General features: G+C 43.6%; 50 protein-coding genes (2 of these 50 only partly in view). 43 read left to right on the forward strand and 7 right to left on the reverse strand.

Translation table 11 applies throughout. The annotated features are described in order from the left end of the window. From ABE28_RS10775 to ABE28_RS10850, 16 genes are all read left to right on the forward strand, one after another. Positions 1-634: the end of a long-chain-fatty-acid--CoA ligase gene (locus tag ABE28_RS10775; RefSeq protein ID WP_064465206.1), read on the forward strand. It extends 989 nt beyond the left edge of the window; the window shows 634 of its 1,623 coding nt (coding positions 990-1,623); the start codon falls outside the window, past its left edge; its stop codon occupies positions 632-634. 15 nt (positions 635-649) lie between these two features. Beyond that, complete coding sequence (locus tag ABE28_RS10780; protein WP_064465205.1) at positions 650-1,801, forward strand: acyl-CoA dehydrogenase family protein; 1,152 nt, start codon at positions 650-652, stop codon at positions 1,799-1,801. 27 nt (positions 1,802-1,828) lie between these two features. After that, positions 1,829-3,004, forward strand: coding sequence for an acyl-CoA dehydrogenase family protein (locus ABE28_RS10785; RefSeq protein ID WP_064465204.1), 1,176 nt, complete (start codon positions 1,829-1,831; stop codon positions 3,002-3,004). Positions 3,005-3,024: 20 nt separating this feature from the next. Next, the gene (locus tag ABE28_RS10790) at positions 3,025-3,789 is read left to right on the forward strand and encodes an SDR family oxidoreductase (protein WP_064465203.1); all 765 of its coding nucleotides are present in this window, start codon (positions 3,025-3,027) and stop codon (positions 3,787-3,789) included. Positions 3,790-3,807: 18 nt separating this feature from the next. Continuing rightward, complete coding sequence (locus tag ABE28_RS10795; protein ID WP_064465202.1) at positions 3,808-4,260, forward strand: MaoC family dehydratase N-terminal domain-containing protein; 453 nt, start codon at positions 3,808-3,810, stop codon at positions 4,258-4,260. Next, entirely contained in the window at positions 4,257-4,658 is a 402-nt protein-coding gene (locus ABE28_RS10800) for a MaoC/PaaZ C-terminal domain-containing protein (protein WP_064465201.1), read from the forward strand. Before ABE28_RS10795 ends, ABE28_RS10800 begins: the two co-directional genes overlap by 4 nt. Before the next feature lie 128 nt (positions 4,659-4,786). Beyond that, positions 4,787-6,484 carry a sigma-54 interaction domain-containing protein gene (locus tag ABE28_RS10805; RefSeq protein ID WP_257390767.1) on the forward strand — a complete coding sequence of 566 codons (1,698 nt, stop codon included), beginning with the start codon at positions 4,787-4,789 and terminating at the stop codon, positions 6,482-6,484. A gap of 625 nt (positions 6,485-7,109) precedes the next feature. Then, the gene (murQ, locus tag ABE28_RS10810; protein WP_064465199.1) at positions 7,110-8,018 is read left to right on the forward strand and encodes an N-acetylmuramic acid 6-phosphate etherase; all 909 of its coding nucleotides are present in this window, start codon (positions 7,110-7,112) and stop codon (positions 8,016-8,018) included. A 15-nt stretch (positions 8,019-8,033) separates the two neighbouring features. Next, positions 8,034-8,891, forward strand: a complete 858-nt coding sequence (locus ABE28_RS10815) for a MurR/RpiR family transcriptional regulator (protein ID WP_064465198.1) — start codon at positions 8,034-8,036, stop codon at positions 8,889-8,891. Between the two features lie 35 nt (positions 8,892-8,926). Then, entirely contained in the window at positions 8,927-10,294 is a 1,368-nt protein-coding gene (locus tag ABE28_RS10820; protein ID WP_064465197.1) for a PTS transporter subunit EIIC, read from the forward strand. Further along, positions 10,291-11,310, forward strand: coding sequence for a MupG family TIM beta-alpha barrel fold protein (locus tag ABE28_RS10825; RefSeq protein ID WP_064465196.1), 1,020 nt, complete (start codon positions 10,291-10,293; stop codon positions 11,308-11,310). Before ABE28_RS10820 ends, ABE28_RS10825 begins: the two co-directional genes overlap by 4 nt. A gap of 135 nt (positions 11,311-11,445) precedes the next feature. Further along, positions 11,446-13,407, forward strand: coding sequence for a glycoside hydrolase family 3 protein (locus ABE28_RS10830; RefSeq protein WP_083232035.1), 1,962 nt, complete (start codon positions 11,446-11,448; stop codon positions 13,405-13,407). A 13-nt stretch (positions 13,408-13,420) separates the two neighbouring features. Continuing rightward, entirely contained in the window at positions 13,421-14,647 is a 1,227-nt protein-coding gene (locus ABE28_RS10835) for an exo-beta-N-acetylmuramidase NamZ family protein (RefSeq protein WP_064465337.1), read from the forward strand. A gap of 363 nt (positions 14,648-15,010) precedes the next feature. Continuing rightward, positions 15,011-16,489 (forward strand): N-acetylglucosamine-specific PTS transporter subunit IIBC, encoded by a 1,479-nt coding sequence (gene nagE / locus ABE28_RS10840; RefSeq protein ID WP_064465195.1) that lies wholly within the window; start codon positions 15,011-15,013, stop codon positions 16,487-16,489. A gap of 411 nt (positions 16,490-16,900) precedes the next feature. Continuing rightward, complete coding sequence (locus tag ABE28_RS10845) at positions 16,901-17,332, forward strand: DUF1801 domain-containing protein (protein ID WP_064465194.1); 432 nt, start codon at positions 16,901-16,903, stop codon at positions 17,330-17,332. Between the two features lie 55 nt (positions 17,333-17,387). Further along, positions 17,388-18,431 carry an oxidoreductase gene (locus tag ABE28_RS10850; RefSeq protein ID WP_064465193.1) on the forward strand — a complete coding sequence of 348 codons (1,044 nt, stop codon included), beginning with the start codon at positions 17,388-17,390 and terminating at the stop codon, positions 18,429-18,431. A 158-nt stretch (positions 18,432-18,589) separates the two neighbouring features. Here the strand turns inward: ABE28_RS10850 and ABE28_RS10855 are convergent, their stop codons facing one another. Next, positions 18,590-19,774 carry an MFS transporter gene (locus ABE28_RS10855; RefSeq protein WP_064465192.1) on the reverse strand — a complete coding sequence of 395 codons (1,185 nt, stop codon included), beginning with the start codon at positions 19,772-19,774 and terminating at the stop codon, positions 18,590-18,592. A gap of 123 nt (positions 19,775-19,897) precedes the next feature. On the opposite strand from ABE28_RS10855, the gene ABE28_RS10860 reads away from it, so the two are divergent. The 8 genes from ABE28_RS10860 (at position 19,898) to ABE28_RS10900 (ending at position 28,909) form a co-directional block, all read left to right on the forward strand. Next, a complete protein-coding gene (locus tag ABE28_RS10860) occupies positions 19,898-20,344 on the forward strand; it encodes a MarR family winged helix-turn-helix transcriptional regulator (protein WP_064465191.1) in 447 nt (148 codons plus the stop codon). A gap of 263 nt (positions 20,345-20,607) precedes the next feature. Continuing rightward, complete coding sequence (locus ABE28_RS10865; protein WP_064465190.1) at positions 20,608-22,200, forward strand: long-chain-fatty-acid--CoA ligase; 1,593 nt, start codon at positions 20,608-20,610, stop codon at positions 22,198-22,200. A gap of 631 nt (positions 22,201-22,831) precedes the next feature. Then, positions 22,832-23,935 (forward strand): amidohydrolase/deacetylase family metallohydrolase, encoded by a 1,104-nt coding sequence (locus ABE28_RS10875; protein WP_064465188.1) that lies wholly within the window; start codon positions 22,832-22,834, stop codon positions 23,933-23,935. Continuing rightward, positions 23,913-25,022 carry a DgaE family pyridoxal phosphate-dependent ammonia lyase gene (locus tag ABE28_RS10880; protein ID WP_064465187.1) on the forward strand — a complete coding sequence of 370 codons (1,110 nt, stop codon included), beginning with the start codon at positions 23,913-23,915 and terminating at the stop codon, positions 25,020-25,022. Before ABE28_RS10875 ends, ABE28_RS10880 begins: the two co-directional genes overlap by 23 nt. Further along, positions 25,019-25,774, forward strand: a complete 756-nt coding sequence (dagF, locus tag ABE28_RS10885) for a 2-dehydro-3-deoxy-phosphogluconate aldolase (RefSeq protein WP_064465186.1) — start codon at positions 25,019-25,021, stop codon at positions 25,772-25,774. Before ABE28_RS10880 ends, dagF begins: the two co-directional genes overlap by 4 nt. Continuing rightward, entirely contained in the window at positions 25,767-26,780 is a 1,014-nt protein-coding gene (locus tag ABE28_RS10890) for a sugar kinase (protein ID WP_064465336.1), read from the forward strand. Before dagF ends, ABE28_RS10890 begins: the two co-directional genes overlap by 8 nt. Positions 26,781-26,797: 17 nt before the next feature. Continuing rightward, positions 26,798-27,520 carry a GntR family transcriptional regulator gene (locus tag ABE28_RS10895; protein ID WP_064465185.1) on the forward strand — a complete coding sequence of 241 codons (723 nt, stop codon included), beginning with the start codon at positions 26,798-26,800 and terminating at the stop codon, positions 27,518-27,520. A gap of 63 nt (positions 27,521-27,583) precedes the next feature. Beyond that, entirely contained in the window at positions 27,584-28,909 is a 1,326-nt protein-coding gene (locus ABE28_RS10900; RefSeq protein WP_064465184.1) for a GntT/GntP/DsdX family permease, read from the forward strand. A 190-nt stretch (positions 28,910-29,099) separates the two neighbouring features. Here the strand turns inward: ABE28_RS10900 and yppF are convergent, their stop codons facing one another. Further along, complete coding sequence (gene yppF / locus ABE28_RS24495; protein WP_083232036.1) at positions 29,100-29,282, reverse strand: YppF family protein; 183 nt, start codon at positions 29,280-29,282, stop codon at positions 29,100-29,102. Positions 29,283-29,553: 271 nt separating this feature from the next. Next, a complete protein-coding gene (locus ABE28_RS10905) occupies positions 29,554-30,465 on the reverse strand; it encodes a LysR family transcriptional regulator (RefSeq protein WP_064465183.1) in 912 nt (303 codons plus the stop codon). A 317-nt stretch (positions 30,466-30,782) separates the two neighbouring features. Between ABE28_RS10905 and ABE28_RS10910 the strand changes: the two genes are divergently transcribed. After that, positions 30,783-32,597 carry an assimilatory sulfite reductase (NADPH) flavoprotein subunit gene (locus tag ABE28_RS10910; RefSeq protein WP_064465182.1) on the forward strand — a complete coding sequence of 605 codons (1,815 nt, stop codon included), beginning with the start codon at positions 30,783-30,785 and terminating at the stop codon, positions 32,595-32,597. A 27-nt stretch (positions 32,598-32,624) separates the two neighbouring features. Beyond that, on the forward strand, positions 32,625-34,343 hold the full coding sequence (cysI, locus tag ABE28_RS10915; protein WP_064465181.1) for an assimilatory sulfite reductase (NADPH) hemoprotein subunit: 1,719 nt from the start codon (positions 32,625-32,627) through the stop codon (positions 34,341-34,343). 61 nt (positions 34,344-34,404) lie between these two features. Here cysI and ABE28_RS10920 read toward each other — a convergent pair whose 3' ends face one another. From ABE28_RS10920 to ABE28_RS10930, 3 genes are read right to left on the reverse strand one after another with little or no spacing between them, the layout of a single operon-like run. Next, on the reverse strand, positions 34,405-35,490 hold the full coding sequence (locus tag ABE28_RS10920; RefSeq protein WP_064465180.1) for a Ger(x)C family spore germination protein: 1,086 nt from the start codon (positions 35,488-35,490) through the stop codon (positions 34,405-34,407). Next, positions 35,487-36,578 (reverse strand): GerAB/ArcD/ProY family transporter, encoded by a 1,092-nt coding sequence (locus ABE28_RS10925; protein ID WP_064465179.1) that lies wholly within the window; start codon positions 36,576-36,578, stop codon positions 35,487-35,489. The genes ABE28_RS10920 and ABE28_RS10925 overlap by 4 nt, the downstream gene beginning before the upstream one ends. Before the next feature lie 18 nt (positions 36,579-36,596). Beyond that, positions 36,597-38,123, reverse strand: coding sequence for a spore germination protein (locus tag ABE28_RS10930; protein ID WP_257390772.1), 1,527 nt, complete (start codon positions 38,121-38,123; stop codon positions 36,597-36,599). A gap of 232 nt (positions 38,124-38,355) precedes the next feature. Here ABE28_RS10930 and ABE28_RS10935 point away from each other — a divergent pair, with 232 nt between their 5' ends. From ABE28_RS10935 to ABE28_RS10945, 3 genes are read left to right on the forward strand one after another with little or no spacing between them, the layout of a single operon-like run. Further along, positions 38,356-39,786, forward strand: a complete 1,431-nt coding sequence (locus ABE28_RS10935; RefSeq protein WP_083232038.1) for a spore germination protein — start codon at positions 38,356-38,358, stop codon at positions 39,784-39,786. A gap of 5 nt (positions 39,787-39,791) precedes the next feature. Beyond that, positions 39,792-40,877, forward strand: coding sequence for a GerAB/ArcD/ProY family transporter (locus tag ABE28_RS10940; protein ID WP_257390810.1), 1,086 nt, complete (start codon positions 39,792-39,794; stop codon positions 40,875-40,877). After that, the gene (locus tag ABE28_RS10945) at positions 40,874-41,986 is read left to right on the forward strand and encodes a Ger(x)C family spore germination protein (protein ID WP_064465177.1); all 1,113 of its coding nucleotides are present in this window, start codon (positions 40,874-40,876) and stop codon (positions 41,984-41,986) included. Before ABE28_RS10940 ends, ABE28_RS10945 begins: the two co-directional genes overlap by 4 nt. A gap of 319 nt (positions 41,987-42,305) precedes the next feature. Here ABE28_RS10945 and ABE28_RS10950 read toward each other — a convergent pair whose 3' ends face one another. Then, on the reverse strand, positions 42,306-43,748 hold the full coding sequence (locus ABE28_RS10950) for a flavin monoamine oxidase family protein (protein WP_373921341.1): 1,443 nt from the start codon (positions 43,746-43,748) through the stop codon (positions 42,306-42,308). A 401-nt stretch (positions 43,749-44,149) separates the two neighbouring features. On the opposite strand from ABE28_RS10950, the gene ABE28_RS10955 reads away from it, so the two are divergent. From ABE28_RS10955 to ABE28_RS11020, 14 genes are all read left to right on the forward strand, one after another. Next, positions 44,150-45,511: a cytochrome ubiquinol oxidase subunit I gene (locus ABE28_RS10955; RefSeq protein WP_064465175.1), complete on the forward strand. Its 1,362-nt coding sequence runs from the start codon at positions 44,150-44,152 to the stop codon at positions 45,509-45,511. A gap of 14 nt (positions 45,512-45,525) precedes the next feature. Continuing rightward, on the forward strand, positions 45,526-46,572 hold the full coding sequence (locus tag ABE28_RS10960; RefSeq protein ID WP_064465174.1) for a cytochrome d ubiquinol oxidase subunit II: 1,047 nt from the start codon (positions 45,526-45,528) through the stop codon (positions 46,570-46,572). Between the two features lie 26 nt (positions 46,573-46,598). Further along, a complete protein-coding gene (locus ABE28_RS10965; protein WP_064465173.1) occupies positions 46,599-47,360 on the forward strand; it encodes a hypothetical protein in 762 nt (253 codons plus the stop codon). Positions 47,361-47,596: 236 nt separating this feature from the next. Then, a complete protein-coding gene (locus tag ABE28_RS10970) occupies positions 47,597-48,136 on the forward strand; it encodes a TetR/AcrR family transcriptional regulator (protein ID WP_373921327.1) in 540 nt (179 codons plus the stop codon). A 117-nt stretch (positions 48,137-48,253) separates the two neighbouring features. Beyond that, positions 48,254-49,396, forward strand: a complete 1,143-nt coding sequence (locus ABE28_RS10975) for an acyl-CoA dehydrogenase family protein (RefSeq protein ID WP_064465171.1) — start codon at positions 48,254-48,256, stop codon at positions 49,394-49,396. A gap of 105 nt (positions 49,397-49,501) precedes the next feature. Next, positions 49,502-51,139 carry an AMP-binding protein gene (locus tag ABE28_RS10980; protein ID WP_064465333.1) on the forward strand — a complete coding sequence of 546 codons (1,638 nt, stop codon included), beginning with the start codon at positions 49,502-49,504 and terminating at the stop codon, positions 51,137-51,139. Between the two features lie 12 nt (positions 51,140-51,151). Beyond that, complete coding sequence (locus ABE28_RS10985) at positions 51,152-52,501, forward strand: acetyl-CoA carboxylase biotin carboxylase subunit (RefSeq protein WP_064465170.1); 1,350 nt, start codon at positions 51,152-51,154, stop codon at positions 52,499-52,501. Between the two features lie 37 nt (positions 52,502-52,538). Next, positions 52,539-52,751, forward strand: a complete 213-nt coding sequence (locus tag ABE28_RS10990) for an acetyl-CoA carboxylase biotin carboxyl carrier protein subunit (RefSeq protein ID WP_064465169.1) — start codon at positions 52,539-52,541, stop codon at positions 52,749-52,751. Positions 52,752-52,763: 12 nt separating this feature from the next. After that, positions 52,764-53,663, forward strand: coding sequence for a hydroxymethylglutaryl-CoA lyase (locus tag ABE28_RS10995; protein WP_064465168.1), 900 nt, complete (start codon positions 52,764-52,766; stop codon positions 53,661-53,663). A gap of 17 nt (positions 53,664-53,680) precedes the next feature. Further along, positions 53,681-54,463 carry an enoyl-CoA hydratase-related protein gene (locus ABE28_RS11000; RefSeq protein ID WP_064465167.1) on the forward strand — a complete coding sequence of 261 codons (783 nt, stop codon included), beginning with the start codon at positions 53,681-53,683 and terminating at the stop codon, positions 54,461-54,463. A gap of 24 nt (positions 54,464-54,487) precedes the next feature. Further along, positions 54,488-56,017: an acyl-CoA carboxylase subunit beta gene (locus ABE28_RS11005; protein WP_064465166.1), complete on the forward strand. Its 1,530-nt coding sequence runs from the start codon at positions 54,488-54,490 to the stop codon at positions 56,015-56,017. Positions 56,018-56,217: 200 nt separating this feature from the next. Continuing rightward, positions 56,218-56,982 carry an NUDIX domain-containing protein gene (locus ABE28_RS11010; RefSeq protein ID WP_064465165.1) on the forward strand — a complete coding sequence of 255 codons (765 nt, stop codon included), beginning with the start codon at positions 56,218-56,220 and terminating at the stop codon, positions 56,980-56,982. 16 nt (positions 56,983-56,998) lie between these two features. Beyond that, positions 56,999-57,553: a cysteine hydrolase family protein gene (locus ABE28_RS11015; protein WP_064465164.1), complete on the forward strand. Its 555-nt coding sequence runs from the start codon at positions 56,999-57,001 to the stop codon at positions 57,551-57,553. Positions 57,554-57,611: 58 nt separating this feature from the next. After that, a protein-coding gene (locus tag ABE28_RS11020; RefSeq protein ID WP_064465163.1) for a nicotinate phosphoribosyltransferase crosses the window boundary here: on the forward strand, positions 57,612-57,671 show its 5' end (the start). 1,410 nt of this gene lie beyond the right edge of the window; only the first 60 of its 1,470 coding nucleotides appear in the window; the start codon lies at positions 57,612-57,614; the stop codon falls past the right edge of the window.

Genomic DNA, 57,671 nt, shown 5'->3' on the forward strand with positions numbered 1-57,671 from the left:
CGAAGCATCGCCAGTTACGCACCGAAATCCGGTCACTGGCCTGCAAAAGCCAGGAAGTATCGGGATTCCGATACAAAATACGGATGCCGCCATCATTGACAATATTACTGGTGAGCCATCGCTCATGGTTGATACCCCGGGAGAGTTGGTCATTAAGGGACCTCAGGTGATGAAAGGGTATTGGGGAATGCCTGAAGAGACGGAGAAGACGATTCAAAACGGCTGGCTGTATACTGGCGATATCGCCAAGATGGATCAGGATGGCTTCTTTTACATTGTGGGTCGCAAGAAAGAAATGATCATCGCAGGCGGCTTCAATATTTATCCCATTGAAATTGAAGAGGTTCTCTACAGCCATCCAAAGGTTTTGGAAGCTGCCGTATTTGGTGTCCCCGATCAATATCGCGGTGAAACGGTACACGCAGCGGTCGTTTTAAAGCCCAATGAAACAATAACGGAAAAAGAATTGCAGGATTATTGCCGAGAACATCTAGCCGCCTTCAAGATACCCGATATGATCATGTTTCTACGTGAATTCCCAAAGACAGCGGTGGGTAAAGTCTTAAAACGCAAACTTCAAGAGGCTCATGGATTCCAGATAGAACGTGAAAGCGTTAACAATAAAATGATCTGAGAAAGGGGAATGGATATGGACTTTCGCTTGGATGATGATATCGTCTTGTTAAAAGCAACCATTCGTCAGTTTATTGAAGAGCAAATCGATCCTTTTTCCATGCAAATAGAGGATGAAGATCATATTCCTGATTCCATCATAAATTCTTCGAAAGAAATCGGACTATTCGGACTGAGCATTCCGGAAAGATATGGCGGACTGGGAATAGGGATGGTCGGGAAATGCGCTTTATATGAGGAAATCGGCAAAACACATAATGGCTACACAACTTTGATCGGTGCCCATACCGGCATCGGGACGGTGGGGATTGTCGAAATGGGCAATGAAATGCAAAAGGAAAAGTATCTTCCGCATATGGCAAGCGGTGATAAAATCGGTGCATTTGCCCTAACGGAGCCTGCTGCTGGATCACATGCGACGAATCTGAAGATGACGGCCGTCAAAAGCGGCGATACCTATATTCTCAACGGGACGAAGCATTTTATAACGAATGCGGACGTAGCCGATATTTTTACAGTCATGGCAGTAACGGATAAGGACAAAGGAGCAAAAGGAATCACCTCATTCATTGTGGAGAAAGGTTTTCCGGGTTTTAAAGTGGGAAACTTGGAGCGGAAAATGGGTCTTCGAGGCTCACATTCGGCAGAACTGATTTTTGAAGATTGTGAGGTTCCCGCTGAAAATGTCCTCGGAGAAGTAGGCCAGGGGTATGTAAATGCCTTGAAAATCCTTGCGAATGGACGGGCGGGCCTTGCGGCAAGGAATTTGGGGTCGTGTCAATATTTGCTGGATATCTCGACAAAATATGCGATGGAGCGTGAACAGTTCAATGTGCCGATCATCGATCATCAGGCTGTAGCTCATATGCTTGCTGAAATGGCCATGGAAATCGAAGCGCTACGTTCATTCACATATCGGGTCGCGTGGATGGTCGATCAGAAGGAAAAAATCATCAAGGAAGCGGCAATGCTAAAGCTGTATGGTTCGGAAGTGTATAATCGCGTCGCTGATAAGGCTGTCCAAATCCATGGCGGAATCGGCTACATGAAGGACTACCCAGTGGAACGCTTTTTCCGGGATGCCAGAATCACACGAATATATGAGGGTACGTCCGAAATCCAAAAAAATATCATAACTGCGCAATTGAAGAAAAAATATCAACACTAGTCTAATAGGAAAAGTGGAGGGGTTAAAATGGATTTACGTTTATCGGATGAACAAAAAATGGTCCAAAAAACAATTCGCAAGTTCGTGGAGAATGAATTGATTCCTTTGGAAAATGAAGTGCTTCGCAATGAAATGGCAGGAAAACCTAGTTTGCCAGAAGGAACAATGAAAGAATTGCAGGAAAAAGCAAAAAAAGCAGGCTTTTGGGGCATCAATACGCCGGAAGAATATGGCGGGGCGGAATTGGGACAGCTTATGATGGCAATTGTCTTGATGGAAGTATCCAAGACGTTCGTTCCTTTCAGCTTTGGCGGGTCAGCGGATAATATCCTTTATTATGGAAACGAGGATCAAAAAAAGAAGTACCTCATCCCAACGATCAATGGGGAGAAAAAATCCTGTTTTGCGATGACGGAGCCAGGAGCTGGTTCGGATACAAGGAATATAAAAATGACGGCTGTAAAAGAGGGAAGAGACTGGGTGCTAAACGGGGAAAAAACGTTCATTACTGGTGGGAATGATGCTGATTTCGTCATGGTCATTGCTGTTACGGACAAAGAGCGTCATCAGGCGACAGGTACCGAGGGTGTAACCTGCTTCATCGTCGACCGTGACATGGGCTGGAGATCCGAGTATATCCAAACGATGGGAGAATGGGGACCAGCTGGATTGGTTTTCGATAATGTCAGGGTACCCGAGGAGAACATCTTAGGGGAAATACATGGCGGGTATAAATTGGGACTGGAATGGATTGGGTTTGCCAGGTGGATTGTGGGGGCGCGCGCTGTCGGATCTGCAGAAAGGTTGCTGCAAATGGCGATAGACTATGCGAAAGAGCGAGTCACCTTCGGTAAGCCGATCGCCGAGCGTCAGGCGATCCAATGGCAAATTGCTGATTCGGCAGTCGAAATCGAAGCCGCTCGGTGGCTTGTACTGAACGCTGCGTTCACACTCGATAACGGAGAAGACAACCGCCACCTGGCTTCGATCGCTAAGCTATATGGCGCGAATATGGGGAATCGGGTCGTTGATCGCGTATTGCAGATACATGGGGGCATGGGCTATACGAAAGAGCTTCCCATAGAACGTTGGTACCGGGAAGCAAGACTTTGGCGGATTTATGATGGAACGGATGAAATACAGAGGATGATCATTTCCCGTAATTTAATCAAAGGGCATGTTAAATTAGGACAATTTTTATAATGGATGAGGAGGAAACGAGGATGACAGGAAGATTTTCAGGGAAAACGGCATTAGTAACAGGTGGAAGCAGAGGAATTGGCCTTGCGATCGTCGAGCTGCTCGCCAGTGAAGGCGCAAAGGTAGCCATCATCGATATCAACGAAGAAGTCTTGACATCAACCGGAAATGAATTGAGAGATAAGGGGTACACCATTTTTACGAAAGTGACAAATGTGGTCGAGCCCCAAGAGGTCGAAGCTTCGGTCACTGAAATAGCCGACACATTCGGCTCGCTTGATATTTTAGTGAATAATGCAGGTGTCATCCGGGATAACCTCCTTTTTAAAATGACCGATTCCGATTGGCAAACCGTGATGGATGTACATTTAAAAGGCACCTTCAATGCAGTTCGAGCCGCCCAGAAGCATATGGTTGCGAATAAATACGGAAGAATCATTAATATATCCTCCACCTCGGCCCTTGGGAACCGCGGGCAGGCCAATTATTCAGCTGCAAAAGCCGGGCTGCAGGGATTAACGAAAACGCTTGCTATCGAGCTTGGCAAATATGGGATTACAGCCAATTCCGTCGCCCCAGGCTTTATCGAAACCGAAATGACGAAAGAAACAGCGAAGCGGGTAGGGGTAAGTTTTGAACAATTCATTCAGGATCGGGCAAACAGCATTCCGGTTGCGAGGAGCGGCTTGCCAAGGGATATTGCGCATGCTGTAGCATTCTTTGCCGAAGAAGCTTCTTCATTCATCAGCGGGCAGGTTTTATATGTAGCGGGAGGTCCAAAAAATTAAGGAAAAAGGCGGGATGATATGTTTAACGATAGCATAGGAAAGCGATCTAAACCTGTTAAAAACTTCGTGGAACGGGGAGCCGTAAGAAAATTTGCATTTTCGATAGGTGATCCGCATCCGATTTTCATTGATGAAGAAGCAGGGAGGCAATCCCGATATGGGGCGAATATTGCACCGCCAACCTTTCCGCGGGTTTTTGACTATGGCATGATTGATTCCTTGAACCTTCCGGAAAAAGGGCTGATTCATGGCGAACAGGTTTATCGCTACAATAGGCCGCTGTTGGTCGGAGAGGAAATCACCTGTTATTCCAAAGTGAAGGATTACTATGAGAAAAAGGGAAAACAAGGTGAAATGGGATTTCTGGCCATGAAAAATTATGGCTTGGATGCCGATGGTAACATGGTGTTTAGTGCTGAACAGCTTGTCATCATCAACGAAACGATCAGAAAGAAGGTGATGAGCAAGTGACGACATTGACCGAACTTCATATTGGTGACTCGCTGCATCCAATCGAGCTGGATCCCGTAGCGCGTATGGACCTGATTAAGTACGCTGGAGCATCAGGCGACTTCAATCCGATTCATACGATTGACGAGGAAGCGAGGAATGCAGGTCTTCCCGCAATCATCGCCCATGGGATGTGGACGATGGGCAATTTGGCAAAGCTTTTCAGCAATCTGTATGAAATCGGCTTTATCGAAGAATACAAGATCCGATTCAAAGGGATGGTTTTCTTGAATGATGTAATCACCCTCTCTGCAGATTTAAAAGGAAAAAAGGAAGATAGATATTATTTCAGGGTGGCAGCAACTGATCAGACAGGCAAGGAAGCGATCAGCGGAGAGGTTGTTTTTAAGGTCTATTGAACAAAAGTAGTGATGAAAATTATTTCATCACTATTTTTTAGGAGTGAAATTCGTCAATTTTGAAGGAGATTCGAGATTAATCCAGAATTTGTACATATTAAGAATTCTTTTTGCGGCGGTGAATAGTTATGAATCAAGTGAAACGGGATTCTCCAATCAAATTGCTCAAAGAATACTCCTTTCCTGCACTTATTCTGGATTCTTCGAACCGGATTAAGGAATGGGGCATGTACTTCAACCAATTCATGGACAAGGATGAGGATTCGACATTAACCGGACAATTTGATGAATGGAAATTTATGGATAACAATAGACTTGCGGCAGCAAAATGGCATGACAAGCGGTATATATTTTTACTTTTGAAACAAAGTGATGATGACAATCGTCTTTATATAGGCAGAGAAACACAATTTTTGGATGATTTAATGGTGGATGCTCATGAATTGGACAAGTTGAACCGTGCCCTGGATGCCATTATCGAAAGCTCCTATGACGGGATTTATATCACGGATCAGCAGGGTACGACACTTTATACCAATTCAGCGATAGAACGGATTACCGGTATCCCTAAAGAATATTATATAGGCAAATCAGTTGACCAGCTGATTAAGCGTGGCATCCTGAATGCATCTGTCACGCATAAGGTCGTCAAGTTGAGACGAACCGTATCGGTCGTACAGGATAATTTTGCTGGAAAAGAAACATTGATTACCGGAAGCCCGGTTTTTAATGAAGCTGGTGAAATCGAGCAAGTCGTAACGAATATAAGGGATTTGTCAGATTTAAATGAACTGATGCACGAATTGACGAAGGCTAATGAATTGAATGTTCAATATAAGCAGGAAATCGAAAAACTTCGAAAGATAACAAGTCAGGATGGAGTCGTTTTTGTCAGTGATAAGATGAAAACGATTTATGAGATTGCTGAAAGAATATCGGATATCGATGCAACTGTGCTCATCCTTGGAGAAACGGGCGTGGGGAAAGATGTTCTGGCCCGCAATATATACAATCGGAGCATCCGGTCCAAAAAAGGCGATTTCATCAAAATAAATTGCGGTGCCATTCCTGCCGATTTATTGGAATCCGAGCTTTTTGGATATGAAGGCGGGGCATTTACCGGGGCCAATCAAAAGGGGAAACCAGGGATGTTTGAGCTGGCAGAAAGGGGCATCTTATTTTTGGATGAAGTCGGTGAGCTCCCCTTACAATTACAGGTAAAGCTACTGCGAGCAATACAGGAAAGGGAGATTCAAAGAATCGGAGGCACGAAGCCGAAGAAAATCGATGTTCGCATAATAGCGGCCACGAACCGCAATTTATCGGAAATGGTCAAATCAGGTGATTTTCGTGAAGATCTTTTTTATAGGCTGAATGTCATTCCAATCACGATTCCCCCATTACGCGATAGAAGAGAAGATATTTTGGCATTGACTGATCTGTTCCTTAAGAAAGCGAACGAACAATATAAATTTTCGAAACAAATAGATTCGGGGCTGAAAGAATATTTTTTTCAACATGATTGGCCGGGTAATGTCCGTGAATTAATAAATATTGTAGAAAGGCTTGTCGTACTGACGGATCATTCCATGTTAGCGATGGACGACCTTCCGGAAGAATATCAGCCGGACAACCTGAACCAAGCAAACAATAATTCATCGATAACATTAAAAGCCGCAGTGGAAAGAGCTGAAAAGGAGATCTTGTCAAAAGCGGCACAAACATACCAAACTACATATGAAATTGCGGCAGCACTCGATTCAAGTCAGGCAACGATCGTCCGGAAGCTAAAAAAATATCGGCTGAAGGTCAGTGAAAAAATATAAGTAAGTACAGGGGATGCCGTGAATCGGTATCCCCTTCAAACTGAGGGAGATTGGATCATATAGATGTTTATCTACCGTCATCCAAATCCATTCAAACGCAAAATAGAAAGAAAATTCCAGACCTTCTTGCAGAGTATGCTTCATTTTGTCTCCTGATAACGCTCCATTTATTTTAATTCAATAATGATTTATCTCAATCAAAAGTGAATGATGGATATCCCCTTTGGAGTACACTCTTTTCGATTTCATCATTCATTAATGAATTCTGTTCTGCTGATAAAGAGCCTAGTTGAAGGTGATATAACGTGTGGTGCTTGGACCCTCTGGTTGTTGTCAGGGGGTCAGGTACACGTTTTTTGTTTTCTAATGGAAGGGAGGAAGCAATCGGTTCCGTATAAAAGATAGATTAGCAGAGAAATGAAAGCACATGGAAAAAAACGAAGTTTGCCGTACGGGGAAAACTGTTTTTTAAGAATTCGCATTATTTCGCGAGTTTTCAAAAATTTATTGTCACCGGGTCATGAAAACGTTATCATTGAATATAATATAAAATATAATTTCAGTATATCTCATAAAAAGGTGAAATTATATTTAATAAACTGTATATAGGGGGATCTAATTGTCTATGGAAGAGCATTTGCATTCATTAACGACTGAAATGCGGAATGAAGGGACGATGAACATCGATCGTATGGATACGATGGGTATCATTTCAGCAATCAATAAGGAAGACTTAAAAGTTGCTGTAGCAGTGCAGGAGGTTTTACCGGAGATTGAAACGGCGGTCGATTGGGCTTGTGAATCCCTAAAGAAAGGGGGAAGGCTCATATACATAGGAGCCGGGACGAGCGGAAGGCTCGGCGTTCTTGATGCTGTTGAATGTCCGCCTACCTTCAGCACGACGCCTGATACGGTCCTCGGAATAATCGCGGGGGGCGAGAAGGCATTCGTTCATGCCATTGAAGGAGCAGAGGATAAAGAAGAGTTTGGGGAACGTGATTTAATCGAGGTGGACCTTACAGCGAATGATACGGTTATCGGCATTGCAGCAAGCGGGCGTACCCCGTATGTGAAAGGCGCCTTACGTTATGCCAAAAAAATCGGTGCAAAAGCTGTTGCTTTATCAAGCAATAAAAACGCGATCATCACAGAAGCTGCGGATATAGGGATTGAGGTGGTGGTCGGTCAAGAGGTTCTAACAGGGTCCACAAGAATGAAAGCGGCAACCGCACATAAAATGGTGCTCAACATGATCTCAACGGCAACCATGATCCGAATGGGAAAAGTGTATGAAAATCTGATGGTGGATGTACATGTTAGTAATCAGAAATTGAAGGAGCGTGCCATCCGCATCATCGAAACGGTGACGGATGCAGACTATGAACACGCGCTGAACATGCTCGAAAAGGCAAAAAATCAAGTTAAACCAGCAATCGTCATGATAAAAACCTCGAATGATTATGTTCAGGCAATGGAGTTACTGGAAAAAGCGGGTGGAGATGTCAGAAAGGCCATCTCGATCGGCGAAGATTAAGGAGGAAAGCAATTAATGGCTACTGGAGGATTATCGATCATACAGACGATGCTGAGCAAGCTTCCGCAATCAGAGCAAAAACTAGCAGAATATATTCTTCAAAATCCTCATGAAGTGGTGAACAGTACGGTACAGGAATTGAGCACCTCCGCCAATTCAAGTGGAGCTGCTGTTATCAGATTGTGTAAATCGCTTGGAATAAAGGGATTTCAAGATTTGAAAATAAGGATTGCTGGAGATTTGATGAAGAATGTTGAGCAAGGATATCGGGATATCGAGCCCTCGGAATCGCTGTATCGAATTGTCGAGAAAACGACGAGCAATTCGATTCAAACCATTCGTGACACAGCTGAAATTATCGATCACGACAACCTGAAACAAGCGATCGCTTTATTGCTGAATGCTAAAACCGTCCATTTTTGCGGCGTCGGTGCCTCCAATATCGTTGCTGCTGACGCTCAGCAAAAATTGCTCCGCATTAATAAGGGGGCAACCGCTTTTACGGATATGCATCTAATTGCAACGCTGATCGCCAATGCGGAGGAAAGTGACGTGGTTTTTGCCATCTCATTCTCCGGGGAGACGCCTGAAGTGATCAATATCCTGAAGCTTGCAAAAGAACGGGGAGTGAAGACGATAGGGCTGACTCATTTTGGTCAAACGACAGTTTCTTCGTTATGCGATGCCTCACTCTATACATCGTTTTCAAATGAAGCTCCGTTTAGAAGTGCTGCAACATCCTCACGATTGGCACAACTATATTTGATTGACATTTTATTTTTAGGTATGGCCTCGGAGCAATATGAAGAGACCGTCCAATATATTGATAAGACAAGAGCTGCCATCAAATCGATGACGGATGGGTATAATTGAAAATTTCATAGTTTATACAAAGGGGGAGCTTTAGTATGACCAAGGAAAATAAGTACGCCAGTTTAGCAGAAGAATTATTGGAGAAATTGGGCGGACGGGCGAATGTTGCCGCAGCTGAACATTGCATGACCAGATTACGGGTGCTGCCAATCGATCGTTCCAAAGTGAACATGGTTCAAATCAAGGATACGGAAGGCGTTCTTGGCGTCATCGAAGAGGAGACAATCCAAATCGTGCTCGGGCCCGGTGTGGTGAACAAGGTTCATGCGGAGTTTGAAAAGCTCCTCGTGTCTGCTGGGGATGTGGATTTGAAAGAAATGGCCTCGAAAAATAAATCAGAGATTAATAGGAAAAATGCCAAACCATTTAAGCTATTTTTACGCAGGATTGCAAGCATCTTCATCCCTCTAATTCCTGCATTGGTCGCTTCAGGCTTGATTACTGGAATTACGAAAGCGATCGTTCAAGCGGGCTGGCTTTCGCCAGAATCCCAATTGGCGATCACATTGACCGTCATCGGATCAGGTTTGTTTGCTTACTTGGGAATTTTGGTGGGGACGAATGCGGCAAAAGAATACGGAGGGTCCCCTGCACTTGGTGCAGTAGCCGGAATTTTGGTCATCAATCCGGCCGTCGGCGACATTTCATTATTTGGTGAAAACCTACTACCAGGACGTGGGGGGCTAATCGGCGTCCTGTTTGCCGCCATTTTCATAGCACTTGTAGAAAAACAGGTCAGGAAATTCATTCCTCAGTCACTCGATATCATATTGACGCCAACCATTGCCTTGTTAATCACTGGTATTGTCACGTACGTCGTTTTTATGCCTGTCGGAGGATTTTTATCGGATGCCATTACCTCCGGATTGCTGAATCTCCTGGATTTTGGCGGTGTCGTGTCCGGGTTCGTGCTTGGAGCTGCTTTTCTCCCACTTGTCATAACAGGTTTACATCAAGGGTTGACACCTGTTCATCTTGAATTGATCAATTCGATTGGAGATGATCCGCTTCTCCCTATTTTAGCCATGGGAGGTGCAGGTCAAGTGGGGGCGGCATTTGCCATCTACATGAAAACGAAGAAAGCCAGCCTTAAAAGAGCAATCGGCGGAGGACTTCCTTCAGGGCTACTAGGTATCGGCGAGCCTCTCATATTCGGGGTGACACTACCACTTGGGAGGCCATTCTTGACCGCCTGTTTAGGAGCAGGGGTGGGCGGGGCCTTTCAAGCGCATTTCGGGATTGCGACGTCTGCGATAGGTGTATCGGGACTGCCGCTTACGTTTTTAGTGCATGCTAACCAAATTCTTCTGTTCTTGGCTGGGTTGTTCCTATCCTACGCAGCTGGGTTCATTTTCACCTATTTATTCGGATTCAAAGATGAAATGGCAGTTGAATTCAAGTGATCGGATTCTCCTTTTACCTGCAGGATCCGGGTGCGGAAAATCAAATCATCCATGCTGCCAATTCAGGTGTGAGGCGAGCGTTTACCTCGCTTCATATTCCAGAAGAGAAGGGTGAACTTGCCGTGAGGATGAGCGAGCTGTTAAAGTTTGCACAGACATATGGAGTGGAAGTTCATGCAGATGTTTCTTTAAAGACGCTTGATCATTTGGGTATTGCTGAATTTGCGGATTTAGCGCCATTGGGTGTGAAAGGAATTCGCCTTGATGATGGATTTGACATGACCACGATAACCGCTCTATCCAAGGTGTTTTCCCTTTCATTGAATGCAAGCACGCTGAATGAAGAGGAGCTGCTGGCTGTACTTGAAGGCGGGATGGAACCGCAAAGTCTTATTGCATGGCATAACTTCTATCCCAGACCTGAAACGGGCCTTGAGGAAGTCTTCTTTCATGAACAAAATCGAATGTTCAAAAAACATGGGATACCGATCTATGCATTCATCCCTGGTTCAGGAAGTAAGCGGGGCCCATTGCATGCTGGACTCCCGACACTTGAAAAACACAGGTTCATGAATCCTTACGCTGCCGCTGTTGACCTGCTCTCCCATGTAGATGCCGTGTTTGTTGGCGATCAAGGAACGGAGGGGAATTTGCTTCAGGATCTATCTAACTATGAAAGTCTGAATATTTTGTCTGTAAGGATGGAATCGGCACGATTGCCAAGTGGTCGCTACAAATTGAGGCCTGAAGTATCTAGAGATGTATTCAGGCTGCAAAATACCCGCGTGACTGGAGCTGTCGAGCCGGAAAATACAATACGACGCACTCTAGGAGCCATTACGATGGATAATGATGAATACGGAAGATATCGGGGAGAAATCCAAATTTGCAAAAGGGACTTGGAAGCGAATCACCGGGTCAATGTAATAGGGAGAGTCGTGGAAGAGGACCTCCCCTTGCTGGCCTTTCTAAAACCTTGTCATTCCTTAGTATTGGTAAACGAAGGACGAATATAGTTCCAGAGAACAATGAACCTTGAAAGTTTTGTTTTGTGGGCAAGTTAAGGATAGGCGGCTGAGGGGATTCCGGAGGCTGCCTACTTTCTTTTTAGGGTGTTTGTAAGACCAGAATAAATAAAGGGGGAAGCCTTGATGAACATTCGTAAATCGGTCACTGCCGCATTGGCCCTTCTCTTGATTATATCCCTTCTTGGAGGGAACGGAGCTGCTATGGAATCTGTGAAAGGCAAGCAGCAAGCGAATATCGAGCGAATTATCGCAAAAATGACGCTCGATGAAAAAGTCGGTCAAATGCTTATGCCGGATTTCCGCAATTGGCAGAAACAAGGGGAAGGGAAAGCTACAGGGTTTATAGAAATGAACGCCGAGGTTGCAAGCATCATTAAAAAATATCATCTAGGCGGTGTGATTTTGTTTGCCGAAAATGTAGTCGATACGGAACAAACGGTCCGGCTCACGGATGGTTTGCAGAAGGCAAGCCCGGGCCTTCCATTGTTCATTACGATCGACCAAGAGGGCGGAATTGTAACAAGGCTTCAAACGGGTACCAATCTTCCCGGGAATATGGCCATTGGTGCAGCAAGGAAGGAAATCCATGCATATCAGACCGGAGCCATCATCGGATCGGAACTGTCGTCACTTGGCATAAACGTGAATTTTGGCCCTTCGGTCGATGTTAATAATAATCCAAATAACCCGGTCATTGGCGTTCGTTCCTTCAGTTCGGATCCGTCACTCGTATCGAAGCTTGGCATACAGACAATAAAAGGATTGCAAAGGCAGAACATGATAGCAACGACTAAACATTTCCCTGGTCATGGGGATACCGCTGTGGATAGTCATTATGGCCTCCCCCTTGTTGCTCATGATAAAGAAAGGCTACGTAACATCGAGATGGTCCCTTTTCAAAAGGCCATCGATGCTGGCGTGGATATGATGATGACTGCTCATGTTCAATTTCCTGCATTTGATGATACGCTGTATATCAGTAAAAAAGATGGACAAAAAATCATGGTTCCAGCAACACTTTCCCATAAGGTCATTACAGGTCTTCTTCGTGAAGAGATGGGCTATGACGGCGTAGTGGTGACGGACGCCTTGAACATGAAGGCCATTGCAGATAACTTTGGCCAAGAAGAGGCCGTCGTGCTTGCCATTAAGTCGGGGGTCGACATTGCTTTGATGCCCGCACAGGTGAATTCGCTCGACATGGAGAATAATTTAACCTCCGTTTTCAATGCGGTGAAGTCAGCAGTCGCAAGCGGGGAAATCCCTTTAAAACAAGTGAATGAATCAGTAGCGCGAATACTTGAGTTGAAGGTGAAAAGGGGAATCTTGCCTTTGAATAAAATACCTGCCGATCCCCCGCTCGAAAAAAAGATCAAAAGGGCACTTCAGGTGGTCGGTAGTATGGGCCATTTGAAAAAGGAAAGGAAAATCGCGGAAGATGCGATCACTTTATTGAAAAATGAAGAAAGAACACTCCCTTTCAAACCAAGGAGCAATGATAATGTTTTAGTTCTTGCCCCCTTTGATGATCAAGTTGAATCGATGTCAAGAAGCATCCGCGAATTGGCTGATAAAAAGAAAATGAAAAGGGTTCAAGTGACAAGCATGAGCTATTCGGAAAAGACATTTTCAGATGAAGCGGTCCGACTCATTAATGAAGCAGATTATGTCATAATCGGTTCCTATATTGTCAAAAACGATCCGGTTGTCAAGGATGGACAAATCGATGACAGCATTCAAGATACAAAAAAGTGGGCAACAGCGTTTCCTAGAGCCGTGATGAATCATGCAAACAAAAAAGATAAGGAAATGGTTGTTGTGAGTTTAAGAAACCCTTATGATGTCGCAAACTTTGAAGAAGCAAAAGCGGTTCTGGCCGTTTACGGTTATAAAGGGTACTCGAACGGAAGATATAGACAGCCTAATATCCCTGCAGGCATTTCGGCGATTTTTGGGGAATCGAACCCTCAAGGTACCTTGCCGGTCGATATACCATCGGTAATAGCTCCTTCTGAAAAGCTTTATGAATTTGGTTATGGTTTAGATATGAAATCTGGCAAACCAATAAAAATAAAGGGTGAATGAATTGAAAAAAATGATGATCATATTAGCCGTATTTTTGGCGGCATTTTGCCTTTCTTCCTCAAATAGTGTCACGGCGGTAAAAGAGAAGAAAAAACAAAGAGTCAGTACTGGGATTGAGGTTCTTTTAAAGGAAGAAAAGAAGGTATTAAAAGGGAAAAAGGTTGGATTGATAACAAATCCAACGGGAATTGATTCCGAATTAACCAGTGTCGTCGATTTGCTTCATGACGATCCCGAGATACAATTGACTGCCTTGTTCGGTCCCGAGCATGGAGTGCGCGGAGATGCGCAAGCAGGTGCAAGTGTGGACTTTTATATTGATGGAAAAACAGGATTGCCCGTATATAGCTTATATGGAAAAACGAAAAAACCAACTCCAGAAATGTTAAAAAATGTGGAGGTTCTTGTCTTTGATATCCAGGATGTAGGAACGCGCTATTACACTTATATTTATACGATGGCGTATGCGATGGAAGCGGCGAAAGAAAACGGTATCCCCTTTATCGTGCTGGATCGACCGAACCCACAAGGCGGCGAGGCTGTGGATGGACCCGTGCTTGAGCAGGAATTTTCATCGTTCGTTGGTTTGTATCCCATTCCGCTCAAACATGGTATGACAGTCGGTGAACTTGCGACTTTATTCAATAAGGAGTTCAAAATTGGAGCCAATCTCAAGGTCATCAAGATGAAAGGCTGGAAGCGGGACATGGATTATGATGCAACAGGGCTTCCATTTGTCCTGCCATCACCAAACATGCCAGCGGTTTCGACTACATTCGCATATCCAGCTACAGGATTGATCGAGGGAACGAATGTCTCCGAAGGCAGAGGAACGACCAAACCATTCGAATTGATTGGTGCCCCTTATATAAACGGAGATGTACTTGCCGGGAAACTGAATGCTTTGCGCTTACCTGGCGTTCAATTCAGGGCAGCCTCTTTTACACCCATGTTTTCCAAGTATGCTGGACAGCTTAGTCACGGGGTCGAAATTTATGTAACGGATCACAGGAAATTCACGGCAGTGCCAATTGGGCTTCATATCATCAAAACCATTCATGATCTATATCCGGATGATTTTGAGTTTCTGCAAGCAAACAATTTCAATCTATTGATCGGCAATGGGTGGGTAAAGGAAAAAATTGAGGATGGTTCATCCGTAAATGAAATTATGAGGGAATACGAGAGTGATCTAGCTTCATTTAAAAAGGTTCGTAAACATTACTTGCTTTATAAATAAAAGAAAACCGTATAGACTTACCTCAATCTGCAGGCAAACTCTTTAGTGTTTAGGAGTGTGTCTGCAGTTTTTTAATTCGGCTCAGGATTAGAAAGAAGGTGCAATCCCGATGGCCGAAAGTTTCTGGAGGGTTGTGATTTATCGTTTCTTTCCATTGCAAGCGCCCGCTTATTCAGTGGACTCTGGAGCTGGAGCCTCGAACTTTTTCAACCACATGTTTCAAGTATGACTGGCTGGTGGATTTGCCTGGAGCTGGACATATAATAATCTTTAATTAATAAATCAAGTTCTAAAATGGAAGGAACGGTTGTCTAATAGAATATGGGGATAACCCTAAATTCATAATTGTCAGGAGGAGAGGGGATGAAACGATACCTTCAAAAAATTGGCCGGTCCTTGATGCTGCCGGTAGCCGTCTTGCCAGCTGCAGCGATTTTGATGGGAATAGGCTATTGGATTGACCCGGCAGGATGGGGGGCGGGTAGTCCGTTAGCGGCTTTTCTGATCAAGGCCGGTTCTTCGATCATATCTAATATGTCCATTTTGTTCGCTGTTGGAGTAGCCTTGGGAATGTCAAAGGGCAAAGATGGTTCAGCCGCTTTAAGTGGACTTGTAGCTTATCTGGTCGTAACGACCCTGCTCTCGCCGGAATCGGTAGCGATGCTGCAGGGAATCGATGCAAATGAAGTGAACCCCGCTTTTGAGAACATAAAAAATCAATTTGTAGGTATTCTTTCAGGGCTTGTGGCTGCTCATATGTTCAATCGTTTTAGTAAGGTCGAGCTTCCAGATGCATTCGCTTTCTTCAGTGGAAAAAGGCTGGTGCCAATCGTCACGGCGGTTGTGATGCTGTTCGTTTCGCTTATTTTATTTTTTGTATGGCCGCTTATCTACTCCTGGTTAGTTGCTTTCGGTGAAGGTATAAGTGAATTGGGCGCTGCTGGTGCAGGACTTTATGGTTTTTTCAATCGCCTGTTGATTCCAACCGGGCTGCATCATGCGTTAAACTCCGTATTTTGGTTTGATGTAATCGGACTTAATGATATCGGCAATTTCTGGGCTGGGACAGGGATTAAGGGGAAAACAGGCATGTACCAAGCCGGCTTCTTCCCCGTCATGATGTTCGGTTTGCCCGCAGCGGCACTTGCGATGTACCATTCTGCAAAATCCACTAAAAAGAAACAAGTGGCTTCATTAATGCTTGCCGCCGGATTTGCATCGTTTTTTACAGGAGTTACGGAACCGTTGGAATTTGCCTTCATGTTTGTTGCACCTGCCCTTTTTGTGGTGCATGCCTTATTGACAGGGATTTCATTAATGATCGCCGCAACGTTCCACTGGACAGCAGGATTTGGATTCAGTGCAGGATTCATTGACTTTATTTTAAGCTCGAGATTGCCATTGGCAAATGAACCTTATATGCTGCTCCTTCAAGGACTGGCTTTTGCTGTCTTCTACTATTTCTTATTTCGTTTCTTGATAGTCAAGTTCAATTTAATGACGCCTGGCAGAGAGGATGACCAAGATGAGCTTGAAGGCAGGGAAGAAGGGGCGCAAACGGGAGACAGTCCGATGGATGGCACAGATAAGGAAAGTAAATTCCTCAAGATGGCTTCAGCAATTTACGAAGGGCTCGGAGGGGATGCTAATGTAATATCTGTCGAATACTGTGTGACTCGTTTAAGAGTGGAAGTGGAGGATATGGAAGCGGTCGATCAAAGCAAGATCAAATCGGCAGGGATTGCAGGAATCAATGTCGTCGGTCCACAAAGCATACAAGTTATTGCGGGGACACAGGTTCAATTCATAGCTGAAGAAATAGACAAAATCCGAAGGCGATAGCCATCGGGATTACTTGATGAAAGTCGCATCTTCAAGTGGATGCTTTTCTACGATCGAAATGGGGGATATGCATGCATTCGATCGTAGAGCATTTTAAGCGGAAATATAATGTGGTATGGCTGTTCTAATCATGAGGAAAGCTGGATTGGCCTGCACAGAAATTAGAATAAAATGAAATAATGTTCTATAATATTGTAAGGGTATGAAAAAAAGGAATCACATGAATGGGAGGAGAATAAGTAATGGAAGGAATCCGTCATTTTAATATCTTGATGGATGGAACCGTTTTCGTTCTCTTGCTATTTAGCATTCTGTCTTAGTATTAACAGCATACATAAAATCAACTGTCAAAACATGATCTGTTACAGTATAGCTTCTGATTAAGATATTTGTATAAAGGAGGTACCGATCATGTATCAACCAAAAACAAAAGAAACGGATAGCAATGTCATTGAGTTCATCGAAAATGTCGATAATCCGAAAAAACGTCAAGATGCATACGAATTATTGGAAGTTTTCACGGAAACGACAGGATTTGAAGCAAAGATGTGGGGACCGAGCATCATAGGGTTCGGCAGCTATCATTATAAATATGAATCCGGTCACGAAGGGGATGCCCCCCTTGTCGGCTTTTCACCTCGAAAAGCAAAAATCAGTTTATATTTTTCTGTGAATGACAAGCAAAGGGAAGAACTGTTGCGGTCGTTTGGAAAGCACACCGCAGGCAAAGGGTGTGTGTATATCAATAAAGTAGCAGATATCGAAATTGATGTATTGAAAGACTTCATCAATCAGTCTGTAAAATTTTTAAGAGAAACATATTCGGATGAGGGAATGAATTAAATCCGGGTCTGTTTTAACTCTTTTTTTCAGGACAAAGAAAGTGAGTGGGTATGAAATGGGAAAAATTAAAGTGGGGATTGTTGGGTACGGATTGTCAGGTGCAACATTTCATGCACCGTTACTAAGTGTTTTGGAGCAATTCCATATAGCGAAAGTGGTCAGTTCACAAAAGGAAAAGGTCCGACAAGACTTGAAGGACGTGGAAGTGGTCGACAGCTTGGAGGACATTCTTGAAGATGGATCGATCGATATGGCGGTTATCACGACACCGAGCGGATTGCATTATGAAATGGCCAAACAATGTTTATTGGCCGGAAAGCATGTCATCTTGGAAAAACCGATGGTGGTGAAGACTTGGGAGGCAGCGGACCTCATCAAAATAGCCGAGGAAGAGCGCCTGCTGTTGAGTGTCTACCATAACCGGAGATGGGATAATGATTTTTTGACGGTCAAAAAATTGTTGGATGACGGTGTGCTTGGTGACATCAATACCTACCAGGTTCATTATGATCGTTTCCGGCCGGCTGTCAGGGATAGATGGAGGGAGAAGCCAGGCCCAGGATCAGGAACGCTTTATGATTTAGGCTCACATCTCATAGATCAAGCCCTGCATTTGTTCGGGCTGCCACAATTCGTTTCGGCAGACGTATTTGCCCAAAAGGATAATGCAGAAACCGATGATTATTTTCATGTCATATTAGGGTATGAAAAGCTGAGGGTCATCCTGCATTCCGGCTCGATCGTCCCCGTTAATGGACCTAGGTTTCAGGTACATGGCAATAAAGGGTCATTCATCAAATATGGTCTTGACGGGCAGGAGCAGGCCTTGAGCGAGGGGGAAAAACCGCTGGATGGCTCCTGGGGTGCCGATGTTCCGGAAAACTATGGCCAACTGGTTACGATCGAAGGCGAAAGCGAGAAACATGAAACGATCCAAACCATACATGGCTCTTATTTAACTTATTACAAGGAAATTGCTGACAGTATCCTGATTGGAAAAAAAGCTCCCGTCACGGCTCAAGAGGGGCTCGCAGTTATTCGAATCATCGATGCAGCTTTTGAAAGCAGTAAAAGCAAGAAAGCCGTATATATGAACTGATACGCTTCGTCCTCAATTTGACAAGCCAAGGCAAAAGAAGTGGATGATAGCTGTCCGTGTTTTCTTTCAATCAGATGTGGCCACTTCTTATGCCCTCACGTGCGAAAAATACCCCGAATGCATATTCGGGGTATTAAACATGGATATATTCCTTAAATCTACGACAATGCCTTCGCATGATGAGAGCGTTTGTTCCAAGCCATGGTGATCAATAATGTAATGACCAAAAGGAAAAGTCCCAACATGAACGGGTAGGTTATGTGTATATCATACATCAATCCGGCAAGAGTGGGTCCGAGGACATTTCCAATACTCATATACGCATTATTCATTCCCATTGCAAAACCCTGCTCATTTCCAGCCATTTTGGATATCAATGTATTCAGAACAGGACGCAAGATGGATGTGGATAGGAAGATGATAAGTGAGATTAAAAAGAAAGTCAGGTAACTTGAAGCGAAAAGGGATAGAAGAAAACCGATGGCCGCTACACAAATAAAGATGTTCAGCACATTGACTTCCCCGAAACGGCGAACAATCCGGTCGACGACAAATAGCTGGACGATTACACTGACGATACCGGTCGCTGTAACCATCACGGCGATATCCTTTGGACTAGAATCGAATTGATTGTCAAGATAAAGACCAATTACAGATTCGTATGCCATCAAACCAAAACTCATTACAAGTGTAATGATAAGAGGAATGAAGTAGGGCATTTTTACAGATAAGGCAATTTTACGAACCATTGAGTCATTGCTCTCCGGGGCAACCGAAGCTTGAGCCGTTTCGCTTTCTTTTAAAACGAAAATCGAAAATACCACGGCTGAAAGTGATACAAGAGCTGAAATCAAAAAGGGAAACTTCAAGCCGAAGTCCGCTAAAAACCCTCCAATTCCTGGACCGATGACAATGCCTAGGGACATGGCAGCCGAAACTAAGCTATTGCCTTTGGCTCGTTGATCAAATGTGGTGATATCCGCAACATAAGCGAAAATTGCGGGGATAAGCAAGGCAGCTCCAATTCCACCGATGATACGGGATGCATATAATAACAAAATTGAATTGACGGCGTAAAAAATGAACATCGAGAGTGTCAATCCAACCAGTCCGTAAATGATCATTTTTCTGCGGCCGTATAGGTCGGTCCATTTTCCGGCAATGGGTGAAAAGATAAGCTGTGCCCCTGCGAAAATGGCAATCATAAGGCCAGCGGCTGTACCCCCTTGATTAATGGAAGCAAGGTACGCTGGTAAAATAGGAATGATGATGCCGAAACTTCCTATTGCTATAAACATATTGATCATAAGGATTATGATCTTTTTTCTTTGTTCTGCTGACATGGACAGCCTCTCTCTCTCTTTCTAAATTCAATAACCATTTTAATTCGCATGGTTAATTTTTCGCTACGCTAATTATGTTATAGTTTAAGATAGATAGTTGTCAATAAGAAAGGATTGTCAAACATGAATCCAGATGAATTATATGATTTGCATATAGAAATTAAGGAGTTAAGCAGACTTTCCCAGGAATTGATCGAGCCATCATTGGTGAAATACGATTTAACATCGGTTCAATATCGCGCATTGCAGCTAATTGTCTTAAATGAATCCTTGGCTGTAAAACACATATCGAATCATTTGAAAATCAGGCCTGCAGCTGGTACGGCGCTAATTGACAGGCTTGAACGGAAGAATTTGATTGAAAGATGTCACAGTGAGGAAGACCGGCGAGTCGTGTACATCCAAGCCACCGATGGCGGTAAAGAAACCTATCATTCCATTAATTGCTGTTTCACTAATATCTTTAACGATTTTTATGGCGTCTTGAATGAAGGGGAAACGGAGTTGCTAAAACAAATCGTCGGAAAGCTGACCGAGCATGTATCATCCTGTATAGATGATCCGTGTTAATCGTGCAAAAAAGGTCTCGTTTTTTTAAAAATAGAAACAAAAGCCATTTGACATAGGGTTGTAGAAAGCAGTGCTGAAAAGGGAGGCGCTGCTTTATGAAGAGATGTCTGAATATTTAAATTTATTTTCGTGAAGTCTTCCTCGATTTAAGGAGGATATGCCAACCGGAAATAGAATATGAATGAAAAGATTGGATGTATTTCACATAGCTCATGACGCGGCGGATCGGTCAGTGAAGATAAAGGATGAAGGAGTTGGTTATCATGATCACACCATTAACCCCAATGGATTGGAAGCGCAGGGCCGTAAAATATTATCCTCATAAAGTGGCTGTCATAGACGGGGAGAAAGCGTTTACTTACATGGAATTCGGGCAGCGTATCGATCGGCTTTCCTTGGCGCTGCACGCTTCAGGAATTGAAAAAGGCGATCATATTGCCGTGATGCTGCCGAATACCCATCATATGCTGGAATGTTTTTATGGGATTTGTCAATTGGGTGCGGTAATGGTTCCCTTGAATTACAGGCTTTCTGCCGAGGATTTGGAGTATATCATCAAGCATAGTGATGCAAAAATGTTAATAATTGATGCAGAATACGCGGCTCCAATCGAGCCAATCGTTACGAACCTATCAATGGAGACGATCATTATAGTTCCTATGGAAGGTCATGAAACAGATTTGGCCGGAATAAATTATGAAGATTTCATAATGCATGTGAATGACCGAGATAGGCTGCCAGTGGCAGATATTGATGAAAATCAGCTAATGACGATAAATTACACGAGTGGAACGACCTCAAAACCAAAAGGGGTCATGTTGACCCACCGCGGTAATTACATGAATGCCGCCAATTTCATTTATCACCTGACATTGAAGCATGATGATGTGTATCTCCATACCCTTCCGATGTTTCATGCCAACGGATGGGGAGGCGTATGGGCGATTACGGCCACCGGGGGAACGCATGTATGCTTAAGGAAAGTTGATCCGCCACAAATCCTCCAATTATTCTCGAAACATAATATTACCTTATTATGTGGAGCACCGACTGTCGTCAATATGTTGGTGAATGACCCGAAGGCAAAGCAAACCGAAATTAAAGTGCGCCCGCGCATGGCAACGGCGGGAGCTCCCCCATCAGCCGCCCTTATACATAAGGCAGAGGAGATTCTTGGCTTGAATATGATCCACGTATATGGATTGACAGAAACATCCCCATTCATCCTATATAACGAATGGAAGGATGATTTTGAAGCCAAAACAGCGGATGAACAAGCGATGATAAAGGCAAGGCAAGGCATTGAATTGGTGTTCAATGGGGAGACGATGGTTGTCAATCAAGCCGGTGTGGAAGTGGCATGGGATGGAAGGGAATTAGGGGAAATCATTACACGCGGCAATGTCGTGATGGAAGGATATTATAAAGATCCGGAAAAGACGGCAGAAGCGATCAGGGACGGCTGGTTTTACTCGGGTGATCTGGCCGTTACCCATCCTGACGGATATATTGAAATTCAGGACAGGGCAAAGGATCTAATCATATCCGGTGGTGAAAATATTTCTTCAACAGAAATAGAAGGGATATTATATAAGCATCCGGATGTATTGGAGGTTGCGGTCATCGCCGTTCCCCATGATAAATGGGGTGAAACGCCAAAGGCAATCATCGTCCTCAAAGATGACGCCTATGTGAAGGAAAGCGAGATCATTACCTTTTGCCGCTCGCGAATGGCTCACTTTAAAGCACCTACATCCGTTGAATTCGTGGAAGCCCTTCCGAAGACCGCAACAGGCAAGCTACAAAAATACCGTCTGAGAGAGAGTCATTGGAAGGGATCGAAAAAGGTGAATTAAAATCTTTCAATTGATAGACGGGACATATTAGAAAAAATAGTCTGCGAGGATTTCTAAAGGGGAAATTCCGAATGCCCTTTTTCCAGGAGATTTCACCGTGGGCGTTTATACCGAAAAATCTACTTAAGTGATAAATATATGGGGGCCAAGATAATAGGGAAATGAAGGGGACAAGTCTAAAAACTTTGATGATAGTTCTTATTTCTATATGTCTAGGACTTATCATCAGGATCTCTTCCATATTGATAGTTGATCAAAATTTATTTTCCATGAACAATATAGACCTATTTCTATTATTTATAGCAATGATTGGATTGATTGTAGTGTTGTATATAAAGAAAAAAGAATAAAAAACATATAAAGTGTTAGTATTTAACGATTCATGAAAGTAAAAGACGGGAGGAAAACAATTTGTTTTCCTCCCGTCTTTTATGCCAAGAATTAAAATCCTGAATGAGATCACGTTTCAAAACACAAAGTGTAATTAAACATTATAACGTTATATTGATTAGTCCGGGGAAATATGTTAATCTATTTTTGTAAAGAAAATTGCATGAATTTCATGGACCATTGTAACCGTTTACGAATTTTACTTACAATCGATAGGACGCTCTTAAAAAGGATGAGGGAAATGACTGGTAGGTTAATACTGAAAAATGTAAGGATGCTGGATGGTAATTCAGTAGATATCATTTTGGAAAAAGGTGTGATTAATGAAATCACTCTCCCAGGAACGGCAACTGGAGCTGAAATGATTGATTATAAGGACAAGGTTTTTGTTTCCAGCGGATGGATTGATATGCATGTACATGCTTTTCCGGAATTCGAACCATATGGTGATGATGTTGATGAGATTGGCTATAAAACGGGTGTGACAACGGTGATAGATGCGGGGAGCACCGGTGCGGATCAGATATCCGACCTGGTTAACAGCTGTAAAAACTCGAAAACGAATGTTTTCGCTTTCCTGAATATTTCGCGGATTGGCTTGAAAAGGGTTGATGAGTTATCGGATATATCATGGTTAAACGAAGACGAAGTAAAAAAGGCATTCTCCCAATACGGGGATTTCATCGTTGGACTGAAAGCGAGAATAAGTAAAAGTGTAGTCGGTCCCAATGGCATCGAGCCTTTGAAAATCGCCCGAACGTTCTCAAGTGACACAGGATTGCCTTTAATGGTCCATATTGGATCAGGTCCCCCAGATATTAAAGAGGTCCTGGAATTACTTGAAGAAAAAGATATCATTACGCATTACTTAAATGGCAAAGCCAACAATTTATTCGATAAAGCCGGCGAGCCCCTGCCTGAGTTGATGAAAGCGATTGAGCGTGGTGTACATTTGGATGTTGGTCATGGAACGGCAAGTTTTTCTTTTCCGACTGCAGAAAATGCAAGGAAGAAAGAGATCCGCTTCAATACAATCAGTACCGATATCTACCGGAGAAACCGGGAGAATGGCCCTGTATTCAATATGGCCAACGTGCTTACAAAATTTTTGTATTTAGGTTACCCATTAAAAGAAGTAATAGATGCAGTTACGGTTAATGCGGCAGCGTGGCTTCATAAGCCAGAGCTTGGCAGGGTTTCAGTCGGGGATATTGCGAATCTTACGTTATTCTCAATCGAGGATGAGTCAACGCTTTTACTGGATTCCGATGGGGAAGAGAGAATCGCAGAAAAAAGAATCGTAGCAAAGGGAGTCGTTATTAATGGAGAATTCTTTGAATGCTAAATATGGGTTGAAAAGGGTCATCAATGCAAGCGGCAGAATGAGTATATTGGGGGTATCCGCCCCAACTGATTCGGTGATGGACGCCATGAAAAAAGGTGGCCAAAATTATGTTGAGGTCACTGATTTAGTCGATAAATCGGGCCAGCATTTGGCCAATCTACTTCAATCCGAAGCGGCTGCTGTCGTAAATTCGGCATCCAGTGGCATTGCCCTTTCAGTGGCAGCGGTCGTAACACAAGGTAATAGAAGAAAAAGTGATCGCCTTCACCAAGAGCCCATCCAAAAGAATGAAGTGATCATGCTGAAGGGACATAACGTTCAGTATGGGGCACCGGTTGAAACGATGATTTACCTGGGCGGCGGAAAATTGGTTGAAGTGGGGTATGCGAACGAAGGTAAGGCAGAACATATTAGCGACGCCATTAATGAAAATACCTCCGCAATTTTATACGTGAAATCCCATCATGCCGTCCAGAAGAATATGATTTCGATAGAAGAAGCCTGGGAAGTGGCAAAAACCTATAATATTCCTTTGATTGTCGATGCAGCAGCAGAGGAGGACTTGAAGAAATATGTGCAATTTTCAGATTTGGCGATCTATAGTGGGTCAAAAGCGATTGAAGGGCCAACCTCAGGTATCGTAGCCGGTAAGAAAAAATATATTGAGTGGCTAAAAGTACAATTGCATGGCATTGGCAGGAGCATGAAGGTGGGAAAGGAAACGACCTTCGGGCTTCTTCAGGCCATCGATGAGTATTTTGTCAAAACCGATCATAGTGAAGAAGAAAAAGAGAGCTTACAAGTGCTCACATCGCTTGGTTTGATTGATGGCGTAAAGGTAACGATTGTTCAGGATGAAGCCGGACGAGCCATATTCAGGGCACGCATTTCCATTGATTCTTCAATTACGGAAACGACGGCGAAGGAAGTGAACGAGCGTTTGCGAGATGGTGATATTGCAATTTATACACGGGATTATGGCATCCGCCAAGGCTTTTTCGATATCGATCCGCGACCATTGCAAGGTGATGATATCCATGTCATAGAAGCTCAATTAAGAACCATTCTAGGAGGGAATCAAGGATGACTAATATAAACAAACGCTTTTTGGACGATCGAGTGGCACTTAATGTACTTGCTAATAGTGTCGAAAACGCAGTGGAGGTATTTGATGCAGCGGAAGGCCACGTTTTGGTAGGGGTGCTTTCCAAGGATTATCCAACTGTAGAAGCTGGCGTTGCTGCAATGAAGGAGTATGGCGATGCCATAGAAGAGGCCGTTTCAATCGGCCTTGGAGCTGGTGACAATAAACAGGCGGCAGTTGTTGCAGAAATTGCAAAATATTATCCTGGAAGCCATATTAATCAGGTTTTCCCAAGCGTAGGAGCGACAAGGGCCAATTTAAGCGAGAAGGATAGTTGGATAAATTCACTCGTTTCTCCAACCGGTAAAGTCGGTTATGTGAATATTTCCACCGGCCCTGTTAGTGCAGGTGCGAGTGAAACTGCCGTTGTACCAATCAAGGCAGCGATTGCCTTGGTCCGGGATATGGGCGGCAATGCGTTGAAATACTTCCCGATGAGGGGGCTAGAGCATGAAGAGGAGTATCGAGCAGTGGCAAAAGCTTGCGGGGAAGAAGGGTTTGCCTTGGAACCGACTGGCGGAATCGATTTGGAGAATTTCGAGACCATTCTGGAAATTGCATTAGAAGCAAAAGTGCCTAAAATCATTCCCCATGTTTATTCTTCCATCATTGATAAAGAAACCGGAAAAACGAATGGGGAGGATGTAAGGAAATTATTGGCCATGACAAAAAAATCGGTTGAAAAATATGCCTAAGCGGATTGTGGCATTCGGGGAAGTGATGATGCGCTTGCAGGTACCGGGACATGCACTATTATCACAAGCTGACACTCTGCAATACTCATTTTCCGGCACTGGAGTAAACGTTGCTTCTGCAATGACAAAGCTTGGGCACACTGGTTATCTAGTGACAAGATTACCGGAAAATCCTCTAGGGGATTCAGCGGTGGTTTCCTTGCAGCATTTAGGCATTGAACGGGATTTCATTTCCAGGGGCGGCAAGTATTTGGGGATGTACTTTCTGGAAAACGGGTTTGGGCAACGGGCAAGCAGGGTCACCTATTCAAATCGGCTCGAAAGCAGTTTTAATACAGCTTCGCTATCCGATTATGATTTGGAGCTGATTGCAGAGAAGGCAGATATCATCCATTTTTGCGGGATCTCCCTTGCCATGGCGGATAATGTACGGGAAAGCATGAAGGTGCTGGCTAGAAAAGTAAAAGACAAAGGCGGTACGGTCTGTTTCGATTGCAATTACCGGCCCTCCTTATGGGAGGGAGGGTATGCAGTTGCCAAGCCTCATTATGAAGAGATGCTTTCTTTGGCGGATATTGTCATGATGAATGAAAAAGACGCACTGTATATTTTAGGAATGAAGTCCAATTCCTCACAAAGGAATGGACAGCTTAGGGAATTGATCCCTGAAGTTGCCAAAAAATTCAATATCCAGTCGATAGCGGGGACACATCGTTCTATCAATAGTGATAATACCCATACTTTACTTGGATACTTGTATAAAGAGCATACATTTCACTTTTCGGATAACCTATCATTTTCCGTTTATGATAGAATAGGTTCAGGCGATGCATATACGAGCGGAATCCTTCATGGAGAATTGACGGGCTTTTCCGCGGAAAAGACAGTTCTGTTTGCTGCTGTATCAGGAATGCTGGCGTGCACGGTCGTTGGTGATACTCCTTTGGCAACTGAAATGGAGATACTGTCCGCCATGGAAGGTAAAATGGAAGATATAATGAGATAAAAGGCAGGAGATATGGGATGAAAGTGAACAGGATAAATGGACCGATGTATTTACAAATCAAAGAAATATTGAAGGATCGTATTTTACATGGCGTTTATGCCATTGACACGAACATCCCCTCCGAGCCTCTGCTTGAAGAAGAATTTAATGTAAGTAAGGTTACTATCCGCAATGCGATTAAAGAACTTGTGCAAGAGGGATATGTTGAGAAGAAAAGTGGAAAAGGAACTAGGGTCATTGCGAATGGTTCGATTGTGAAGCTTTCCAAAGGTAAGCGTTTCACGGAATTATTGGTGGAGGAAGGGCATTTCATTTTCAAAAAAATGTTGAAGATCAGTCATATTGAACTTCCTTCTAGTTCTAAGCTGCATTCTTTATTCGGCGATCATTGCATAAGCATTGAACGAATCTATTTGTTGGACAATGAGCCTTATATTTACTTTACGCATTACGTTTCCATGGATTTGGACCAAGATGAGTTGGATGAGGTCCAAATCAATTCCTTGTACCGTTTTTTAGAGGATCACGGCGTCAAGCTTGAAACTTTCAGGGATGAATTTGGCGTAAGCATCCCACCAGACCATATATGTGAAGCACTGAAAATCGAACACAATAGTGCGGTTCTAAAAAGGATTCGGATTTCAAGTGACGGAGATGGGAATGTCATGGAATACAGTGAAGGATATTACAACACGGCGAAACAGAATTATATCGTGACATATAACGAGCCGATGCAATAATTCGATTTTCGCTTTATTGTACTGCTCTGAATGTAAGCGATTTCTTAGGGGCGGGTAGAGCATATGGAGCTATATTTATTAGGAATCACGCTGATAGCGATCGTCATTGTTATTTTAGGTGTATCATGGTGGAAGTGGCATGCATTCATAAGTTTGACTGTAGCCAGTTTATTTTTAGCCGTTTTTTCGGGTCTTCCTATGGACAAGATTGTAGGCGCTTACGAAACGGGCGTCGGTGCAGTTCTAGGACACCTTATCGGCATTTTGGCTTTAGGGACGATCTTAGGGAAGATGATGTCCGACTCGGGAGCGGGCATGCAGGTAGCCGACTTCTTCATTCATAAATTCGGCGTGAAGAATTTGCCATGGGCGATGCTGTTGTCGGGCTTCATCATCGGAATACCGGTATTTTTCGAAGTGGGTTTAGTCATCTTACTTCCTTTGGTCATTTCCATAAGAAAGTCGACTAAAGTGAATATACTATTAATAGGAATTCCGGTCCTTGCTGGTTTATCGATCGTACATGGGCTGGTACCCCCGCATCCGGGAGCCATGACGGCTATCGGGATTTACAATGCTAACATGGGTCATGTTCTTCTTTACTCATTGATCATAGCATTCCCGACAGCTGTCATTGCCGGTCCTTTATTTGCAAAATGGATTCAAAAACGGGTAGTTCCTGTTGGGGAACCGGAATTGATCCGCGTAGAAACGAAGGCAAATACGTTGCCGGGAACAGGAATTTCGTTCTCTATCATCCTTTTGCCTGTATTGCTTATGGTCTTGACGGTGTTGGCGCCTTATCTGCCAATACCAGCCTCCGGTGAAAAATTCTTATTGTTCATCGGCAGTCCGGTCATTGCCCTATTAATCTCATGTTTTGCAGCTTACTATTTCTTGGGTTATCGGCAAGGTATGGACAAAGCGCTCATTAAACAATTAACGGAAGAATGCTTATTGCCTTTGGCTTCCATTATATTGATCATTGGTGCGGGTGGGGGCTTCAAGCAAATATTAATTGATAGTGGCGTGGGAACCGCCATAGCGTCCATGTCAGAACAGATATCATTATCACCAATCGTGCTTGCATTTCTTGTGGCTGGATTGATCAGGATTGCCACAGGCTCCGCAACGGTCGCTTTGACCACCGCAGCAGGAATCGTTTCACCTGTCGTTGCAAATATGACGGGTGTAAACCTGGAATTACTCGTCATTGCCACGGGCGCAGGTTCGCTTATGTTTTCCCATGTTAATGATGCAGGCTTCTGGTTGGTCAAGGAATATATGGGATTAACCGTAAAAGAAACGTTCAAAACATGGACAGTCATGGAAACTTTACTTTCCTTTGTGGCTTTCGGCCTTGTATTGATTTTGGATCTATTTGTTTAGGTTCAAGAGTGCCAGTTGAAGTGGATAGATAACAATGCTATACCCCCGTGATGTGTCTAAGGGTCACATATCACCGGGGGTTTTTATATTGTATAAAGGTTCCGTAGGCTTAGTGAAGGAAACGAATGAATACGGCTGGCCAGGATGATACAGGAGAAAGGAATAAGGTTCACTCCAATTTTCCTTCGTGTCACCCAGAGGTGGTTGGATTTGCTCCTCTAAGGTATAAATCCTGACAGAGACTTCGATATTGTAAGATTGACAGCTTCCCATTAACATATTCATTTTGAATATAGTCTAACAATTCATTGGCATGATTGGGCTTCCGGCGTTTTTCCTGAATGTAATGGAGAATTAAAACTTCTATAGTCACACACTCACCTTACTTGACAAGTATTTTTTTCATTAACAATATAACATGGCAGTTCAAGGAATTATCATTTTTTGAATATTTTAACTATCGACATTTTTATACAAATATAGGAACGGTTTGAAAGGTTTTAGGAATTCTATACGAACGTTGCCGAAAAAAGCGACTGAGAGAGTAAAAGATAAGCATTTCCCCATAGTCATTCAATGACCAAGAAACAAGCCTATACAGGGCACTGGGAGGATTTTTCCTGACAGGAACTTGTAGAATGATGTTACTTATCAATCGGTCTCGCTTTTAATGGCCACTTCTTGTTCAATTCCCTTATGAAGGTCTTTACATTTTTTTTTTCTTCCATGATGGGTGAATAAACATAGGAAAGCGTTCTGTTAAAGGACTCATTTTTCAACGGTATGATGGAAAGGATGTTATTTTGGACATCCCGCTCGATGACACTTCGGGAGAGGAGGGCGAGCCCTGATCCATGTTTGATCAATGTTTCCTTGATTCCTTGATTGCTGCTGATGGTAAGGATGGATTTAATTTTCAGACCATTCGAACGTATGACGTGGTTAAGGTATTCACGTGTGCCGGATCCGACTTCCCTTGTTACCCACGCTTTGTCATGCAAATCGGCAATTGCCACATCATCTTGGCAAGCGAGCTCATGGTCGTTCGATGAAACGATGAATAATTCATCTTGCATAAAGGGATGTACGGAAAGCTCTTTTTCATTCGTTTGCCCTTCAATCAACCCAATGTCGACTTTATATAACCGGACGGCCTGAACTATTTCTTCGGTGTTTCCGATAACGACTTGAAGCTCAAGTTCTGGATAGTCCTCTTGCAGATCAATGAGCAAGGAAGGCAATATGTATTCACCAATCGTAAAACTTGCACCTATTTTCAATTCACCCTTGATCGACCTATCATGTTCCTGAATGTCTTGGATCGTCTGTTCATAGATAGCGATCATTTGTTTAGCCCGATCGTATAGGATTTCTCCCGTCAAGGTGACCTTCAAAAATTTAGGTGAACGGAGGAATAATTTCGTTTGAAACTCTTCTTCTAATTTTTTTATGTGCAAACTAACACTTGGTTGTGACATAAGGAGAATTTCGGCTGTTTTTGTAAAATTTTTGACTTCCACAAGCGTCACAAAAGTTTTTAAAGCATCATAATACATCGCAATACTCCCTTTATTATTAATATTCTTAATAGTAGCAATAAATTATATATATTTTACTAATGATGTACCCTCGGGTAAAGTATTATGAAGAACTTATTTTAGAATTATTGGCTAATCAAGGCCATCATCCTTAATCGTATCATTATTCAGCAAACCAAGAGTACCTGTTCCCTCCATGAATGAACGGAAATTTCTGAATTTTTTTATAGTTAAAACCGACTTGGTCTATAGGAGTAAAAGAGTTAATTCATTTCATGGAGTGAATGAAATAAACAGTCTAAGATAAGTTCATATTCCTTTGTGAGGTGGAAATCGTGCAACTTCAGGTAAGTAACAGTCCTTTTAATCAGGAACAGGCAGAGCTTCTGAACAAGCTCCTGCCCGGCTTGACAGTAAACCAGAAAGTATGGCTGAGCGGTTATTTGACAGCATCTTTGTCAGTTTCCGAATCAATTGCAGCGCTTGAGCCGGTGAACGCAGCTCAAACCGATGTCCAGGAAATATCTAAAGAAGTTACGATCCTTTATGGTTCACAGACGGGCAATGCACAAGGGTTGGCCGAGAATGCGGCAAGAACGTTCAAGGATAAAGGCTTTCAAGTAACGGTATCATCGATGAACGACTATAAGGTGAACAACTTAAAAAAAGTCGAGAATCTCTTAATAGTCGTTAGCACACATGGAGAGGGTGACCCACCGGATAACACGATTTCCTTCCACGAGTTTCTACATGGAAGACGGGCAAGCAGGCTTGAAAATCTCCGTTTTTCCGTATTGGCGCTTGGTGACAGCTCATATGAATTTTTCTGTGAAACGGGGAAACAATTCGATGCGCGCCTGGAAGAGCTTGGAGGCACGAGGCTTTTCCCGCGAACGGATTGCGACCTTGATTACGATGAGCCCGCGGCTGAATGGCTCGAAGGCGTCATTTCCAGCTTAAGCAAAGCGCAAGGAATTTCTGCTGCACCTGTCATTGAAACGCTGGCACAAACGGCTGAAACTACATATACAAGGACAAATCCGTTTAAAGCGGAAGTGCTGGAAAACATCAATTTGAACGGCAGAGGCTCCAATAAGGAGACACGCCATGTCGAGTTATCGCTTGAAGGCTCTGGACTTACGTTTCAGCCTGGGGACAGCCTTGGTGTTTATCCGAAGAACGATTCAGCTTTAGTGGATATGCTCCTTCATGAACTTAATTGGGACCCAGAAGAAATGGTGAAGGTCAATAAGCAGGGAGATCTGCATTCATTCAGGGAATCGCTCATCTCCTGCTTTGAAATAACCGTTTTAACAAAATCATTGCTAGAGCAAGCGGCGCTGATTTCAGGCAATGACGATCTAAATGCGTTAGTGGCTACAGGAAATGAAGCTAAACTAAAGGAATATCGCGAAGGCAGAGATTTGCTTGATGTTATCCGTGACTTTGGCTCATGGGGAGAATCGGCACAAGAATTCGTCTCCATCCTCAGGAAAATGCCAGCCCGCCTTTATTCCATAGCAAATAGCTTAACCGCCTATCCGGATGAAGTGCATTTGACAATCGGAGCGGTTCGCTACGAAAGCCATGGCCGTGAGCGAAATGGCGTCTGCTCCATTTTATGTGCCGAGCGATTACAACCAGGTGACAGTCTGCCCGTTTACATACAGCATAACCAAAACTTCAAGCAGCCGGTTGACGCGAATACACCAATAATCATGATTGGTCCAGGGACGGGCGTTGCTCCATTCCGGTCGTTCATACAGGAGCGCGAAGAAACGGAAGCAAGCGGGAAAACATGGCTCTTTTTCGGTGATCAGCATTTCGTCACGGACTTCCTTTATCAGACGGAATGGCAAAAATGGTTGGAAACTGGAGCATTGACGAAGATGGATGTGGCCTTTTCGAGAGACACGAATGAAAAAGTGTATGTACAAAATCGGATGCTCGAGCATAGAGAAGAACTATTTCGTTGGCTGGAGGAGGGAGCTGTGATTTATATCTGCGGTGATGAGAAAAACATGGCCCATGACGTCCACCATACGTTGATCGAGATCATTAAAAAAGAGGGCCGGATGAGTCAGGCCGATGCACAAGCTTATCTGGATGTTATGCAGCAGAATAAACGCTATCAACGCGATGTGTACTGAAACTATCGATGAAAAGGAGATAACAACATGGTGAACCGACTATTAAAAGCACCTGAAGGACCGCCGAGTGATGTTGAGCAAATAAAAGATAGAAGCAACTATTTGCGCGGAACACTCGAAGAGGTGATGCAAGATCGCATTAGCGCGGGCATTCCGGATGATGATAATCGCCTGATGAAGCATCATGGCAGCTATTTGCAGGACGACCGCGATCTGCGCAATGAGCGCCAAAAACAAAAGCTTGAGCCAGCCTATCAATTCATGCTGCGTGTGCGCATGCCGGGTGGGGTGGCAAAGCCTTCACAATGGCTTGTCATGGATGAACTTGCCCAGAAACATGGAAACGGGACCTTGAAATTGACCACAAGACAGACCTTTCAGATGCATGGCATATTGAAATGGAATATGAAAAAAACGATTCAGGAGATTCATGCTTCCATGCTCGATACCATCGCCGCATGTGGCGATGTCAATCGGAACGTTATGTGCAATTCGATACCCTTTCAATCTGAAATCCATTCCGAAGTATATGAATGGTCGAAAAAATTGAGTGATTATCTATTACCTCGCACAAGGGCGTACCATGAAATATGGCTGGATGAAGAAAAAATTGCGGGGACTCCTGAAGTGGAAGTCGTGGAGCCGATGTATGGACCGTTATATTTGCCAAGGAAGTTTAAAATAGGCATTGCTGTACCTCCATCAAATGATATAGATGTGTATTCACAGGATCTGGGCTTCATAGCGATTGTTGAAAGCGGAAAACTGGTTGGATTCAATGTAGCGATCGGGGGCGGTATGGGAATGACCCATGGTGACAAAGCGACATATCCCCAATTGGCTAAAGTAATTGGCTTTTGTGAACCGGACCGAATCCTTGATGTCGCGGAAAAAGTCATTACGATTCAGCGTGATTATGGAAACCGTTCGGTCAGGAAAAATGCCCGGTTCAAATATACCGTTGATCGCCTTGGGCTGGAACCGGTAAAGAATGAATTGGAAAATCGCCTGGGGTGGCACTTGGACGAAGCGAAAGCTTACCATTTTGATAATAATGGTGACCGCTACGGCTGGGTGAGAGGCTTACAAGGTAAGTGGCATTTTACCCTATTTGTCGAGGGGGGGCGAATTGCCGATTGGAAAGAGTACAAACTGATGACAGGCATCCGGGAAATTGCAAAGATTCATACAGGTGATTTTCGGCTGACTTCGAATCAAAATCTGATCATTGCCAATGTATCAAGCCAGAAAAAGAAAAAAATCATTGATTTGCTTGAAACATACGGTTTGACGGATGGGGCCCACCATTCTGCCCTCCGCCGAAGCTCGATAGCTTGTGTGTCACTCCCAACATGCGGACTGGCAATGGCGGAAGCGGAACGTTATTTGCCGGTTCTGCTTGATAAAGTGGAAACCATCGTTGATGAAAACGGATTGAGGGATGAAGAAATCACGATACGAATGACCGGCTGCCCGAACGGCTGTGCCCGCCATGCACTTGGGGAAATCGGTTTTATCGGAAAAGCTCCTGGCAAGTACAATATGTATCTCGGTGCGGCATTCGATGGTAGCCGGCTGAGTAAAATGTACCGGGAAAATATCGGAGAAGCCGAAATATTGAAAGAGTTGCAAGTCCTGCTCTCCCGTTTTGCAAAAGAACGGGAGGAAAGAGAGCATTTCGGTGACTTTGTCATCCGTGCCGGAATCATAAAAGAAGTGACCGATGGAACGAATTTTCATGATTGATCATTACAAGAAACGAGACGGGCTATGAATGCCTGTCTCGTTTTTATATATGTCTGTCCATTTATTCCGAAACACCAGTTTGAAGGATGTCAGCTTTGGCTTCTACATGAATGTCCATGTTCGGATAAATGCTTTTCCATTGCTTATACGTCATTCTTTTATTTTTGGCGTGGAATTTTTCTTTTAAGCCAATAGGATCAATGTTACGTTTTTGAAAATCTTTAATGAGCCTGGTTGCTTGTTTCGTTAAATCAGCTTCCATATCTTGCTCGATTTTCTTGATCATTTTTCGATTGGTAAGATTGTCACTTCTCATGGACTCTTTAATTTGTCCTTTTATCTTGAGCTTTATCGTCATCGAAGGATGGCTCTCTGAGCCTGATATATGGTAACTCGTACCACTACGGATACTTTCCACGACAATATCGCTCTTATTCTTATCATCTAATTTAAATTTGTATATACCTCTTCGATGAGATTGAACTAAGGTTTTGAAAACGAACATATCTCTAGTATTCACTTTACTGACAATTTTGTTTTCATGAAACAGGGCGACGCCGGAAACAGCCACATCATTACCGCGCTTTTTTATTAAAGGGAGATAGGCATCACCGCCATTTTCCAAGGAGTTACCTAAAAAAAGATGGAGGTTGGTGTCCGGTCCGTTCCCTGTATCATTTTGTTGATTGATTAAGTTCGATAAATAAATCCCGATATTCACATTCGAATTGGATGGCTTTGTACGGATGATATCTTTGACCTTTCCTTCGACGATGACGAGAAGAACCCTGTTACCAAGCTGAGGCTCACGATATAGATAGTCGGTCAGTTCTGTCATCCCGATTTTATGAACGATTTTTTCACTGAATAAAACGATGCGAGTCTGTCCGAGCAACACCGTTTTATCTGCTTTTTTTGAAACGGCAGCCTGCACATCACTCGTCGTCGATGAGGTACCGGTCAAGATTTGGTATTTCCCCATTTTATCTTGTTGGAAGATAGGGATGACGAACATTCCTTCAATCCTATCATCCTTTATCATATCGTAGCCGATTGCCTGGGACATATTAACCTCGTCGACGACTCGTGGCTGGGCACAGCTGCAAAGAATGGAAATAGTGAAGAGAACAGGAAGTGATTTTCTCATGAACGATTCCTCTTTTTCTTAAAATAGATGATCACCAAAAGAAGAGGCAGGTACGAAATAATGAAGATCACGCCGTAAGGATTGATGATCTGCTTCAAATAATTGATTGAATCCATATCAAAAAAGAAAATGTTGATAATCAGGATGATAAGGGACATTCCCAATAACGGGTACTTTTGCGGTACATTGAACAATCGCTTGACCCCCCTGCTGGCAGCCCACAAGGAGATGGTCATGTTAGGTATGATGATGATTGCCCACCAAGATACATCGATATATTCAAAGCGTTGAATGAAGGGGAATTCAACGATGCTAGTCATGGAGAGTGTCGGCCATATCGTCATGACCAGCTGTTTCTGTGAATAAAAAACAATTGAAACCACATAAATGAATAAGGTGATCAACGTGGTCGTCAAAGCTCCTCCGTGTGCGTATTTTTGAGAAGCTGCTGCATTTTTGATGAAAGGGTAAAACATCAGGATCAATTCAAATCCAATCAAGGTTAATGACGTATTTTTCGTTCCTTCCCATATTTCCAAAATCGAATGATCGAAAATCGGGAGTAAATTAGTGAATTCGGAGTACTTCATGGCATAGAAAAAAACAAATAAAAGCCAGTAGGTCAACAACATACTTAAAAAGGAAATGCCGGTAATCGTTCGGAAACCACCTGTATTTATATAGTAAATCAGGATGAGGAAGACGAGAGAAAACGACCAGGCTGGAACTTCTTCAAACATCCAAACATGTATCACCTGAATATAGCTGATCATGACCGTCAAACCGAGAACCCAAAAGTAAAAAATGAAAAGCAGACTGATGGATTTCCCGATCCATTTCCCGAAGGCATGATGATTTGCGTCAATGATATCCCCTGGCACAAGACTGAAAATCTTATAGATCACCCATATTAGGGAATGGACGATCAATCCGGCCAGGAGTATTGAAATCCAGCCATCCGTTCCTGTCGACTTTGCCAAAATTCTTTGGAAGCTGAGCACACCAATTCCGGTTTGCATTGAATGCACTAAAAAAAATACATAGAATGGTTGTATTTTATACTTTTCATTTACATGAGCGTGGGTCATATGGAGCCCTCATTAAATTCATTCATTAAAATCATTTTTTTTGATGATTTTCTTTTGCGGTTTTGGTTGCCTTGCTGTATTCTCTGTTCGTAAATTGATGGGGCGCGATTTAAAAAAATTAAAAGGGAGGCGCACGAAGCTATCTTTCCAATCCTTTAAGTGAAAGGGATAGATAGGCTCAAGGTATGGGTGTCCCATCGATGTCAGCTTAATAAGGTGTGTCATTAAAAATACGGCCGAAATGGTAATACCGAGCAGCCCCCAGATTTGGGCGCCTACTAAAAAAGGGAAGCGCAGTAAACGGATGGCATTGCCCATTTTATAAATGGGGGTGACAAAGGAAGCCAAGGCAGATAGAGCAACGATGATCAACAGGATATTACTGGTCAGTCCTGCTACAACAGCGGCTTGTCCGATAACGATACCACCGACGATACCCAATGTCTGCCCTACTTTGGTTGGTAGCCTTGCGGCTGCTTCACGTAACAATTCAATCGAAATCTCCAAGAACAATGCTTCAATCAAAGGCTGGAAGGGGATTAAATTTCTTGACGTGACGATCGTTTCCAAAAGATCTTTAGGAATCAGTTCATAATGGTAAGTCAGGACAGCTACATATAACGGCGTTGCGAATATGGAAAAAATGACCGCGAAAATCCTTAGTAAACGAAATGCCGAGGCCGGCACCCATGGCATGTTATAATCTTCCATCGTAATGAAGTACTCCAACAAAATGGTTGGGGCAATCAAGGCGGAAGATGACCTATCAACGATCATGGCCACTTTGCCTTCTGCCAAAGCGCTAGCGATCCGATCGGGCCTTTCCGTGTATAGAAAAAGGGGAAATAGTGTACTTGTATCATCATAAAGCATTTGCGCCAGATGAGAGCCATCCAAGATTTCATCAAAGTCCACTTCATTGATGCGCTGGATGACAGTTTCGACATTTTCCTTGTCGACGATTCCATCAATGGACAAGACTGCCACTTTTGTTTTAGATAAAGTACCCACGGTCAATTGAGTTACTTGCAAACTCGGTAAAGGCAGCCTTTTCCTGACGAGATTCAGATTGATATCGATATCCTCGACAAAAGCTTCCTGCGGACTTATGATCCCGAATTCTAGTTCCGGTTTATCAACCTGCCGCCCATGTTGGGCAACAACATTTATCAACAAACACTCATCAAGATTTGCATCTAGCCTTATCGCGATATTCCCTCTCATTATTCTTTCTTCTACCACGGTCTTCGTACTGGTGATGAGCGTGTCCTCGATTGGAATACTATCTTTCAATTGCTCCAAGTTGATTTGTTCCATAGTTGGTATCACTGACAGTACACTTTTGTGAAGCTCCTGTGCATCAATTAATGAACGATAATACGATACCCAATAACCTACACCATTATATGAACCTTGATGGTTTATAAAATCATTGGATGTAGAAAAGGAATTGAATAGATCGCGTATTTCAGAAGTTTTATTGATGTTATCATCGTTATCCAATTGTTGTGTGCTGCCTTGTTTGGACTTCCTGCGATTAAACAATGCTGTCACCTCATATCTCATGCTTATGGTGGTTATCATTTGCAATTAAATGACAGATTAACCATTTTAGATTGAATTCAGTATTTTCGGGAAAGGGGAAATGGGCTTCAGCGGGAATGAAGCTAAGCGGATGAAGCTTCTATTCAATCGCCAAAGCACCATTTCCATTAGAATAAAAAATTGAAAAAAGAGGAAGCTAAACAAATATTACTCACTTTAAAAGGAGTTTACTATGGGAAGTAAAATCTTGCATAAAAAATTGGATCAAAAGCAGGGGGAAATGAAATCTATTTTGGATATGCAGGATGATGTGGTCTTTAAAGAGGTGTACATTCCAAGTTATGATTGCTCCGGATTATTTGTATTTGTCAATGGGACGATGGATTATCCAGCCTTCAATGAAATCGTCCTGGACTTATCGGCGGCAAAGGTTGAATCGAGCCATCCGGTTTCAATCGAGCAATTGGTCCTTTCCAAGATCTGTTCGGTAAATGAAGAAGAAGTAAAATCGTATGAAAAAGCCAAGGAGTATATTTTTGATGGGAAAACGCTCTTATTTATAGATGGAATCGCAAATGGCTATGTTTTGAACCTAGAAAGAGAAAAAACGCGCAACTTCACTGAACCATCAACAGAGCGGGTTGTACGCGGCCCGAAGATGGGCTTTATCGAAAGTCTCAAGGAAAATATCGGTTTGATTAGGCAATACTCCAGCCACCCCAATCTTATCATCAAGCAGCAGAAGGTAGGAACGTTGGAAAAGCGGGATCTTGCTTTGATGTATTACGAGGGCAAAGCAAGCGATGGATTGTTAAAAGAAGTGAACAAACGATTAGAAGATGTAAAGGAAACGGATCTTCAGGATTCAGGGATGCTTGAGGAATTAATTGAAGATACATCGTATTCCCCTTTCCCGCAAATCCAAAACACGGAGCGGCCGGATAAAGTATTGGCAGCCTTGCAAGAGGGAAGGGCGGTAATCATGATTGACGGTTCCCCATTTGCTTTGATGGCTCCTACGACCATGACGATGCTGCTGCAATCTCCTGATGATTATTATGAAAGATGGGTAGCTGGATCTTTTTTGCGGATCCTTCGATATTTTTCCCTTTTTGTTACCGTTTTTCTATCAGGAATCTATATTTCCTTGGTTTCGTTCAACCCTGGATTGCTGCCGACTGAACTGGCTATGACCATCGCAGGAACGAGGGAAAATGTTCCGTTTCCTCCTTTTGTAGAGGCCATCATCATGGAATTGACGATAGAACTGCTTCGAGAAGCAGGCATACGCCTGCCTGCCCCCATCGGTCAGACAGTTGGATTGGTCGGAGGTGTCATCATCGGACAGGCAGCCGTTCAAGCGAATATAGTGAGTTCACTCATGGTCATCATCGTTGCCATTACGACAATCACATCCTTTACTGTGCCGCAATACAGCTTTGGACTGGCGTTCCGGGCATTGAGGTTCGGTGCGATGATTTTCTCTGCGGTTCTAGGTTTATATGGAACCACCTTATTTTTTATCCTCGTGATCAACCATTTGTCTAAACTGACAAGCTTTCAAGAGCCTTATTTTCAACCGATGGATTTCATTGGCGGCAAGACTTGGAAGGATGCATTTTTCCGCTTACCGAAACGGAAAAAAGGGAGGCGACTCTCTTGAGCCAGGTGGATGGGAAAATTCTTAGTGGAGAATTAGCTGCAATCATTTCATGCAGCATGTTAGGAATCGGGATGTTGACGCTTCCAAGGACGATAACGGAAAAAGTTCATTCGTCAGATGGCTGGATTGTCCTGATTCTTAATGGACTGCTTATTGCAGTGTTCGTTTGTTTACTTGTTGCTATGCTAAAAAAACATCAGGTTACCAATTATTTTACATACATGGAAGAGGCATTTGGAATCTGGTTATCTAAAATTGTCGGCCTCCTAGTCGTTTTGTACTTTATTGGCGTGGCTAGCTTCGAAGTGCTTGCCATGAGTGAAATGGTCCGATTTTATCTATTGGAGGATACCCCCGAAGAAATCGTGATTCTTACCTTGATTTTAGCAAGTGTCCACCTTTTGACAGGGAAAATTAAAGCGATAGCCAAAGTGTGCGTCTTTTTTCTGCCTCTGACCATTGTCATCGTCTTATTCATTTATTTGCTAAGTGTTAGGGTGGTCGATATGAAAAATATACAGCCTGTCCTAAGTAAAGGCCTTTTGCCCGTTATGAAAGGGATGGGCTCGGGCGCGTTGTCCTTTTTTGGAATCGAGCTTTTCATTTTCCTTTTTGGTGTCGTGAAAAATCAAAACAAGGTCAAAAGCGGGGTTTTACTAGGTTTTTTCATTCCCGTGATCTTATATGTAATTACATATATTCTAGTAGTGGCTACATTGTCTGTACCTGAAGTTAAAGCGGTTACTTGGCCAACGATATCGTTTATACAATCGTTTGAAGTGAAGGGGATATTCATAGAGCGCCTGGAGTTATTTCTATTGATCACCTGGATTCTTCAGTTTTTTTGTACACATGCCATTTACTATTATTTTGCAGCTGAAGGAATGACGAGGATTTTCAAAAACGCTTATACAACAAACTTGATTGTCCTCGTTCCTGTCGTTTTTATCCTGTCGGAAATTCCTAAAAATACAATCCAGATTTTTAAGATGAGCGAAATGCTGGGCTATGTCTTCCCCGTTATCTTGATTGGCTTGCCCGTTATTGCATTCGTTATCGTTCAAGTGAAAAGGAGTAGGAGAAGCCGATGAAAAGGTTATGGGTGTTCTTGCTTATACCATTGCTTTCTGGCTGCTGGGACAGTGAAAACATTGAAGAATTATCCCTTGTGGTGGGAGTGGGAATCGATTTAAGTAAAAACAAAAACGAAATTATGTTAACACAGCAAATTCTCGTGCCTCCTGGGTATAGCCTGCAGGAAAATCAGGCAAAATTAAAATTTAAAAATGTCACCGTCAGTGCCAAAACGCTTCATGAAGCAATTAGGGATTCCTTGCTTCTAACCAATACGGTTTTGACCAATCATCAGCGGATCCTGCTCATCAATGAAGAAGTTTTAAGGGAAATCCCCATGGAAGCGATCATTAATCAGTCGATACGTGATAACAATACTCGAAGAAGCTGCTTTATATTTTTAACCAAAAGACCGACGAAGGAAATATTGCAGAGAGCGGATGACGGAGAGATTCCTTCTAATGTGATTTATGATCTGAAAGATAATGAAAAGCGAACGAATAAAATCCTTCCTACCTTAACATTGGGTCAGGCATCCTCCAGCTTACAATCAGATGGAAGCTTCGCTATCCAGGCCGTTGATATAAAAGGGGGGAAATTAATATTGCAGGGTGCAGGGGTGATCAACAATTCAAAGCTGGTTGGCCTCATGAATAATAAGGATATCGAATCCCTGAACTGGTTGAATGGATCTGTGAAGGGGGGAATAATTGAAGCGGTCCATCACGGTGCCCCTTTCAGTGTGGAGGTCGATAAGAGGAGAAGACGGAAAATCACGACGGAATTGAACGGAGATCAATTGACGATCAACATCTCTGTCGGGTACACAGCTAGACTTTCGGAAGATTGGTACGACAAGGAAAATTCTTTCAAAGAAAGCTATTTAAAAGAAGCGGAGCGTAAGGCGGAGGAGAAGGTGAAAAAAGACGTCGAAAAGATTATTTGGAAATTACAGCATCAATACAAAACGGGCGTAGCCGGATTGTACCGTTATGTGGAAAATCAGCATCCTAAGTTTTGGGAGAAAAATAAGGAGAAGTGGGACGAAATATTCAGTGAAGCTGATATCAAATACCAAGTCGACTTAAAGATTATTGATTTTGGCTCAAAAGGTGGCATTAAATGATCGTTCAAAAAAACCTTCTGAAGAGAAGGTTTTAGGCTTGAGGCAAACTCGGAAAAAGAGGCTGAGTCGGGAGTTGGGTGGCATTTAAAAAACTTGAACGCTCTATTCCACGTATGTTGCTCTCTTATCCAGAGGCGTCCCGGGAGCCTCCTTGGGACAATTGCGTCTGTGAGGTCTCCCCATTGCCGTATTTCCTAACATGAGTCTCGCATCTGTCGCTTCCATATATTCTGAATGTAAATTTTGATTGCTCATCGTATTTGAATCGTTTTTTTCACAGCCTGAACTAGCTTATCCAGAGTCTCCCAGAAGACGACGTTCATTGGTTATACGTTGTTGGGAGGTTCGTCACCTCATGTGCAACCCGGATCCCGGATTGGATTCCTCCTTCTATCCAGGCTGGCACCGTTGAGGTATGCTCCCCTGCGAAGTGGACCCTGCCTTCAGGGGTGGGGATGTATGGGAACAGATCCGTTTCTTGACCAGGTTTAAACATGGAAAAGGCACCGTATGCATACTGATTCAAAGTCCAGCTATAGGAAGCGCCGGTTAAAAACTGGTCGTATACTTGATTTCCATGCACCATGGCCAGGTTTTTCAACGCGTTTTGGATACGGTCTTGTTCAGGGAGAATATCCCATAACGTCGCATCATCTTCCCACGTATAGCTGGCTAAGAGTAGTCCTGACACACTTCGGTTAATGTTATTAGGGTAATAAGCAAACCTTATGGGGAGATCAGTCGACAATTTTCCGCCGAAGATTCCTTCCCGCTCCCAAAACCGTTGCCTGAATTGAAGACCGATTTTTGTCGATGCAGCATAATGGAGTTCCCTGATAGCCTTCCACTTATTATGCGAAAAGGAATTCCGGGGCTCAATCTCGATAAAGTTTAATAATTGAAGAGGGATCGTCACGATGGCAAGGTCCCCGGTGATCGTTAAAGGTTTGTTGCTTTGAGTATGTTTAGAATCAATGGTAACCTGGTTATTTTGTTGGATGATCTTAGTCACTTGATGATTGAAATTGAGATTTTCCTTCAATTCCGGTAGAAAGGCATAGGGAAGCCGATCGTTGCCGCCCTCGATTGCATAAAAATCGATGTCCGGATTAAAAAGTGGCATCAGTTCACGAAGTATGGCAGGAAAGGAAAGTTCCGGGAAGCCCTCCAAGCCTAAAAGGACCTTTATGCTTTCAATCGCCCCCGTAGAAAGGCTGGTTCCTACTGGATTGTACTGCAAAAAGAAGGTCATGGAGTATTTATCAAATTCTCTAATGACGTAGCCCCAATTATTAACCGGATCCAGATTTATGAAGTCCGTAACTGGTTTAATTGCCATATTAAGCAATTCCTCCGCCGTTTTCCCTTTTTCTTGTGGTGCAACCGGATACTTCAGTATGTCCGGGTTTTGTTGATAAATGGCGGCTGTTGTCTTGATGCCATTAACATAAATGGGGTCATTCGGAGTGGAATTCGCAAAAGTGATGGTTCGTAATTGATATTTCTTGATATATTCGGCAACCAAATAATGATAATTCGGAATGCGCATCGCACCAGCCTCAAGATAGGCATCATCAAAAAATGGCGCCCTCATCGTCAAAATGCGCCCGCCGAGCCTGCCGGTAGCTTCCAGTATCGTGACATCGTGTCCTGCTCCCTTTAAAAGGGAGGCTGCAACCAATCCAGATATGCCTGCCCCGATGATGATGATTTTTTTTGGAGTCTGGGAAGGCCCCAGTCCATTTTTAATGACATGGAGCATTTGGTCGGGTGAAAGCGGATCGTTGTAAAAAGCCAAAGCGTTACTCTCCTCTCTGATTGCAATTCCTAATCGGGATGTACGCTATCATATTCTTTTAGGTTCATGAATTATGAGGAATGACGATTAATTTGTTCATGTAATTGAAGAAAATCAAACATTTTCGCCAATCAAGGCGGCCATTGAACTCCTATTTCATAAAAGCTTCATCGGGTATACCATAGGCTTTATGTATATCAACAATAACCTCGCCAGAATATTTACATGAAAATCCATCAAAAAGATGTCAGTTAAGCATCGCCTTGCGGTGGAGACTTTGAAAAATTAGTTTGTGGAATTTTATTAAATATTTTCCTTTCCAGCGGAGATACTACGAAGAGACAAAGGTTGGAAAGGAAGAAAGTATGGATCATTTACAAATGGCTCGTGCCATGTTCGGGACGAATATGGCAGTACATATCATATTTGCGACGATTGGCGTCGGGCTGCCGATGATGATGTTGGCCGCGGAACTGATGTATCAAAAAACGAAGGATTTACATTATGTTGTCATGGCAAAACGGTGGACTAAAACATTAGGGGTGTTACTAGGGGTGGGCATCCCGACTGGTACGATTGCTGGTGTGCAGCTGTCACTATTGTGGCCTGGATTCATGGAAGTGATAGGCCGAGTGATGGCACTTCCATTCCAAATCGAGATTTATGCATTCATGGTCGAGGCGCTTTTCATGTCCATTTATGTATATGCTGCTGAAAAGATCAAGCCTTGGGCACGAATCGTAAGCTTGTTCTTTGTCGCCTTCGGAGCGTTAGCTTCGGCTGTTTTGATTTCAAATGTCCATGCATTTGAGGGAACGCCAGCGGGATTCCGGTTTGAAAATGGGGAGATTGTCGATGTTGATCCTTGGGCGGCTTTTTTTAACCCAAGCTTCTTGGTGACAGCAGGACATACGGCACTTACAGCTTATACAACAGGGGCCTTTGTCGTAGCGGCAGTAGCTGCCTATAAGATGCTGAAGAACAAATTTGGCACCACCGAATTTAATTTTCATCAAAAAGCGCTGAAGCTTAGCATTGTATTAGGTTTGATTTTTTCTTTTTTGACAGCTCTCAACGGGCATGCGACTACACAGCATTTGTATCGGGAACAGCCAGAAAAACTAGCTGCTGCTGAAGGCTTGTTCGAAACGACAGATTATGCGGGCCTTACCTTTTTAGGTTATACGGATAGGGAAGCGCAGGAAGTGAAATATGGGATTGAAATTCCTTGGGTTTTAAGTTTCTTGTCAGGGAATAGTTTCGATACGGTCGTAACGGGCTTGAATGATTTTCCCGAGGAGTATTGGCCGCCGCTTTATGTCCATATTTTATTCAATGCGATGGTGATCATTGGCTCCGGTTTAATCGCTTTGTCCCTGTTTGCTTTGGTATGGAATAAGTGGTTGAAGAAGGAAACCTATCCAAAATGGATTCTCTGGTTATTTGTGGCGGCAGGGCCGTTTTCGGTGATTTCAATCGAATGTGGTTGGATTTTCGCATGTACAGGCAGGCAGCCCTGGACGATATACAGGATGCTTACCACTGCCGATTCGGTCACAACATATGAGAACCTAGGATTTTTATTTACGATGTTCATTATTGTATATATTGTGTTATGCATTTCAGTCGTGTTTACACTGCTGTACTATTTCAAACGACATTCCATAATGGATGATATTTATAAAGCCGAACAAAAAGATGTGAGGCTCTTCGATTCCAATTCATGAAAGGAGGAAGGCCAATGAGTGACGCTCTTCTTGCCATAACGCTGGTGTGGGGATTTATTTTTCTTTATGCCATCATGGCATCCATGGATTTTGGTGCTGGTTTCTGGGCGATGACTTATATAAAAAGGGAAGAAACGAATGCCACAAAGATAGCGAATAGTTATTTATCGCCAACCTGGGAAGTGACCAATACGTTTGTAGTCGGTCTTGTCATCGCGATTTACAGTTTATTTCCAGGTGCGGTTTTCACGATAGGCGTGGCCTTGATCGTTCCGGCAAGCCTGATCTTGGTTCTGCTTTGTATTAGGAGTGCTTTCTTGGTGTTCTCCCATAGCGTAGACAAATATGAAAAAGTGCTTACGTATATTTCTGGGTTTACTGGTTTGATCATTCCTGGGCTTCTCATCAGTGTATTGCCAATCACACATCTAGGGTTTGTCGAAGGGGTGAGGGGGGATGAAGAGCTAAATCTTGCGAAACTTTTCACAAGCCCCAATGAATATGCCTTTTTGCTGTTCGGGATATTGAGTACGCTTTTTTTATCGTCCTTGCTCCTATCGGATTACTCAAAGCAAGCGGATGAAATGAAAGCATACAAGATTTACCGCAGGGATGCGATGATCACCGGTCCGCTGATGTTAGTCATGGCATTGCTTGTAATGTTTACATTAAAAAACGAAGCGAATTGGATTTATGAAGAGATGATGAAAAACTCAGCATTATTACTTCTTTCACTTGTCTTTTTTGTCATAGCCGGCGTCGCACTCTATCTTCCTTATTTTTCTAAAAGAGAAGTTAAAGGGATGCCTCGCCTTGCCGTCATATCGATCATCATTCAGTATTTGATCGGCAGCTATGTCTATGGGATTGCACATTTACCGTATATCATATATCCAAATGTCACGATCCTTTCCGGTTTTACCGACCCGACATCCTTCAGGGCCGTGTTTGCCACATACATCGTTGGTTTTGCGATATTGGTTCCAGGCTTCTATTATTTCTGGTCGATCTTCATGAAGGATCAACGCCGTAAGTTCAAACGAGGACAAATGACCAATTAGTTCATCCCTTGAAAAGAGAGGTTATCATGATGAAAAAGTTAGATTTGCTAAAATATGCGGTTTTAGTTCTTTCACTCTTTGTGAGCTATCAAGCGGTTGAGGCCCATGATAAGAATTTTCAGGTCGATGGTACGTATATGTCGACAAAAAGAGATGTAACAGGGGACGAGAAAATAGATATCATCCAAGTTCAGGGGCTGCCATATAAAGAAGGAAGCAAGTTCCTGAAAAAAATTGAATTGAGTGTTGAAAGCGATCGCCGTACGATCAGCGTCCCGTTAAAAGCAGGATATAATCCTGAATTAAAGGTAGCCGACTTGAATGATGATGGCCTGCAGGACGTATTGGTCACGGTTTTGCTGGAAGGCAAAGAACGTTTGATCTCAAGCTACGCCTATACCTTCAAGGATGGAAGAGTACATGAACTCGACATGCCCCCAACTGTCCCTGTAACGGCACAATTCCTGGACGGATATAAGGCCCAAATCAGTATTGAAGGGCAAAAGCCTGTAGTGCTGGATATCCGGTCAAGAAAAAAAACGTATGATGAATTGGGTATTTATCAAGATGGAAAACTGAACGAACCGACCGAGCTTTTGGTTGATCCTTACTCGAAGCTTGACATCAAAACAGTCTTTGGTAAAAGGAAGCGACTTATAGGAACCCAAAAAGTGAACGGATCCGATGAACGTGACCCGTTATTGGAGATTGAATCGGTTTGGACGTACAAGCATGATTGGACGCTTGTAAAGGCCAAGGTAAAGGAAATTAAAGTAAACAAAAAGTAAACAAGCAGAAAAAAAGATAGGAACCGCTAGAAATTGAATGAAGGAAGATGACAGCCCTTAATATGGGGGCTGTTTTTAGTTATTTTAAAAATTGACAATTTTTAAATATTTGGTAAAATCTAAATAAATCCAGTTTATACATATCGAGATTTTGCCGACTGGATTAAATGTAAGCGGATACAAAAAACAGGGGGTGCAGACCTACGGAGTTAAGGGAAAAAATAATCGAAACATCGTTGACTCTCTTTGAACAGCATGGCTACCATGGTGTCTCCGTCAACGAAATCGTTAAGGCATGCGGAACCAGCAAGGGTGGCTTTTATCACCACTTTTCTTCCAAAGATGAGCTATTATTTGTCATTCATGATTATTTTATTTCATATGTATTAACAAATGCACAGGAAGCCATCTCGGAAAGTACACATCCAGCCGAAAAAATGCAAAAGATCATTCAATCTTTCGTAAAAGTGTTTGACCTGTATCAACCTCACATTTCAGTATTCTATCAAGAAAGCATTTACTTAAAACCGCCTTATGTTGAAGCCATTCTAAAAAAGCGTAAGCTGTATAAAGAAATCATCTTTTCCGTCATCGAGGAGGGAATTGAAAAAGGGGTATTCCGCAGTGAACTGCCGGTTGAAATTACCGGGATGTCAATTTTGGGGATGGTTAACTGGTCTTACAAATGGTACAAAAGGGACGGCGGAATGACGATCGATGAAATTGGGGAGATATATATCGATTTAATTCTTCACGCCTTATTGAAGGATAAATAAATGGAAAAGGAAAGCTTCCAGCCATTTTCCTCCATAACGCATTGAAAATGAAATAAAGCATTAAAAGCGAGTTACACAGACCAACCAGTCGGTCTTAATAGAAAGGGGAAGTGACAAATGGATTTCTCACTTACGAAAGAGCAGCAGATGATTAAGGAAATGGTTCGGGAATTTGCCGAAAAGGAAATCAAGCCAATTGCCATTGAATTGGATGCCAAATCGATGTTTGCAGAGGATGTCTTCAAAAAAATGGGGAAACTTGGGTTGCTCGGCATTCCTTTCCCTGAAGAATATGGCGGGTCGGGCGGCGATACGATTTCGTATGCCATTGCAGTTGAAGAAATCGGCAAAGCATGCGGCGGAACCGGATTAAGCTATGCAGCCGCCGTTTCACTTGGGGCAAGTCCGCTTTTTTACTTTGGAACCGAGGAACAGAAGCAAAAATATCTCGTTCCGATCACAACCGGCGAGACTTTGGCAGCCTTTGGATTGACAGAGCCAAATGCAGGCTCCGATGCAGGCGGTACGAGAACGGCTGCCAAATTGGATGGTGATGAATATGTGATAAATGGTGAGAAAATCTGGATCACCAATGCCAGCTATTCAAGAACCATCACCGTCACTGCGGTATCGGGCAAGGATGAAAAAGGCAAGAACATCATCTCGGCCTTCATCGTGCCAACCGATACGAAAGGTCTTACGATCAATAGCAATTATGAAAAAATGGGTGTTCGTGCTTCCAATACTTGTGAAATCATCTTAGATAATGTCCGCGTTCCGAAGGAGAATTTATTGGGCGATCCACAAAAAGGGTTCAAGCAATTTTTATTCACGCTTGATGGCGGGAGGATTTCAATTGCTGCTTTGGCGGTCGGCATTGCACAAGCAGCCTTCGATAAGGCTTTGGCTTTTTCAAAGGAGCGCGTCCAATTCGGGAAACCCATTTCAAGTTTCCAGGCAATTCAATTCAAGCTTGCCGATATGGCTATGGAAATAGAATTGGCAAGGAATATGGTTTATAAGGCTGCATGGTTAAAAGACATGAAAAAACCATTTGCGAAGGAAGCGGCGTACGCCAAGCTGTTTGCAAGTGAAACCGCATTCAGGGCCAGCAATCAAGCGATTCAAATTCATGGTGGTTCAGGTTATATGAGGGAATATGAAGTGGAACGGCATTTAAGGGATGCCAAGCTGCTGGAAATTGGCGAAGGCACCTCGGAAATCCAAAGAATCGTGATTGCCAGGCAATTGGGGTGCTGATAACGGAACGCTGATGAACCATAATGGGCAAATGGCAGATATTATCTCTTCAGCTGGGAGCGTTCATTCTTACCTTTATTAGATAGGAGGAATATGATGTCTGATTTGCTAGATGTTACGATCGGAAAACTGCTTGAAATGACAGCAGAGCGATACGGTGAGAATGAAGCAGTGGTGTACCATGAGCTGGGACTTCGCCATACTTACAGCGAATTTGAAAAGATTTGCAGGGCGGCGGCCAGGGGGTTCATGTCGCTTGATATTAAAAAAGGGGACCATATCGCCATCTGGGCAACCAACAAGCCGGAATGGCTCATTTCCCAATTTTCCACGGCGAAAATGGGCGGGGTATTGGTTACGGTCAATACGAACTACCGTACAAGTGAACTGGAGTATCTGCTAAAGCAATCTGATTCGACGACGCTAATCCTGATGGAGCAATTCAAGGACCATTCCTATATGGATACATTGTATGAAATCATACCTGAATTGAAAACTGCAAAACCAGGAAAATTGCAATCTGAGAGACTGCCAAAATTAAAAAACATCATTGTCTTGGGCGAAACACGCTATCCAGGCACATTTTCTTGGGATGAAGTCATGGACGGAAGCGAATCCATTTCGGAGGAGGCACTGGACAGGAGGATGGGGGAGTCGGCTCCAGGCGATGTTATCAATATGCAATACACATCAGGAACGACAGGATTTCCAAAAGGAGTGATGTTAACGCATTCAAATCTGGTCAACAATGGACTGAATGTCGCAGAATGCATGAAGCTTACCGAGGATGACAGGCTATGCATCCCTGTCCCCCTGTTTCATTGTTTTGGCTGTTCACTCGGTTCGATGGCTTCCGTTTCTGTTGGGGCGACGATGGTTCCCCTTGTGGAATTCAATCCCCGAACGGTCCTTAAGACCGTTGAGGCAGAAAAATGTACTGCCCTACATGGGGTTCCGACCATGTTCATTTCAGAACTTAATCTTGATGACTTCGACCAATATGATTTACGTTCTTTACGGACTGGTATCATGGCAGGCTCGACTTGTCCGATCGAGGTCATGAAAAGCGTGGTTAACAAAATGGGGGTTACCGAAATAACGATTACTTATGGGCAAACGGAATCATCGCCAGGGATAACCATGACCAGGACGGATGATCCGATTGAGCTTCGCGTTTCTTCAGTGGGCAGGGCATTGCCTAAAGTGGAAGTGAAGATTGTCGATCCGGCGACTGGGGAAGAGGTACCTATGGGAATGCAAGGGGAGCTTTGTTCAAGGGGATATCATGTGATGAAGGGATATTATAATAATCCGGAAGCTACGGAGCAGGCAATTGACGGGGAAGGCTGGCTTCATACGGGGGATTTAGCGGTCATGGACGAAAATGGCTACTGCAAGATAACAGGCAGGCTAAAAGATATGATCATTCGTGGTGGAGAAAATATCTATCCGCGTGAGATAGAAGAGTTCCTTTATCGACATCCTGCCATTGCCGATGTCCAGGTGCTTGGCGTCCCTGATCAAAAGTATGGCGAAGAAGTTGCGGCATGGATCATTTTGAAAGCAGGGAAAACCATGACGGAGCAAGAATTGATCTCGTATTGCAAAGGGAACATATCGTTTCATAAAATTCCCCGGCATATTCATTTCACGGATGCTTATCCAATGACCGCTTCTGGAAAAATTCAAAAGTATAAGCTGCGGGAACAAACGCTTGACCTGTTAACGGAACGCACTAATTAAGGAGATGATCGGATGATTGGGAAAATTCTTATCGCAAATAGAGGGGAAATTGCATCACGAATTATTCGGACATGCAAGAAAATGGGGATAAGCACGGTTGCGGTCCATTCGGAAGCAGATGCGGATGCACCCTTTGTCGGCTTAGCGGACGAATCATACTCATTGGGCGGCTCAAGAGTCCAGGAAAGCTACTTAAATGTCGAGAAGATTTTGGAAATCGCCAAAGATACCGGAGTGGAGGCGATTCATCCGGGATATGGATTTTTGAGTGAAAATGCAGATTTTGCGCGTTCATGTGAAAAAGCTGGTTTGATATTCATTGGTCCGAAGCCGGAAGTCATCCAGCAAATGGGTAACAAAGTAGAAGCTCGGAAAAAGATGGAGCAAGCAGGCCTTCCGTTGGTTCCGGGGTTTTCGCGTCCATTGATCGATGCTGCTGAAGCGGCAGCCGTTGCCGAAAGGATCGGTTATCCAGTCATGCTGAAGGCGGCAGCGGGTGGAGGAGGAATCGGCATGCAGGCCGTCTCCAATGAAGATGAGCTTTCGAAAGCATTTGAAGGAAATCAAAAACGTGCCCAATTATTTTTTGGTAATGGAGATATGTTCATTGAAAAATTAATAGAAAAACCTCGTCATATCGAAATTCAGGTAATGGCGGATTCCTTTGGAAATGCCGTTTTCTTGTGGGAAAGGGAATGCTCTGTCCAAAGGCGCCACCAGAAGGTCGTGGAAGAGGCTCCTTCCTCTTTCCTTGACGAAGAAACAAGGAATAAAATGGGGGCCGCTGCCGTAAAGGCGGTTAAGGCAATCGGATATAGCAATGCAGGCACGCTTGAATTTTTAGTTGATGCAGATAAGAACTTCTATTTTCTAGAGATGAATACACGCCTTCAGGTTGAGCATCCTGTCACTGAAGAAATTACCGGATTGGATTTGGTGGAACAGCAAATTATTATTGCATCCGGTAAAAAACTGGATTTCACGCAAGACGACATTAAAAAGGCTGGACATTCGATCGAAGTGCGCATATATGCAGAAGATCCGAAAACGTTTTATCCAGCACCAGGAACGATTACAAGCCTGAACCTCCCTAACGGCGACGGAATCCGTCATGAATTGGCGGTACACGGCACATCCGTCGTATCGCATTTTTATGACCCGATGATCGCGAAGTTGGTCGTGAGCGGTGAATCCAGGGATAAAGCCATCGAGAGGCTAAGAGCAGCATTGGACAATTATAAGATAGAAGGCATTAAAACGAACCTTCCTCTGCTCTTGGAAATCATCTCCCATGACGCTTTTTCCAAAGGTGATACGACTACGGATTTCATAGATAAATATATTAAAAAACTAACAGTATAAAACATGACATAACATATATGATCAGGAGGAATGAAGGATGGCAGAATTAAAAGCGAGCATGGCAGGCAGTGTTTGGAAAATAGTGGCGAAAGAGGGGCAAAGCGTAACGGACGGTCAGGATATCGTCATATTGGAATCAATGAAAATGGAAATCCCGATTGCTGCCGAGGAGGCGGGCACCATTAAAGAACTTAAAGTGAATGAGGGTGATTTCGTCAATGAAGGTGACGTATTGGCCGTCATTGAATAAAGGAGGGATAAAATGAATTGGCCTGAAAAAGTGACAATTAAGGAAGTCGGCCCGCGGGACGGTCTGCAAAATGAACAGATCATTTTACCGACGCAAAGCAAAATTGATTGGATCGATCAGCTCTCTGATACAGGTCTTTCTTATATAGAAGTGACATCCTTTGTCCACCCGAAGTGGATTCCCCAATTGAGCGATGCCGTCCAGGTGGCAAAGGGAATAAAGCGCAACCCAAGTATCACCTATGCCGCACTCGTCCCGAATGAAAGGGGGCTTGAGGCAGCTCTTGAGGGGGAAATTGATGATATTTCGGTTTTCATGTCTTCAAGTGAAACCCATAATCTTAAAAACATCAATAAATCGATTTCCGATACCCTTCCAGTATTGAAGAAGGTCATCGATGGAGCAGCAAATGGCGGAAAAACGGTCAGAGGTTATGTTTCAACCGTTTTCGGCTGTCCATATGAAGGGGAGGTATCGATGGATCAAGTCTTTCGGGTGTGTGACCAACTGTTTGACTACGGAATCAGTGAAATATCCCTGGGAGATACGATTGGGGTGGCGTCGCCAAGACAGGTTGCATCGTTCCTTGAAAGTGCCGTGAAAAGATATGATCTCAGCCGGATTGCCCTTCATTTCCATGATACAAGGGGCATGGCCTTGGCCAATGTCCTCCAAGCACTGGAGTGTGGGGTCGAGACCTTCGATTCTTCACTCGGTGGTTTGGGCGGCTGTCCATATGCACCAGGTGCGAGCGGCAACGTCGCTACGGATGACCTGATTCATATGCTACATAAAATGGGGATTCAAACGGGAATAAAACAAGAAAAATTGATCAAGGCAGCCTTGCTGATGCAAAGCTTTTTGGAGAAACCACTCCCAAGCCATCAGATGGCTGTATATAACGCGCAATAAGATTGGAGGGTGAACCGTTGACTTCATTAATTGACATAAGCCGTGATGATACAGGGATCGCCGTCGTCACACTAAATCGACCTGATGCTGCTAATAGCTTATCGACGGAATTGCTTCATAGCCTGCTCGAAGGGATGAATGAATTGAAAACGGCAGCTGATTTACGCACCGTGATTTTAACCGGATCTGGAGAAAAGGCGTTTTGTGCAGGTGCGGATTTAAAGGAACGAGCAGGGATGAGTGACGATAAAGTCAAGGAGACGCTCAAGCTGATCGGCGACACGATCACAGCTCTCGAAAAACTGCCAGTCCCGGTCATTGCAGCGATTAACGGATCGGCCTTTGGCGGAGGGCTGGAGCTTGCGCTGGCTTGTGACATACGCCTCGCCTCGGAATCGGCAAAGATGGGATTGACGGAAACGGCATTAGGCATCATTCCCGGAGGCGGCGGGACTCAGCGGCTGCCCCGCATAGTCGGCCTGGCTACAGCTAAAGAGCTTATATATACGGCGAGGCAACTGGATGCAAAAACCGCCTATGATTTGAAAATCATCAGTCATATATACCCGCCTCAACAATTGATGGAAGAAGCGATCATGTTGGCACGGGAAATCGCCCTCAATGCGCCATTAGCACTCAGGGCAGCAAAAGCGGCGATAAATCAAGGGGTGGATACGACCCTCGAAAACGGACTGCAAATCGAAAATGATTGCTATCAGACAACTTTAAAAACCCGTGACAGACTCGAGGGTCTGGCAGCATTCAAGGAAAAGCGCAAACCGGTATTTACGGGTCAATGAGCTTCAAATGAAGGAGGAAGATCAATGGTGACGACGGATAAATTAACGGAAACGGTAGAAACGATCAAAAAAGGCGGCTTGGAAAAATACCACCAAAAAAATGCTGAAAAAGGAAAGCTTTTCGTACGGGAACGTCTTGAGCTCCTATTTGATGAAGGAGTTGAAATTGAGGACGCCTTCTTTGCAAATTGTGCAAGTGAAGGACTTCCGGCGGATGGGGTCGTGACAGGAATCGGAAAAATTAACGGTCAAAGAGTTTGTGTCATGGCCAATGATTCAACCGTCAAAGCAGGCTCTTGGGGAGCAAGGACCGTCGAAAAAATCATTCGCATTCAAGAAACGGCAGAAAAACTGCAGCTGCCGCTTCTCTATTTAGTCGATTCTGCCGGAGCAAGAATCACCGATCAAGTGGAAATGTTTCCGGGACGGCGTGGTGCAGGACGCATCTTTTATAACCAAGTGAAGTTATCCGGGAAAATTCCGCAAATCTGTCTCTTGTTCGGTCCTTCAGCAGCTGGAGGCGCATATATCCCAGCTTTTTGTGACATTGTCGTGATGGTCGAAGGGAATGCATCGATGTATTTAGGTTCGCCGAGAATGGCGGAAATGGTCATTGGCGAAAAGGTGACCGAAGAGGAGATGGGCGGGGCGAAAATGCATTGCTCCGTTTCAGGATGTGGAGATGTGCTGGTGAAAACGGAAGAAGAGTCCATAGCATTTGCCCGCAAATACTTAAGCTATTTTCCAGGAAATTATCAAGAAAAGCCTACACCTGCCAAGCCAGAACTACCGAAGGAATTTGACAAGACGTTGGAGGACTTGATACCGAAAAATCAGAATGCACCCTTCAATATGTATGATTTGATCGACCGGGTCATAGACAGGGAGTCGTTTTGTGAAATCAAAAAGCTTTTTGCCCCGGAATTAATAACCGGGCTTGCCAGGCTAAATGGGCAGTCCATCGGAATCATTGCCAACCAGCCGCGTGTCAAGGGCGGTGTGCTGTTCCATGATTCAGCAGACAAGGCAGCTAAGTTCATTAATTTATGTGATGCCTTCCATATACCGCTATTGTTCCTTGTGGATATTCCAGGATTCATGATCGGAACGAAGGTCGAGCAGGCAGGCATCATTCGCCACGGTGCGAAAATGATTTCGGCCATGAGTGAGGCCACGGTACCCAAGATATCCGTCATTGTCCGTAAGGCTTATGGTGCCGGGCTGTATGCAATGGCTGGCCCCGCTTTTGAACCGGATTGCGTTCTTGCCCTCCCGACAGCGTTGATTGCCGTAATGGGTGCGGAGGCTGCGGTCAATGCCGTATATGCCAATAAAATCAATGCGATGGAGGCGGAAGAAAGGCCTGCCTTCATTGCGCAGAAGCGAACTGAATATAATGAAGACATTGATATATATCGTTTAGCTTCCGAGATGATCGTTGATGGCATCATCCAGCCCAATGACCTTCGTGATGAATTGGGTGCCCGGTTTGAAGCCTACGGAAGCAAACAACTGACATTTACAGAGCGTAAGCACGGAGTCTATCCAGTCTAAAGATGTACAATAAAAGCCCTGTCACGGTCTTGATGGGGCTTTTTTTCGTGGTATGAACCTGAAATGAAAGATTTTTCGAACAATAAGATAATTTCTTGACGTTTGGAGTTGCCAAATCATCAACGGTGGAGTACTATAATTAGTAATTAAGGATTTACTAATTACTTTAATCCCATAATTAGTGAAAGAAAGGAGCTGCCATGGTCCAGCACGAAAAAAAGAAGTACATTACCCCGGACGGCTACACTGCCGATATTGCGATCTTTACGATTACGACTAGGAAAACGGCCGAAAAGGCACCTCCCGAAATGTTTTTGAAGCTACTATTAATCAAGCGTGCCAAAAATGACAAATCCGGTAATCCGAATATTGAGGGAGATAAATGGGCGTTGCCTGGTGGTTTTGTGAATGCTAAGGAAACGGCTTATGAAGCAGCGAAACGTGAATTGAAGGAAGAAGCGGGTGTAGCCGGATTCCATGTCGAGCATTTTGGTGTTTATGACCGACCAGGCCGCGATCCGAGAGGGTGGATCATTTCCAACGCCTTTTATGCCATCGTTCAGGAAGAGTATCTCCAGCATAGGAAAGCGAATGACGATGCGGCAGAGGTTGAATTGTTCACGATAAAGGAAGCCTTGCAATTGGAGCTGGCATTCGATCATGATGTTATCATCCGTGATGCGATGAACTTATTGAAAAAAGAAATGGTGCAAACGACGATAGCACAAAAGTTCCTGCCAGAAGAATTTACCTTATCCGAATTGCAACGGGTATTGCTGACAGCAAGAGATGATGCGAAAATCAGTGCGGATTCGCTTTTTTATGCTAAGGCACCTAAGCTACCGTTTTTGGAGAAAGTATTGGATGAATCAGGCATGGAGAAGAAAACGAAACGCAATTCGTATCGCCCATCACAGCTTTACCGATTTAATGCAGAGGTTGTCACCGACTCCATTTATTATTAAGGGGGAAATTAGTGAAATGGGAAAAAAGGCATTGATCAATATCGATTATACGTTTGACTTTGTGGCGGATAAGGGCGCATTGACGTGTGGGAAACCAGGCCAGGATATCGAGAAGGCACTTGTCGGCATAACAAAGAAATTCATTGAAAATGGAGATTACACCGTATTTGCCATTGATTTGCATGAAGAAGAAGATCGCTTTCATCCTGAAACGAATTTATTTCCAGCACATAATATTAGCGGTACAATGGGTAGAGACCTTTATGGAATGTTAAAAGAAGAATACGAAGCTAATAAAAATCGAAAGAATGTTCATTATATAGATAAAACACGTTATTCGGCATTTGCAGGGACGGAACTTGATATCCGCCTTAGGGAGCGTGACATTACCGATGTGCATTTGGTCGGGGTTTGTACAGATATCTGCATTTTGCACACGGCAATCGATGCTTACAACCTAGGCTACAATATTTTTGTATACGAAAATGCAGTGGCTTCATTCAACGCTGAAGGTCACGAATGGGCGCTAGGGCATTTTAAAGGATCTCTTGGAGCAACCATTCTATCATAGCCATACACGGCAACAGAATAGAAGGGAAGCCAATGCTTCTCTTTTGGGAGGACTATCTATGGAAAAGAAGTACAACGACGACAGTTATGCATTACACACGGATTTATACCAAATCAAT

This window comes from Peribacillus muralis, assembly GCF_001645685.2.
Lineage (GTDB): Bacteria > Bacillota > Bacilli > Bacillales > DSM-1321 > Peribacillus > Peribacillus muralis_A.

What these genes read in the sequence shown, in the direction of transcription:
- ABE28_RS10995 (WP_064465168.1), top strand. Translation starts at nt 52,764, where the DNA reads ATGAATTGGCCTGAAAAAGTGACAATTAAGGAAGTCGGCCCGCGGGAC.
- ABE28_RS10955 (WP_064465175.1), top strand. Translation starts at nt 44,150, where the DNA reads ATGGATCATTTACAAATGGCTCGTGCCATGTTCGGGACGAATATGGCA.
- ABE28_RS10920 (WP_064465180.1), bottom strand. Translation starts at nt 35,490, where the DNA reads ATGAGAAAATCACTTCCTGTTCTCTTCACTATTTCCATTCTTTGCAGC.
- ABE28_RS10835 (WP_064465337.1), top strand. Translation starts at nt 13,421, where the DNA reads ATGATCATATTAGCCGTATTTTTGGCGGCATTTTGCCTTTCTTCCTCA.
- ABE28_RS10900 (WP_064465184.1), top strand. Translation starts at nt 27,584, where the DNA reads ATGGAGCTATATTTATTAGGAATCACGCTGATAGCGATCGTCATTGTT.
- ABE28_RS11010 (WP_064465165.1), top strand. Translation starts at nt 56,218, where the DNA reads ATGGTCCAGCACGAAAAAAAGAAGTACATTACCCCGGACGGCTACACT.
- ABE28_RS10965 (WP_064465173.1), top strand. Translation starts at nt 46,599, where the DNA reads ATGATGAAAAAGTTAGATTTGCTAAAATATGCGGTTTTAGTTCTTTCA.
- ABE28_RS10895 (WP_064465185.1), top strand. Translation starts at nt 26,798, where the DNA reads ATGAAAGTGAACAGGATAAATGGACCGATGTATTTACAAATCAAAGAA.
- ABE28_RS10985 (WP_064465170.1), top strand. Translation starts at nt 51,152, where the DNA reads ATGATTGGGAAAATTCTTATCGCAAATAGAGGGGAAATTGCATCACGA.
- ABE28_RS10925 (WP_064465179.1), bottom strand. Translation starts at nt 36,578, where the DNA reads ATGACCCACGCTCATGTAAATGAAAAGTATAAAATACAACCATTCTAT.
- ABE28_RS10845 (WP_064465194.1), top strand. Translation starts at nt 16,901, where the DNA reads ATGTATCAACCAAAAACAAAAGAAACGGATAGCAATGTCATTGAGTTC.
- ABE28_RS10875 (WP_064465188.1), top strand. Translation starts at nt 22,832, where the DNA reads ATGACTGGTAGGTTAATACTGAAAAATGTAAGGATGCTGGATGGTAAT.
- cysI (WP_064465181.1), top strand. Translation starts at nt 32,625, where the DNA reads ATGGTGAACCGACTATTAAAAGCACCTGAAGGACCGCCGAGTGATGTT.
- ABE28_RS10790 (WP_064465203.1), top strand. Translation starts at nt 3,025, where the DNA reads ATGACAGGAAGATTTTCAGGGAAAACGGCATTAGTAACAGGTGGAAGC.
- ABE28_RS10815 (WP_064465198.1), top strand. Translation starts at nt 8,034, where the DNA reads ATGGCTACTGGAGGATTATCGATCATACAGACGATGCTGAGCAAGCTT.
- ABE28_RS10820 (WP_064465197.1), top strand. Translation starts at nt 8,927, where the DNA reads ATGACCAAGGAAAATAAGTACGCCAGTTTAGCAGAAGAATTATTGGAG.
- ABE28_RS10830 (WP_083232035.1), top strand. Translation starts at nt 11,446, where the DNA reads ATGAACATTCGTAAATCGGTCACTGCCGCATTGGCCCTTCTCTTGATT.
- ABE28_RS11015 (WP_064465164.1), top strand. Translation starts at nt 56,999, where the DNA reads ATGGGAAAAAAGGCATTGATCAATATCGATTATACGTTTGACTTTGTG.
- ABE28_RS10960 (WP_064465174.1), top strand. Translation starts at nt 45,526, where the DNA reads ATGAGTGACGCTCTTCTTGCCATAACGCTGGTGTGGGGATTTATTTTT.
- ABE28_RS10865 (WP_064465190.1), top strand. Translation starts at nt 20,608, where the DNA reads ATGATCACACCATTAACCCCAATGGATTGGAAGCGCAGGGCCGTAAAA.
- murQ (WP_064465199.1), top strand. Translation starts at nt 7,110, where the DNA reads ATGGAAGAGCATTTGCATTCATTAACGACTGAAATGCGGAATGAAGGG.
- nagE (WP_064465195.1), top strand. Translation starts at nt 15,011, where the DNA reads ATGAAACGATACCTTCAAAAAATTGGCCGGTCCTTGATGCTGCCGGTA.
- ABE28_RS10890 (WP_064465336.1), top strand. Translation starts at nt 25,767, where the DNA reads ATGCCTAAGCGGATTGTGGCATTCGGGGAAGTGATGATGCGCTTGCAG.
- ABE28_RS10850 (WP_064465193.1), top strand. Translation starts at nt 17,388, where the DNA reads ATGGGAAAAATTAAAGTGGGGATTGTTGGGTACGGATTGTCAGGTGCA.
- ABE28_RS10990 (WP_064465169.1), top strand. Translation starts at nt 52,539, where the DNA reads ATGGCAGAATTAAAAGCGAGCATGGCAGGCAGTGTTTGGAAAATAGTG.
- ABE28_RS10945 (WP_064465177.1), top strand. Translation starts at nt 40,874, where the DNA reads ATGAAAAGGTTATGGGTGTTCTTGCTTATACCATTGCTTTCTGGCTGC.
- ABE28_RS10950 (WP_373921341.1), bottom strand. Translation starts at nt 43,748, where the DNA reads ATGCTCCATGTCATTAAAAATGGACTGGGGCCTTCCCAGACTCCAAAA.
- ABE28_RS10860 (WP_064465191.1), top strand. Translation starts at nt 19,898, where the DNA reads ATGAATCCAGATGAATTATATGATTTGCATATAGAAATTAAGGAGTTA.
- ABE28_RS10785 (WP_064465204.1), top strand. Translation starts at nt 1,829, where the DNA reads ATGGATTTACGTTTATCGGATGAACAAAAAATGGTCCAAAAAACAATT.
- ABE28_RS10880 (WP_064465187.1), top strand. Translation starts at nt 23,913, where the DNA reads ATGGAGAATTCTTTGAATGCTAAATATGGGTTGAAAAGGGTCATCAAT.
- ABE28_RS10975 (WP_064465171.1), top strand. Translation starts at nt 48,254, where the DNA reads ATGGATTTCTCACTTACGAAAGAGCAGCAGATGATTAAGGAAATGGTT.
- ABE28_RS10935 (WP_083232038.1), top strand. Translation starts at nt 38,356, where the DNA reads ATGGGAAGTAAAATCTTGCATAAAAAATTGGATCAAAAGCAGGGGGAA.
- ABE28_RS10855 (WP_064465192.1), bottom strand. Translation starts at nt 19,774, where the DNA reads ATGTCAGCAGAACAAAGAAAAAAGATCATAATCCTTATGATCAATATG.
- ABE28_RS11005 (WP_064465166.1), top strand. Translation starts at nt 54,488, where the DNA reads ATGGTGACGACGGATAAATTAACGGAAACGGTAGAAACGATCAAAAAA.
- ABE28_RS10795 (WP_064465202.1), top strand. Translation starts at nt 3,808, where the DNA reads ATGTTTAACGATAGCATAGGAAAGCGATCTAAACCTGTTAAAAACTTC.
- ABE28_RS10780 (WP_064465205.1), top strand. Translation starts at nt 650, where the DNA reads ATGGACTTTCGCTTGGATGATGATATCGTCTTGTTAAAAGCAACCATT.
- dagF (WP_064465186.1), top strand. Translation starts at nt 25,019, where the DNA reads ATGACTAATATAAACAAACGCTTTTTGGACGATCGAGTGGCACTTAAT.
- ABE28_RS10905 (WP_064465183.1), bottom strand. Translation starts at nt 30,465, where the DNA reads ATGTATTATGATGCTTTAAAAACTTTTGTGACGCTTGTGGAAGTCAAA.
- ABE28_RS10805 (WP_257390767.1), top strand. Translation starts at nt 4,787, where the DNA reads ATGAATCAAGTGAAACGGGATTCTCCAATCAAATTGCTCAAAGAATAC.